Source organism: Amycolatopsis sp. SB7-3, assembly GCF_041021335.1.
In the GTDB taxonomy this organism is placed as follows: domain Bacteria; phylum Actinomycetota; class Actinomycetes; order Mycobacteriales; family Pseudonocardiaceae; genus Amycolatopsis; species Amycolatopsis japonica.
Genome location: NZ_JBFPJQ010000003.1, coordinates 624,081 through 681,368, shown reverse-complemented (window position 1 = coordinate 681,368; position 57,288 = coordinate 624,081). Strand labels below are relative to the sequence as shown.

Annotated in this window: 43 protein-coding genes and 1 tRNA gene (1 of these 44 cut by a window edge); 23 read left to right on the top strand and 21 right to left on the bottom strand. The window is 69.2% G+C overall.

The annotated features are described in order from the left end of the window. The coding region (locus tag AB8M46_RS27625; protein ID WP_394362142.1) for an amino acid adenylation domain-containing protein at window positions 1-13,119 on the bottom strand (13,119 nt) is incomplete at its 3' end. 44 nt (window positions 13,120-13,163) lie between these two features. Continuing rightward, window positions 13,164-14,507, bottom strand: coding sequence for a lysine N(6)-hydroxylase/L-ornithine N(5)-oxygenase family protein (locus AB8M46_RS27620; RefSeq protein WP_394362141.1), 1,344 nt, complete (start codon window positions 14,505-14,507; stop codon window positions 13,164-13,166). 137 nt (window positions 14,508-14,644) lie between these two features. On the opposite strand from AB8M46_RS27620, the gene AB8M46_RS27615 reads away from it, so the two are divergent. From AB8M46_RS27615 to AB8M46_RS27585, 7 genes are all read left to right on the top strand, one after another. After that, on the top strand, window positions 14,645-15,592 hold the full coding sequence (locus AB8M46_RS27615) for a methionyl-tRNA formyltransferase (RefSeq protein WP_037337188.1): 948 nt from the start codon (window positions 14,645-14,647) through the stop codon (window positions 15,590-15,592). 100 nt (window positions 15,593-15,692) lie between these two features. Continuing rightward, on the top strand, window positions 15,693-16,658 hold the full coding sequence (locus AB8M46_RS27610; protein ID WP_394362140.1) for an RNA polymerase subunit sigma-70: 966 nt from the start codon (window positions 15,693-15,695) through the stop codon (window positions 16,656-16,658). Continuing rightward, a complete protein-coding gene (locus tag AB8M46_RS27605; RefSeq protein ID WP_037337183.1) occupies window positions 16,658-17,095 on the top strand; it encodes a PPOX class F420-dependent oxidoreductase in 438 nt (145 codons plus the stop codon). Before AB8M46_RS27610 ends, AB8M46_RS27605 begins: the two co-directional genes overlap by 1 nt. 119 nt (window positions 17,096-17,214) lie before the next feature. After that, window positions 17,215-19,320 carry an alpha-galactosidase gene (locus AB8M46_RS27600; protein WP_394362139.1) on the top strand — a complete coding sequence of 702 codons (2,106 nt, stop codon included), beginning with the start codon at window positions 17,215-17,217 and terminating at the stop codon, window positions 19,318-19,320. 138 nt (window positions 19,321-19,458) lie between these two features. Further along, window positions 19,459-20,730, top strand: a complete 1,272-nt coding sequence (locus tag AB8M46_RS27595; protein ID WP_394362138.1) for an extracellular solute-binding protein — start codon at window positions 19,459-19,461, stop codon at window positions 20,728-20,730. A 7-nt stretch (window positions 20,731-20,737) separates the two neighbouring features. After that, window positions 20,738-21,625 (top strand): carbohydrate ABC transporter permease, encoded by an 888-nt coding sequence (locus AB8M46_RS27590; RefSeq protein ID WP_228694990.1) that lies wholly within the window; start codon window positions 20,738-20,740, stop codon window positions 21,623-21,625. Beyond that, the gene (locus tag AB8M46_RS27585; protein WP_378427752.1) at window positions 21,622-22,440 is read left to right on the top strand and encodes a carbohydrate ABC transporter permease; all 819 of its coding nucleotides are present in this window, start codon (window positions 21,622-21,624) and stop codon (window positions 22,438-22,440) included. Before AB8M46_RS27590 ends, AB8M46_RS27585 begins: the two co-directional genes overlap by 4 nt. Window positions 22,441-22,488: 48 nt before the next feature. Here AB8M46_RS27585 and AB8M46_RS27580 read toward each other — a convergent pair whose 3' ends face one another. Further along, complete coding sequence (locus tag AB8M46_RS27580) at window positions 22,489-24,126, bottom strand: ABC-F family ATP-binding cassette domain-containing protein (RefSeq protein WP_394362137.1); 1,638 nt, start codon at window positions 24,124-24,126, stop codon at window positions 22,489-22,491. Window positions 24,127-24,273: 147 nt separating this feature from the next. Here AB8M46_RS27580 and AB8M46_RS27575 point away from each other — a divergent pair, with 147 nt between their 5' ends. Continuing rightward, window positions 24,274-25,164, top strand: coding sequence for a PaaX family transcriptional regulator C-terminal domain-containing protein (locus tag AB8M46_RS27575; RefSeq protein ID WP_081975776.1), 891 nt, complete (start codon window positions 24,274-24,276; stop codon window positions 25,162-25,164). Window positions 25,165-25,200: 36 nt separating this feature from the next. Continuing rightward, window positions 25,201-25,980, top strand: a complete 780-nt coding sequence (locus AB8M46_RS27570) for an enoyl-CoA hydratase/isomerase family protein (protein WP_394362136.1) — start codon at window positions 25,201-25,203, stop codon at window positions 25,978-25,980. A 5-nt stretch (window positions 25,981-25,985) separates the two neighbouring features. On the opposite strand, the gene AB8M46_RS27565 is transcribed toward AB8M46_RS27570, so the two are convergent. Both AB8M46_RS27565 and AB8M46_RS27560 read right to left on the bottom strand, forming a co-directional pair. Beyond that, entirely contained in the window at window positions 25,986-26,894 is a 909-nt protein-coding gene (locus AB8M46_RS27565) for a CU044_5270 family protein (protein ID WP_394362135.1), read from the bottom strand. After that, a complete protein-coding gene (locus AB8M46_RS27560) occupies window positions 26,887-27,489 on the bottom strand; it encodes an RNA polymerase sigma factor (RefSeq protein ID WP_394362134.1) in 603 nt (200 codons plus the stop codon). The genes AB8M46_RS27565 and AB8M46_RS27560 overlap by 8 nt, the downstream gene beginning before the upstream one ends. A 219-nt stretch (window positions 27,490-27,708) precedes the next feature. Between AB8M46_RS27560 and AB8M46_RS27555 the strand changes: the two genes are divergently transcribed. The 4 genes from AB8M46_RS27555 (at window position 27,709) to AB8M46_RS27540 (ending at window position 32,932) form a co-directional block, all read left to right on the top strand. Then, the gene (locus tag AB8M46_RS27555) at window positions 27,709-29,925 is read left to right on the top strand and encodes a glycosyl hydrolase family 18 protein (RefSeq protein ID WP_125734297.1); all 2,217 of its coding nucleotides are present in this window, start codon (window positions 27,709-27,711) and stop codon (window positions 29,923-29,925) included. 475 nt (window positions 29,926-30,400) lie between these two features. Further along, window positions 30,401-31,417, top strand: coding sequence for a lactonase family protein (locus AB8M46_RS27550; RefSeq protein ID WP_394362133.1), 1,017 nt, complete (start codon window positions 30,401-30,403; stop codon window positions 31,415-31,417). Between the two features lie 132 nt (window positions 31,418-31,549). Further along, the gene (locus tag AB8M46_RS27545) at window positions 31,550-32,719 is read left to right on the top strand and encodes an alginate lyase family protein (RefSeq protein WP_394362132.1); all 1,170 of its coding nucleotides are present in this window, start codon (window positions 31,550-31,552) and stop codon (window positions 32,717-32,719) included. Window positions 32,720-32,858: 139 nt separating this feature from the next. Continuing rightward, a tRNA-Pro gene (locus AB8M46_RS27540) sits at window positions 32,859-32,932 on the top strand. A gap of 137 nt (window positions 32,933-33,069) precedes the next feature. Here the strand turns inward: AB8M46_RS27540 and AB8M46_RS27535 are convergent. Further along, a complete protein-coding gene (locus AB8M46_RS27535) occupies window positions 33,070-34,101 on the bottom strand; it encodes a tyrosine-type recombinase/integrase (protein WP_394362131.1) in 1,032 nt (343 codons plus the stop codon). A 405-nt stretch (window positions 34,102-34,506) separates the two neighbouring features. On the opposite strand from AB8M46_RS27535, the gene AB8M46_RS27530 reads away from it, so the two are divergent. Together AB8M46_RS27530 and tcmP are read left to right on the top strand one after the other, a co-directional pair. Then, complete coding sequence (locus AB8M46_RS27530; RefSeq protein WP_394362155.1) at window positions 34,507-34,854, top strand: TetR family transcriptional regulator; 348 nt, start codon at window positions 34,507-34,509, stop codon at window positions 34,852-34,854. A 100-nt stretch (window positions 34,855-34,954) separates the two neighbouring features. Next, window positions 34,955-36,289, top strand: coding sequence for a three-Cys-motif partner protein TcmP (gene tcmP, locus AB8M46_RS27525; RefSeq protein WP_394362130.1), 1,335 nt, complete (start codon window positions 34,955-34,957; stop codon window positions 36,287-36,289). On the opposite strand, the gene AB8M46_RS27520 is transcribed toward tcmP, so the two are convergent. From AB8M46_RS27520 to AB8M46_RS27510, 3 genes are all read right to left on the bottom strand, one after another. After that, a complete protein-coding gene (locus AB8M46_RS27520) occupies window positions 36,255-37,025 on the bottom strand; it encodes a DUF5131 family protein (protein WP_394362129.1) in 771 nt (256 codons plus the stop codon). The genes tcmP and AB8M46_RS27520 overlap by 35 nt on opposite strands. Before the next feature lie 221 nt (window positions 37,026-37,246). Next, window positions 37,247-38,089, bottom strand: a complete 843-nt coding sequence (locus tag AB8M46_RS27515) for a hypothetical protein (protein WP_394362128.1) — start codon at window positions 38,087-38,089, stop codon at window positions 37,247-37,249. Window positions 38,090-38,113: 24 nt separating this feature from the next. Further along, window positions 38,114-38,419: a hypothetical protein gene (locus tag AB8M46_RS27510; RefSeq protein ID WP_394362127.1), complete on the bottom strand. Its 306-nt coding sequence runs from the start codon at window positions 38,417-38,419 to the stop codon at window positions 38,114-38,116. 85 nt (window positions 38,420-38,504) lie between these two features. Between AB8M46_RS27510 and AB8M46_RS27505 the strand changes: the two genes are divergently transcribed. Together AB8M46_RS27505 and AB8M46_RS27500 are read left to right on the top strand one after the other, a co-directional pair. Then, window positions 38,505-38,723: a hypothetical protein gene (locus AB8M46_RS27505; protein ID WP_394362126.1), complete on the top strand. Its 219-nt coding sequence runs from the start codon at window positions 38,505-38,507 to the stop codon at window positions 38,721-38,723. Beyond that, the gene (locus AB8M46_RS27500; RefSeq protein WP_394362125.1) at window positions 38,720-39,034 is read left to right on the top strand and encodes a sensor histidine kinase; all 315 of its coding nucleotides are present in this window, start codon (window positions 38,720-38,722) and stop codon (window positions 39,032-39,034) included. The genes AB8M46_RS27505 and AB8M46_RS27500 overlap by 4 nt, the downstream gene beginning before the upstream one ends. Before the next feature lie 21 nt (window positions 39,035-39,055). Here AB8M46_RS27500 and AB8M46_RS27495 read toward each other — a convergent pair whose 3' ends face one another. The 8 genes from AB8M46_RS27495 to AB8M46_RS27460 form a co-directional block, all read right to left on the bottom strand. After that, the gene (locus AB8M46_RS27495; RefSeq protein WP_052120510.1) at window positions 39,056-39,523 is read right to left on the bottom strand and encodes a hypothetical protein; all 468 of its coding nucleotides are present in this window, start codon (window positions 39,521-39,523) and stop codon (window positions 39,056-39,058) included. Window positions 39,524-39,710: 187 nt separating this feature from the next. Further along, on the bottom strand, window positions 39,711-40,550 hold the full coding sequence (locus AB8M46_RS27490) for a helix-turn-helix domain-containing protein (protein ID WP_394362124.1): 840 nt from the start codon (window positions 40,548-40,550) through the stop codon (window positions 39,711-39,713). Between the two features lie 23 nt (window positions 40,551-40,573). Then, entirely contained in the window at window positions 40,574-41,392 is an 819-nt protein-coding gene (locus AB8M46_RS27485) for an alpha/beta fold hydrolase (protein ID WP_394362123.1), read from the bottom strand. Between the two features lie 75 nt (window positions 41,393-41,467). Beyond that, window positions 41,468-42,019 (bottom strand): hypothetical protein, encoded by a 552-nt coding sequence (locus AB8M46_RS27480; protein WP_378425821.1) that lies wholly within the window; start codon window positions 42,017-42,019, stop codon window positions 41,468-41,470. Between the two features lie 159 nt (window positions 42,020-42,178). Then, a complete protein-coding gene (locus tag AB8M46_RS27475; RefSeq protein ID WP_037337150.1) occupies window positions 42,179-42,586 on the bottom strand; it encodes a DUF3224 domain-containing protein in 408 nt (135 codons plus the stop codon). After that, window positions 42,583-43,473 (bottom strand): virginiamycin B lyase, encoded by an 891-nt coding sequence (locus tag AB8M46_RS27470; protein WP_394362122.1) that lies wholly within the window; start codon window positions 43,471-43,473, stop codon window positions 42,583-42,585. The genes AB8M46_RS27475 and AB8M46_RS27470 overlap by 4 nt, the downstream gene beginning before the upstream one ends. Next, entirely contained in the window at window positions 43,470-44,126 is a 657-nt protein-coding gene (locus AB8M46_RS27465; RefSeq protein ID WP_394362121.1) for a CatB-related O-acetyltransferase, read from the bottom strand. Before AB8M46_RS27465 ends, AB8M46_RS27470 begins: the two co-directional genes overlap by 4 nt. Beyond that, on the bottom strand, window positions 44,123-44,497 hold the full coding sequence (locus AB8M46_RS27460) for a nuclear transport factor 2 family protein (protein ID WP_394362120.1): 375 nt from the start codon (window positions 44,495-44,497) through the stop codon (window positions 44,123-44,125). The genes AB8M46_RS27465 and AB8M46_RS27460 overlap by 4 nt, the downstream gene beginning before the upstream one ends. A gap of 107 nt (window positions 44,498-44,604) precedes the next feature. Between AB8M46_RS27460 and AB8M46_RS27455 the strand changes: the two genes are divergently transcribed. After that, window positions 44,605-47,286 carry an ATP-binding protein gene (locus AB8M46_RS27455; protein WP_394362119.1) on the top strand — a complete coding sequence of 894 codons (2,682 nt, stop codon included), beginning with the start codon at window positions 44,605-44,607 and terminating at the stop codon, window positions 47,284-47,286. A gap of 1 nt (window position 47,287) precedes the next feature. On the opposite strand, the gene AB8M46_RS27450 is transcribed toward AB8M46_RS27455, so the two are convergent. Further along, complete coding sequence (locus AB8M46_RS27450; protein ID WP_394362118.1) at window positions 47,288-48,241, bottom strand: Dyp-type peroxidase; 954 nt, start codon at window positions 48,239-48,241, stop codon at window positions 47,288-47,290. A 77-nt stretch (window positions 48,242-48,318) separates the two neighbouring features. Further along, window positions 48,319-49,548: a PucR family transcriptional regulator gene (locus AB8M46_RS27445; protein ID WP_394362117.1), complete on the bottom strand. Its 1,230-nt coding sequence runs from the start codon at window positions 49,546-49,548 to the stop codon at window positions 48,319-48,321. Window positions 49,549-49,933: 385 nt separating this feature from the next. Between AB8M46_RS27445 and AB8M46_RS27440 the strand changes: the two genes are divergently transcribed. Next, window positions 49,934-52,201 carry an FdhF/YdeP family oxidoreductase gene (locus AB8M46_RS27440; protein WP_394362116.1) on the top strand — a complete coding sequence of 756 codons (2,268 nt, stop codon included), beginning with the start codon at window positions 49,934-49,936 and terminating at the stop codon, window positions 52,199-52,201. Here the strand turns inward: AB8M46_RS27440 and AB8M46_RS27435 are convergent. Beyond that, a complete protein-coding gene (locus AB8M46_RS27435; protein WP_394362115.1) occupies window positions 52,179-53,243 on the bottom strand; it encodes an FUSC family protein in 1,065 nt (354 codons plus the stop codon). The two genes, AB8M46_RS27440 and AB8M46_RS27435, sit on opposite strands and share 23 nt — an antisense overlap. 43 nt (window positions 53,244-53,286) lie before the next feature. Beyond that, on the bottom strand, window positions 53,287-53,997 hold the full coding sequence (locus AB8M46_RS27430) for an RNA polymerase sigma factor (RefSeq protein WP_394362114.1): 711 nt from the start codon (window positions 53,995-53,997) through the stop codon (window positions 53,287-53,289). 161 nt (window positions 53,998-54,158) lie between these two features. Between AB8M46_RS27430 and AB8M46_RS27425 the strand changes: the two genes are divergently transcribed. The 4 genes from AB8M46_RS27425 to AB8M46_RS27410 all read left to right on the top strand — a co-directional run. Next, entirely contained in the window at window positions 54,159-54,839 is a 681-nt protein-coding gene (locus AB8M46_RS27425; RefSeq protein ID WP_394362113.1) for a TetR/AcrR family transcriptional regulator, read from the top strand. Between the two features lie 71 nt (window positions 54,840-54,910). After that, on the top strand, window positions 54,911-56,302 hold the full coding sequence (locus tag AB8M46_RS27420; RefSeq protein WP_394362112.1) for an NAD(P)/FAD-dependent oxidoreductase: 1,392 nt from the start codon (window positions 54,911-54,913) through the stop codon (window positions 56,300-56,302). A 24-nt stretch (window positions 56,303-56,326) separates the two neighbouring features. Continuing rightward, window positions 56,327-57,193: an alpha/beta fold hydrolase gene (locus AB8M46_RS27415; RefSeq protein WP_394362111.1), complete on the top strand. Its 867-nt coding sequence runs from the start codon at window positions 56,327-56,329 to the stop codon at window positions 57,191-57,193. A gap of 40 nt (window positions 57,194-57,233) precedes the next feature. After that, on the top strand, window positions 57,234-57,288 hold the beginning of the coding sequence (locus AB8M46_RS27410; RefSeq protein ID WP_394362110.1) for a PadR family transcriptional regulator. 503 nt of this gene lie beyond the right edge of the window; only the first 55 of its 558 coding nucleotides appear in the window; it begins with the start codon at window positions 57,234-57,236; its stop codon lies off the right edge, out of view.

Below are 57,288 nucleotides of genomic sequence, written 5' to 3'. Positions count from 1 at the left end.
CGGCAACGTGCCCGCCGGGACGTCGTGCGAAGTGCGGTTCCAGCCGCTGAGCTGCGCGGATTCGTCACCGACGAGGATGTCGAGCGCGGCGACCGGCCGCTCGGGCTCGGCGGTGACCTGCTCCAGCACGGACGTGAGCCGGTCCAGCAGGCGCACGGCCGTCGTCTCGCCGGCGAGGTCTTCGGCGTACTCCAGTATCAACGTCGCGGTCGTGCCGTCGTCGACCATCGTGAAGTGCAGGTCGAACTTCGCCATCCCGGTGTCCATCTCGAACCACTCGGCCGGCAGCCCGAGCACGTCGTGCGCGTCGCTCTGCCGGTGGTAGCCCACCATCACCTGGAACAGCGGATTGCGCCCCGGAACGCGGGGCGGGTTCAGCCGTTCGACGACGCTTTCGAACGGCAGGTCGCCGTGCGAGAACGCCGCGAGGTCGGCGTCGCGCACCCGGTCGAGCAGGGCGGCGAACGTCGGATCGCCGGAGAGATCGGTCCGCAGCACCAACGTGTTCACGAAGAACCCGACGAGATCGTCGAGCGCCGCGTCGGTCCGTCCGGCGATCGGGGCGCCCAGCGGGATGTCGTCCCCGGCGCCGGTCCGGTGCAGCAGTGCGGCCACCGCAGCCTGGAGCACCATGAACGGGCTCGCTCCCGCCTTCGCCGCCAGGTCGCGCACCGCGGCCGACAGTTCCTCGGACAGCGCGGATTTCACCTTGCCGCCCTTGCCTGTCGGCTGGAGCGGACGGGGACGATCCAGTGGCAGGGCCAGCTCGTCCGGAGCCCCACGCAGCGACTCGGCCCAGTAGGCGACCTGGGCGGCACCGTGCTGGTCGAGGAAGTCCTTCTGCCACAGAGCGAAGTCGGCGTACTGCACGGGGAGATCCGTCCACACGGGACTGTCACCAGCGAGCCGCGCCCGATAGGCCGAGGTGAGGTCGCCCAGGAACGGCCGGTCGGACCATTCGTCGGTCGCGCTGTGGTGCAGGACCAGCGAGATCACGTGGTCGCCTTCACCGAGCCGCAGCACCCGCAGCCGGACCGGGATCTCCCGCGCCAGCGCGAACGGCGTCCGCGAGAGCTGGGCGATCCGGGCATCCAGCCCGGCCTCGTCGCAGTCCTCGACGGCGAACGGGATCTCCGGCGCGTCGAGAACACGCTGGTAGGGCTCGCCGTCGTGCTCCTCGAAGACAGAGCGCAGGACTTCGTGCCTGCCGAGCACGTCGCCGAGCGCGGCCCGCAGCGCGTCGGGATCCAGGGCTCCGCGCAGACGGAAGGTCAGCGGGAAGTTGTAGGCGACCGCGTTCGCCTCCATCCGGTCCACGAGCCAAAGGCTGCGCTGGGCGGCGGAAAGCGGGATCCGATCGGGGCGCTCGGCGCGGACCACGGCGGGCCGCGCCGGTTCGCCGCCACCCGCGCGAGCGGCCAGCTCCGCGACCGTCGGTGCCTCGAACAGGTCACGGATGGCCAGTTCGGCGCCGAGTTCGGTGCGGGCCCGGCTGATGAGCCGGGTGGCGAGCAGGGAATGGCCGCCGAGGTCGAAGAAGTTGTCCTCGACGCCGACCCCCTCCACGCCGAGGACCTCGCCGAAGAGCGCGCACAGCGTCTCTTCCTCGGCGGTCTCGGCCGGACGGCTTTCGGCGAGCCGCACCGTCTGCTCGGCGTCCGGGAGCGCGCGGGTGTTGAGCTTGCCGTTGTCGGTCAGCGGCAAGGCGCCCAGCGTGACGAACGCGGCCGGGACCATGTAGTCCGGCAACTCCGTCTTGAGCCGGTCCCGCAGGCGTTGCACGAGTTCGCCGCCACCACGCGCCGCCGTCGGGCTCGTCGCGTACTTGGCCAGGCTAGTGCCCACCGAAACCGGCTGATGCACCCCGGTGACCAGCGCGTCCGTTTGTCCCTTGTGGACGAACACGGCTTCGAAAGCGCCGTCGGCCGACCAGGTGCAGTACACCCGGAACCCGAGGCGGTCGCCGAGTTCGTGCACGTCCTCCGGCTCGACCCCGGCCGGGGCACGGAAGAGGTCCAGGACGTCGATGAGCGGCGCGCCGGCGTCCAGCGCACGCGTCGCCTCGACCTCGGGAGTCTGGCGGGCGTCCGGGATCCGGCTCACCCGCAGCGTTTCCACGCCGGCGAGGCGGTCCTCCAACGCGGCGAGCGAGCCCACCTCGTCCCAGGACGACCGCGGTGCTTGCGCGACCGAGAAGGTCTCAGCGGGCTCTTTCACCAGGACCGCGTCGTACCGGTACCGGCTCAGCTCGTTGTGCAACCGGGCCCGTTTGATCCGGACCTGCGCGGCGACGTCCGGGAGCCGCCGCGCGAGCGCGGTGAAGTAGTCCGGGTCGATCAGCAGTTCCTTCTCCAGCGCGGCCCCGCGTTCGATCGCGCGGCGCACCTGGGCGACGTCGGAGGTGGCGTCGGCGCGGGTGAGCTGGATCGCGGTGTGGAAGGCGCGGGCGAGCCGCAGGTTCCGGACGTCGCCGACGAACAGCGCGCCGCCGGGGGCGAGCAGGCCGATCGCCTGGGTGATGACGTCGGTCAGGTAGTCGACGCTCGGGAAGTACTGGATGACGGAGTTGATCACGATCGTGTCGAACCGGCCGGCGGGCAGGCCGTCGAACACGTGCGCCGGCTGGGCGCGCAGGTTCACCTTGGCCGCCAGTTCCGGATCCTGTTCCAGCTCGCGGTTCAGCTTCGCGATCACGGGCGCGGCGAGGTCGGTACCCCAGTACTCCTGGACCAGCGGCGCGATCTGCCCCATCAGCAGACCGGTGCCGACGCCGATCTCCAGCACCCGTTCCGGCTTCAGTTCGGCGATCCGGTCGACGGTCGCGCGCCGCCATTCCCGCATGTGCTCCAGCGGGATCGGATCGCCGTCGTAGCTGGAATCCCAGCCCGCGAAGTCCTCGGTGAACAACGCCGTCGGGATCTCGGTGTACTCGTCCGAGTAGATCTGCCGCCATTCGCCGACCTGGTCGGCTTCCGCCTCGGCGCGCGCGTCCCCGCTCAGTTCGGCCGGGACGACGTAACCGATGAGCCGCTGCAGACCGGGCGCTGACGGATCCGGCCGCGCGATGACGGCGGCCTGTGCGACCTCCGGGTAGCGGCTGAGCGCGGTCTCGATCTCGCCGAGTTCCACGCGGTAGCCGCGGATCTTCACCTGGTCGTCGGTGCGGCCGAGGAAGTCGAGGTTCCCGTCGGGACGGCGGCGCACCAGGTCACCGGTGCGGTACATGCGCCCGCCCCCGGGCACGAAGGGATCGGCGACGAACCGTTCGGCCGTCAGGCCTGGACGGCCGAGGTAGCCACGGGCCAGGCCCTCGCCCGCGATGTAGAGCTCACCCGCGACACCGTCGCGGACCGGCCGGAGCCAGGCGTCGACGATGTACGCGCGGGTGTTCCAGATCGGCTTGCCGACGGTCGGGGTGTCGCTGTCGGTCGTGCCGCCGCCGAGCGTGTTGATCGTGTACTCGGTGGGGCCGTACAGGTTGTAGCCGTAGGTCCCCTCGGTGTCGCGCAGCCGGTTCCACACCGACTCCGACACCGCTTCGCCGCCGAGCAGGACCAGCGCGGGCCGGTGCCCGTCCAGCAGTCCTTCCTCGATCAGCAGGTGGGCGTACGTCGGCGTCACGTTGACGACGTCGACCTCGTGCTCGTCGCAATACGCCACGAGCGCCCGCGCGTCCCGGCGCAGTTCCTCGTCGCAGACGTGGACCTCGTGCCCCTCCACGAGCCACAGCAGTTCTTCCCAGGACATGTCGAAGGCGAACGACACGGTGTGCGCGATCCGCAGCCGCCGTCCGCCCGCCGATGCGATGGCCGGGGCGAAGATCGCGCCTTGGTGGTTGAGCTGCATGTTCGTCAGGCCGCGATACGGCGTGACGACGCCCTTGGGTTTGCCGGTCGAGCCCGAGGTGTAGATGACGTACGCCGGGTGTTCCATGCGGTCCGCGCGGCTCCGCGCGAACAGCGGGCGTTCGGCGTCGGAGATCGGGCCGTCGCCGAACGCCCTGTCTTCGTGGTCGTCGACGAGCACCCGGGGCGTGGCACCGGGCAGCGTCGCCGAAACGTCCTTTGTGGACACCAGGCAGAGCGGCCCGGCGTCTTCCAGCATCATCGCGAGCCGCTCGACCGGGTAGTCGAGTTCCAGCGGAAGGTACGCCGCACCCGTCCGCAGCACGGCGAACAGCGCGACGACCATGTCGATCGAACGCGGCAGGCCGAGCGCGATCACCCGTTCCGGCGCGGCGCCCTTGGCCAGCAGCAGCCGGGCCATCCGGTTGATGCGCGCGTCGAGTTCGGCGTAGGTCAGCTGTTCTTCGCCGAACACCAGGGCCGTCTCGCCGGGGGTGCGCTCCGCCTGGACGGCGAGCAGATCCGCGATCGTGTCCTCGATGACGGGATGTTCGGCCTCGGCCCAGCCCGCTTCCAGCGCGGCACGGTCCTCAGTGGACACCGTGGCCAGCGCGGCGACCGGTTTCGCCGGGTCGTCGACGATCTGTGCGACCAGTGACGTGAACCGGTCGAGCACCGACGAGGCCTCGGCGGCGTCGATGACGTCGTCCCGGTAGGACAGCGTGACCCACGTTTCCTCTCCCGGGGTGACCACCAGCGTCAGTGGGTAATGCGTGGCATCGATGTTCAGCAGGTCGATGATGCCGTGGCGGTGACGGAGGCCGTCGCGCCGTTCGTCGCCATCGGCGTTGCGCAGCACGAACAGCGTGTCGAAGAGGACACGGTGCCCGGCCTCGCGTTGCAGGACCCCGAGGCTCATGAACTCGTACGGGGTCAGGTCCATCCGCTCGGACTGCAGGCGCCGCACCAGGTCCAGCACGGATTCGGCCGCGTCGAGCCGCACCCGGGTGGGCACGGTGTTGAGGAACAGGCCGATGGTGTTCTCGATCTCGGGCACGGCGGCGGGCCTGCCCGCGACCGCGGCGCCGAACACGACATCGTGGCGTCCGGTCATGGTCGACAGGACCAGGCCCCAGGCGGCGTTGAGCACGGAGTTCACCGTGAGACCGTGCCTGCGGGCCTGCTCGCGCAAGGCCCGGCTGAGCCCGGACGGCAGCAAGGTGTCTAGGTTGACCGGGGTCGCCGGGGCCAGGTCACGGCCCTCGGGTCCGACGACGGTCGGCTCCGCGAGGCCGGACAGCGCCTCGCGCCACGCGTTCGTGGCGGCCTCGATGTCCTGCCGGTCCAGCCAGCGCAGGAAGTCCACATAGGACCCGGCCGCGGGTAGCGTCCGGTCGTCGCCGCCGAGGTCGTACAGCGTGAACAGCTGCTCGATGAACAGCCAGGCCGACCAGCCGTCCCAGAGCAGCAGATGCCGGTTCAGCACCACCCGGTCGCGGCCGTCGCCGAGCCGCACCAGTTTCAGCCGGAACAGCGGCGGGGCGCCGAGGTCGAACCGCGTCGCGCGGTCCTCGGCCATCAGTGCTTCGAGCCGTTCAGACCGTTCGTCTTCAGGCAGTGCCGAAAGGTCCACTTCGGACACGGGCGGCTCGACTTCGGCCGCCACGAACTGGACCGGGCCGCGCAGCCCCTCGCTGGTGAAACCGGCGCCGAGACTCGGGATCCGCCGCAGCAGCGCGGACACCGCCGCCCGGAGCCTGCCGGCGTCCAGGCGGTGATCGAAGTCGATCGCCTCCTGGATCGTGTAGATGTCGACCCGGCCGGAGTTGTAGCTGGAGTGGAAGAACAGGCCTTCCTGCAGCGGCGACAACGGCCACACGTCGGCGACCGGCACCGGGCTGGACCGCTCGACGCGGTCGATCTCCTCCTGCGTCAGCGACACCAGTTCGAGATCGGACGGCGTGAGTCCCACCGGTGCCGTCGTGTCCACGGCCGCGAGGTCGACCAGGGCGGCGGCCCAGCGTTCGGCCAGGTCACCGCCCGCGAACGTCGCCGTCAGCCTCGGGCCTTCCTCGGTCTCTTCGCAGGCGACCCCGATCCGCACCGCGTGGTCGCCGGACGGCGGCGTGGCCCCGTACCCGGCGACCTGCCAGTCCCCCGCCCCGGCCGGGACGCGGCCGTCGTACCGCAGGACGATTTGCGGCTTCGCGAGTCCGGCGAGCAGCGGGCCGGTCTGGGCGTTGAGGTAGCGCAGCGGGCCGTAGCCCTCGGGCGTCTTCCGGACGGTTTCCTTGACGGCCTTCAGCATCGCGAGCGGTTCGCCGGACGCGGTGATCCGCACCGGGCGCACCGAGGTCAGCGCGCCGATCGTGGCCGACCGGTCGATCCGGCCGTACAGATCGACGAGCAGGTCACCGTCGACGGCGATCTTCAGCGCGGTCAGGAGGACGTCGGTCACGTCGCCGTGCACCGCGGACGGCAGCGCGCCGACAAGCGTCCGGGTCTCCTCGACGGACAGTGTGATCCGGCGTTCGGTGACATCGCCGTCGACCTCGAACGAGGCCGGCGCAAGCGTCTCGGTCCAGTGCTCGATCTCGCCGAGCAGCGCGGGATCCTGCGCCGCGTCGGTGATCCGGCGGGCGATGGTCCGCAACGACGTCCCCGCCGGGGTGAAGACAGGCGGGTGCCCCTCGGTCACGGCCTGCCAGGCGATCGCGAGATCGGCGGACAGCGTCGTCAGGCTCCGCGCGTCCAGCAGGACCGGATGCGCGAGCAGGAGCAGCCTGCCCGGCTCGTCGAACCAGACGGCCTGCAACAGATTGTCGGTCAGCCTGTCCGCAGCGGCCCGGAACTCGTCTTCGAGGGAACCGGATCCGTGACGGAGCAGGTCCGCGGCCTGGACAGTCCCTTGTGGACGGACTTCGAGCGACCACAGTACCGAGGCGACCCGCGACAGCGTGAGCCGTAGGCCATCGTGGTGGTCGAGCACGAGCTGCAGGGCCGCGGCGAGCGTCTCGAGGTCGGCTCCGGAGGGCGCGGTCAGCAGTACGGACTCCGGCTGGACCGCGCCGCCCAGCTCACGCAGCCGGAGCATTTCCGGCAGCAGAGGGACGGCTCCGATGCCGTCAGCGTCGGCCATCGGCTCCGCCGGCGCGGCGGACGCGGCGAGCGCCGCCGGGGTCCGGAGTTCGAACACGTCCTTGGGGCTCAGCTCGAATCCGGCCCGCCGGGCACGGCTCGACACGGCGATCGACGAGATGCTGTCGCCGCCCAGCAGGAAGAAGTCTCCGTCGGCGCCGACGGTCTCCAGGCCGAGGACGTCGGCGAAGATCCGCGCGAGCGCGCGCTCCTGATCGTTTCCAGGCGCGGCTTCGGTCCGGCCGGTCCCGGGTGCGGGCAGGGCCCGGACGTCGAGCTTCCCGCTGGGGGTCAGGGGGAATTCGTCGAGGACGACGAACGCCTGCGGGACCATCGGGGCGGGCAGTGCCTCACTGAGCGCGGTCCGCAGGCTCTCCGGATCCGCGTTCCCGGCGACGTAGCCGACGAGCGCGCCATCCTTGGCTACGACGGTCGCGGCCGTGACCTCCGGCCGCGCGACGAGAACGGCTTCGATCTCGCCGAGCTCGATCCGGTTGCCGCGGATCTTCACCTGCCGGTCGGTGCGGCCGAGGTACTCGATCTCGCCGTCGGCGCGGCGGCGCACCAGGTCGCCGGTCCGGTACAACCGCTGCCCCGGCTCGCCGAACGGGTCGGCGACGAAGCGTTCGGCGGTCAGCCCCGGCCGTCCGTGATAGCCGCGGGCCAGCTGGACACCGGCGAGGTACAGCTCACCCGCCACGCCGTCGGGCACCGGGCGAAGGCAGCCGTCGAGGACGTGCAGCCGCGTGTTCCACACCGGACGTCCGATGGGGACGGTGGCGCCGTCGGCTCCGGTGCAGGCGAAGAAGGTCACGTCCACGGCGGCCTCAGTGGGGCCGTAGAGGTTGTGCAGCGGGACGCCGGTGAGCGAGCGCCAGCGTGCGGCGGTCTCGCCGGGCAGCGCCTCGCCGCTGGAGAACACATGACGCAGCGATCCGAGATCGCCGGTGGCCTCGCCGCTGCCGAGGAAGGCAGCGAGCATCGACGGGACGAAGTGCAGGGTGGTGATCCGCCGGTCCCGGATCACTCGCGCGAGATAGGCGGGATCGCGGTGGCCGTCCGGTTCGGCCAGCACCACCGTGGCGCCTTCGCACAGCGCCCAGAAGAACTCCCACACTGACACGTCGAAACTCGACGGCGTCTTCTGCAGCACGCGGTCCGAGGGCGTCAGCCGGTACTCGTGCTGCATCCACGCGAGCCGGTTGACGATCGCGCGATGCGTGATGGCCACGCCCTTCGGCCGCCCGGTCGAACCCGACGTGTAGATGAGGTACGCGGTGTTGTCCGGTCCCGCGGGCGCACCCTCGACGTCGTCCACGGGCTCGCCGGTCACGGGGACCCGCGTCAGCCCGGCGACGTCCGGGATCCTCGCGGCCGTCCCGGGTTCGGAGAGCACGAGACGCGCCCCGGAATCGGCCAGCATGTATTCGAGCCGGTCGGCCGGATAATCGAGGTCGATGGGCAGGTAGGCGGCCCCGGCCTTGAGGACACCCAGCAACGCGACCATCAGTTCGGCCGACCGCGGCACGGCGACGGCCACGACCTCTTCGGGACCGGCTCCCAGGGAACGCAGCCTTCGCGCCACGTTCTCCGCGCGGGCGTCGAGGTCCGCATAGGACAGTTCGATGTCTTTGAACATCACCGCCGTCGCGGAAGGCGTCTTGGCGACCTGCGCGGCGAAGACCTCGACCAGTGTGCGCTCCGGTACGGGGTGCGCGGTCGCGTTGAGTTCGGCCAGGCGGCCGCGTTCGGCGGGCGACAGCAGGTCGAGCGCGGCGACCGGGAGACCGGGGTTCGCGGTCAGCGTCTCCAGCAGCCGCGCGAACCGCTCCGCGAGCTGTCCGGCCGCGACCGCGTCGATCCGGGCGGCGTCGAATTTGAGGCTGAACGCCAGGTCTTCGCCCGGTGTCGCGATCACCGCGACCGGGAAGTGCACCGCGTCGGTGACTTCGACGCCCATGAGGCGGAGGGTTCCGGAGGCGTGCTCGTCGTCGCGCGGGAAGTTCTCGACGACGACCAGGGTGTCGAACAGTTCTTCCTGCCCCGCGCCCGCGAGGCGCTGCAGTTCGCCGAGGCCGAGATGCTGGTGGTCCAGCAGGGCCGCTTGCTCGTCCTGCAGTCGCCGCAGCACGGCGGCGACGGTCTCGGCGCCCGACCAGCGCAGCCGCACCGGCACCGTGTTGATGTAGAGGCCGACCGCCGATTCGAGGCCGGCGGCGCCGGTGTCGCGGCCGGAGACCGTGCTCCCGAACAGCACGTCGTCCCGGCCGGTGAGCCCGCCGAGCAGCAGCCCCCAGGCGCCGTGCAGGACGGTGCCGAGGGTGAGCCCGTGCTCGCGGGCCATCGCGGACAACGCCGTCGTCGCCTGCTCGCCGAGGTTCAGGTGCAGCCGCGACGGCCGTCTCGCCACCCCGGCTCGTTCGTCGATCAGCCGGGTGGGTTCGTCCACTTCGGACAGTGCTGTCCGCCAGGCTTCGCGCGAAACCTCGCGATCACGTGACGCGAGCCGCCGCAGGTGGTCGGCGCGGGTGCCCGCTTCCGGCGGTACGGGCGCTCCCCCGTACGCCGCGAGCAGTTCGCGCAGCAGCACCACGACCGACCAGCCGTCGGCGATGATGTGGTGGAACGTGAGCGCCAGTTTGGCGCGATCCTCGCCGATCCGGGTGAAGGTCGCCCGCAGCAGCGGCGGCCGGGCGAAGTCGAACCGGCGCGCACGATCGGCCTCGAAGGCCGCCTCGGCGTCTTCGGCGGTCACCTCGCGCCAAGGCAGTTCGGCGTGCCGTGCCACCGTCTGGACGACCCGGCCGCCGTCGAGCTGCCGGAAGCCGGACCGCAGCGACGAATACCGGTCCAGCAGCGTCTGCACCGACCGGCGCAACGCGTCGGCGTCGACGTCGCCTTCGAGGTCCAGCACCTCCTGGACCGTGTAGATGTCGGCGGCCGAACCGCCTTCGAACTCCGCGTGGAAGAAGAAGCCTTCCTGCAACGGCGTCACGGGCAGGACTTCGGCGTATTCGGCGAACGACGCACGTTCGGCGTCGGTCAGCTCCAGCAACGGCCTGTCGTCCACAGTGGACTCGGCGCTCACTGTTTCCGCACAGACGGCCAGCGCTTCGGGAGTCCGGTGCTGGAAGACCTGGCGCGGGGTGATGGCGAGGCCGTGTTCCGCCGCGCCCAGCACCAGCCGGATGGACAGGATGCTGTCGCCGCCGAGGGAGAAGAAGTCGTCGTCCGCGCCGATCGTGGCCAGGCCGAGGACACGTGCGGCGACGTCGCAGAGGATCCGTTCCCGCTCGGTGGCCGGTGCGCGGCCGGTCGCGGCGGCACCGAAGTCCGGCAACGGCAACGCGGTCCGGTCGAGTTTGCCGTTGGGCATGATCGGCAGCCGGTCGAGTTCCACGAAGGCCGACGGCACCATGTAGTGCGGCAACGCCGATTCCGCGTGGGCACGGAGGTCCTTCAGCAACGAGGGCGAGCCGTCGGTCTGCGGCACGACGTACGCCACCAGGCGCCGGTCCCCCGGCCTGACCTCGCGCGGCACGACGGCGATCCGCTCGACCCCGGGGTACGCGGCGAGCGCGGATTCGACCTCCCCGGGTTCGATCCGGAAGCCGCGGATCTTGACCTGGTGATCGGTACGGCCGAGGAAGTCGAGGTTCCCGTCCGCGCGCCAGCGGACGCGGTCGCCAGTTCGATACATCCGCTCGCCGCCACCGGTGAACGGATCGGCGACGAAGCGTTCCGCCGACAGCCCCGGACGCCCCGCGTACCCCCGGGCGAGACCGCGTCCGCCGACGTACAACTCCCCTTCGACGCCGACCGGGACCGGCCGCAGCGCGGTGTCGAGGACGTAGCAGCGGGTGTTCGGATCCGGGACGCCGATCGGGATCGGCCCGTTCCAGCCGGGCTCGGCCGCCCACAACGTCGAGTTCACCGTCGCCTCGGTCAGCCCGTACGCGGCGACGACGTTCAGGTCTTCGGCCCAGCGCGCGATCAGTTCCGGCGGGACGGTCTCGGTGCCGACGATCAGTACCGCACCCTTGGGTAGCTCGCAGTCCGCCGGGAGGGCGGCGACCAGCGACGGCGGCAGGATCATATGCGTCGCCGCGTTGGCGGCGATGTAGCCGGTCAGCTCGACGCCCGCCACACGACGGTGCGACGGCACGACGATCAGCGTCCCGCCGACGCACAGCGACATGACCAGATCCCAGACCGTCACGTCGAACCCGGTGGAGGCGAACTGCACCACCCGGCTGTCCTCGCCGATGCCGATCCGCTCGGTCGCCGTGCTGATCAGGCTGCCGATCCCGTCGTGGGACAGGACCACGCCTTTCGGCTTCCCGGTGGAGCCCGAGGTGTAGATGACGTACGCGGCCTGGCTCAGCGCGATCCCGCTCACGTCCACAGTGGACGCATCGACCTCCGCGAGCTCGGCGATGATCTCCGGATCGTCGAGCAGGATCCGCTCGAAGTCCACACCGGACGGGAGCTGGGCGGATTCCTCCACAGTGGACACCACGATCCCGGCGCCCGCGTGCGCGAGCATGTACGCGAGGCGGTCCTCGGGGTGGTCCAGGTCGAGCGGGAGATACGCGGCGCCGGCCTTCATGACACCGAGTAGGGCGACCACGAGATCGGCCGAACGCGGCATGGCCACGCCGACGACGTCCTCGTCACCGACCCCGCGCCGGCGCAGCAGCCGCGCGAGCTGGTTGGCGGCGGCGTCGACCTCGGCGTAGGTCATCCGGACGTCCTCGCAGACGACGGCCTCGACGTCCGGTTTCCGCGCCACGACCCGCGCGAACGCCTCGGGCCAGGACACCTCGGGCGAATCCGCGACCGCGGTCCCGAGCTCCAAGATCCGGGCCCGCTCCTCCGCCGAGAGCAGGTCGATGGCGGCCAGCGGAAGATCCGGGCCTGCCAGCAGGGCGTCCAGTACGGCGGCGAACCGACGGCGATGGTCGGCCAGTTCGTCGTCGGACGACACGGCCGCATCGGCGTCGAAGTCGAAGCGGAGGCCCCGGCCCTCGCCCGCGTCGTACACGGCGATGGCGACGTCGCTGATCGGCCCGAGTTCGAGGTTGTGCGTCGTCGCGCTCGCATCGCCGAACGCGAGTTCGCCGTCCACGGCCATGTAGTTCACGCTCAGCCCGACGAGTTCGTGCACCCCGCCGCTCGCGCCGAGTTCACGGGCCAGGTCCTCCCCGCGGTACCGGCTGTGATCCAGCAGCGCGGAGACCTTCTCCGCGACCTGGGCGACGAGTCGCGACGGCGTCGTCTCCGGCCGCACGGTCAGCCGTAGCGGCAGGACGTTGGAGACCATGCCCGGCTGCTCACGCAGGGCGCGGGTGGTGCGCGCGGTGACCGGGAGGCCGAGGACGAGGTCTTCGGCGCCGGTCACACGGTGGGCGTACGCCGCGACGGCGGCGATGGCGACCCGGGACAGCCGCGTCCCCGCGTCCAGGGCGAACTTCCGCAGGCGGCCCGCCTCGGCCGCGGGCAGTTCCCATGAATGCCGCCGGAGCCGGACCCGGCCCGCCGACGCGCGGCCGAGCAGCCGCACCGGGTTCGGCCTGCCCGCGAGTTCGCCGAGCCAGTAGCCGCGGTCGGCTGTCCCGTCGTAGCCGGACTCGGCCAAGCCCGACAGCGGCCAAGAGATCTCCTCGGCGGTGCCCGAATAGAGGGCCGCCGCGCGGCGGGTCAGGACGGCTTGCCCGTGCGCGTCCATCACCAGATGGTGGTAGCGCTGGAACCAGCGGACCCGGTCCCCGGCCAGGATCAGCAGCGTATGCGCGGTGAGCGGCCCCCGTTCGAGGTCGGCCGCCACGGTGAGTTCACCCCGTGCCCATTCGTCGGCCGCCCGCTCCGGATCCGGCTCACCGCTGAAGTCGAGAACGGCGATCTCGCCGGGAGCGACCGGACGCTGGACCGGCGTGTCGCCGTCCAGCCCGACCGTCACGTGCAGGCACTCGGCCTCCGCGACCGCCCGCCGAACGGCGTCGCCCAGCCGGGTGAGGTCGATGGCGCCGCGAAGCTCCACGACCCAGCCGATCGTGTAGACCGGATCGGCCGGGTCGAGCTGCTGGGCGAGCCAGATCCCCTGCTGTGCCGGGGTCAGGGGAAAGCCGCGGTTCATCGGGTTTGCCTCCACCGTTCGGAAACGCTCGGGATCGTCCGGCCTCAGGCGGGCCTGGACCCGCTCACCGCGTACTCGGGCCGGGACGCGTCGGCGGCGCGCCGGTCCACGATGGACTGGAGGATCTCGCCGACCCGGACGGCGGTGTTGGACAGCAGCGAAGACGTGATGCCGTGCGTGTGCTCGGTGCCGCCCTGCAGGTAGATCCCGCCGTCGAGCGGCGGTTCGGTGACGATCCGGTAGTCGCGTTCGACGCGGAGCCTTCCCTCGTCGTCGCGCGCGCAGGTGGAGGCGAGCTCGCCGAGCAACGGGGTCGGGTCCGCCGGGCTGTACCCGGTGGCGTACACGACGAAGTCGGCGTCGAGCCTGGTCCGCGCCCCGGTTTCCAGCGCCTCGACGGTGACCCGCACTTCGGAGCCGGTGTCGGTGACCTCGGTGGGCCGGGAGACGTTGATCAGCTTCAGCCGCTCGATCCCCTGCACCTTCTCGCGGTAGACGCGGCGATACAGCTCGTCGATGAGTTCGATGTCCACGGCCGAGTAGTTGGTCGCGCCGTGGTAGCGCATCAGGCGGTCCTTGACCGCTTCCGGCGCCTCGTAGAACCGGCCGACCGCCTCGGGGTCGAAGATCCGGTTGGCGAACGCGCTGTCGTCGGCCGGGCTGTAGCCGTAGCGCGCGAACACCGCGCACACCTCCGCGCGGGGGAAGCGATCGTGCAGCAGCGCGCTGACCTCCGCCGCGCTCTGGCCGGCGCCGACGACGACGAACCGGCGCGGCTCCTCGGCGGCCAGGCCTTCGAGCCGGTGCAGGAGTTCGCTGTTGTGCCAGATCCGTGTGCCCGGCGTCACACCTTCAGGGAGATTCGGCCGCAGCCCGGTGCCCATCACCAGGTTGCGGGCGCGCAGATTCACCAGTTCGCCGTCAGTACGGGCGTGCACGTCGAAGAACACGATCTCGTCGCCGTCGAACACCGGCGTGACGGAAAGGACCTCCGTGCCGTAGGAAACCAGGTCGTCGACCTTCTCCGCCGCCCATTCGAAGTAGTCGTGGAACTCGATCCGCAACGGGAACAGGTTCTTGTGGTTGATGAAATCGACCAACCGGTCCTTGCTGTGCAGATACGACAGGAAGCTGAACGAGCTGGTCGGGTTCCGCATAGTCGCGAGGTCCTTGAGGAAGGACACCTGCATGGTCGCGTTGTCGATCAGCATCCCGCGGTGCCAGCCGAAACGGGCCTGGCGCTCGAGGAAGTGGGCCGTGACGGTCTCGGCCCCTGGCGCGGCGTTGTGCTCGGTGACGGCGATGGCGAGCGCGAGGTTCGAGGGACCGAACCCGACCCCGACCACGTCGTAGACCGGAACCCGTTCACCGACCACTGCTCGTGCCATCTTGAACCCCTTGCGCGGCTCAGCCGCATCTCGGTACTTCGCAACAAAGACCAGGGAACCCTAACCTAAGTTAGGTGAGGCTCAACTAGTACTTTCAGTGGTGATGTTCATCCCTCGACCAGGAGGAGGCCGGTCCCATGCGGGTCGCCATGTTCGGATACCAGACCTGGGGACACCGCACCCTGCGGGCCTTGATCGACGCGGGCCACGAGGTCGCCCTCGTCGTCACCCACCCGAAGAGTGACCACGCCTACGAGAAGATCTGGTCCGACTCCGTCGCGGACCTCGCCGAGGAGAACGGGATCCGCGCGCTGCTGCGGCAGCGTCCCGACGACGCGGAACTGCTGGCGGAACTGAAGGAAGCCGATCTCGACCTGATCGTCGCCAACAACTGGCGCACCTGGCTGCCGCCGGAGATCTTCGAGATGCCGCGGTACGGGACGCTGAACGTCCACGACTCGCTGCTGCCCGCCTACGCCGGCTTCTCGCCGCTGATCTGGGCGCTCATCAACGGCGAGAAGGAGGTCGGCCTCACCGCCCACATGATGGACGCCGACCTCGACGCGGGCGACATCGTGCTGCAGCGCTCCGTCCCGGTCGGACCGAAGGACACGACGACCGATCTGTTCCACCGGACGGTCGACCTCATCGCGCCGATCACCACCGAAGCCATCGAGCTGATCGCGAAAGGGGACTTCACCCCGGTCAAACAGGACAGGTCGAAGGCCAGCTTCTTCCACAAGCGCGCCCTCGAAGACAGCCTCATCGACTGGTCGTGGCCCGCGGACGAGATCGAGCGGCTGGTGCGCGCCCAGTCCGACCCGTACCCCAACGCCTTCACCTACCACCGCGGCAAGCAGCTGCGCGTGATCCGCTCCTCGGTGTCGGTGGGCCAGTACGGCGGCACCCCCGGCCGGATCTTCATCCGAGAGGGTGACGGCGTCGTGATCGTCGCCGGGCCCGAGTCGCGCCGCGGCCGGTCGCACGGGCTCGTCATCGAGCGGGTGCGGACCGAGGACGGCACCGAACTGGCCGCGACCGAGTACTTCCGCACGATGGGCGGATACCTCACCGCTCGTCCCTGACCTGCGGTTTCCGCGGTCCGGCGAAAAAGTCATCGCGGGACCGATGAGTTCCGGCGAAGGGCGCCGTTACATCGGGTAAGAACACTCGATGGGAGGCGCCATGACCGACACGATCGCCGCGGCGAAGGCGGGAGACGAAACCGCCTTCGCCGCGCTCACCGGACGACACCGCCGGGAACTGCACGTCCACTGCTACCGGATGCTCGGCTCGTTCGACGAGGCGGAAGACGCCGTCCAAGAGGCGCTGCTCAACGCGTGGCGCGGGCTGGACACCTTCGACGGTGGCAACTTCCGCGCGTGGCTGTACCGGATCGCCACCAACGCCTGCCTCGACGCGCTCCGCAAGAAGGACCGCCGGGTGCCATCGGTCCGCTCGTTCGCCGAAGTCCCTTGGATCCAGCCGTATCCGGACCGCCTGCTGGACGAGATCGCGCCCTCGGAAGCCGAACCGCACGCGCTCGCCATCGCCAGGGAGACCATCGAACTCGCCTTCCTCGCGGTCCTGCAGATGCTGCCGCCTCGGCAACGCGCGGTGCTGATCCTGCGCGACGTGCTCGGCTGGCAGGCCGCCGAAACCGCCGAACTGCTCGATCTCACGGTCCCCGCCGCGAACAGCGCCCTGCAACGGGGTCGCGCGACCCTGCGTGAACGCCTCCCGCAGCAGCGTGGCGAATGGTCGGTCTCGGCTCCCTCCGAAGAGGAACGGGCGCTGGTCCGGCGGCTCGTCGAAGCCCACGACAGCGGCGATTTCAGCACTTTGAGCAGTCTGGTCCGCGACGACGTCCGCGTGACCATGCCGCCGGAGCCCCACTGCTACATCGGCCTCGAACACCTCGCCCGGCACGGCAGGATCGCCGAGGAGATGGGCGAATGGCGCGCCGTCCCCGTCGACGCGAACCGGATGCCCGCGTTCGCCTCGTACCTGCGGCGTCCCGGCGACACCGTCTTCCGTGCCTTCAAGCTCGACCTCGTCCGCGTCGTCGACGGCAAGGCCGCGGAGTTCACCACGTTCGACAGTCACCTGTTCCCGGCCTTCGGCCTGGACGCCATCCTGGAGGGAAAGTAATGCCGGAGAAGATGACCGACGACCAGCGCCGCGCCTTCCTCGCCGAAGGTACCCGCACCGCCGTCTTCGCGACGGTCCGCCCCGACGGCAGGCCGCACGCGGTACCGGTCTGGTTCGCCCTCGACGGGGACGACATCCTGGTCAACCTGGGTGCGGACACGGTCAAAGGCAAGGCGCTTAAGGAGAATCCGCGAGTTTCGGTGGTCGCCGACGACCCGACCCCGCCGTACTCGTTCGTGAGCGTCGAGGGTGTCGCGGAGATCGTTTCGGATCCGGACGGCGTCCGTCTCGGCTCGGAACTGATCGCCCGGCGATACCTCGGCGAAGCGGGACAGGAGGTCATCGACGGCTGGCTGGCGTACGCGACGTCGCCGGGGAAGGTGATCGTGCGGGTGCGGCCGGAGCACTTCGTGGCCATCGCGAAGGTCGGCGGCTGACCGCTTCCCAAGTACATGAAGGCCCCCTTCCTTGCGCCTAAGTACAGGAAGGGGGCCTTCATGTACCGCCGAGCGGGAGCCACTTGGCCCCTGCGGGCGCCGGGCGTCAGGATGGGCCCGTGGCCGAGATCGTTTTCGACGACAGCATCCGTTCCTGGCTCATCCGCACGGCAGCCACGAGCTACGCGCTCCGGCTGAGCGACGACGACGCGCCCTCCCACGTCTACTGGGGTCCGGCGCTCACCGCCGATCAGCTCGCCGACGTCCTCAGCCGGACCGAAGAACGCTGGGATGCCTTCAACGATCCCGCCGAGGGACTGGATGAACTGGCCGCCGACGGCGGCACCCGCTACTGGACCCCCGCCCTCCAGGTCCGGTTCGCCGACGGGACCCGCGCCCTCGAATGGCGCTACCTCGGCCACGACATCGACGGCATGAGCCTGCGCGTCCACTTCCGCGATCGCCACTACCCGCTGCGGATCACGCTCGGCTACCGCGTCCCGGCGGGCACGGACGTCATCGAACGCTGGACCGAACTCGCCCACGACGGTACCGACGGCCCGATCGAGATCATCCGCGCCGACTCGGCGACCTGGGTCGCGCCGATCCGGCCGGACTACCGGATCAGCCACGTCACCGGCCGCTGGGCCGCCGAGAGCCAGCTGCTCCGCGAGCCCGTCCCCCACGGCGAGACCACGTTCGGCAGCAGGCGCGGCATCACCAGCCATCACGCCAATCCGTGGGTGATGCTCGACGACGGCGAAGCCACCGAGCGGCACGGCGAGGTCTACAGCGCCGCGCTCGCGTGGAGCGGTTCGTGGCGGATCACCACCACGCGCTCCTCCACCGGCCGGCTGACCGTGACCGGCGGCTTCGGCCAGGACGGCGTCGTCCCCCGGCTCGCACCCGGCGACACGCTCACCACCCCGGTCTTCGCCGGGCTCTACACCGACGGCGGATTCGGCGCCGCGAGCCGCGCCTGGCACGCGTACGCGCTCGACCACGTCCTCCCGCATCCCGGCGAACTCCGGCCGGTGCTCTACAACTCTTGGGAGGCAACGGGTTTCGACGTCACCGAAGCCGGGCAACGCGCGCTCGCGGAGAAGGCCGCGGCGCTCGGCGTGGAACTGTTCGTGATGGACGACGGCTGGTTCGGCGCCCGCAGCGGTGATCACGCGGGCCTCGGTGACTGGCAGGTCAACCGCGACAAGTTCCCCGACGGTCTCGAACCGCTCGTCCGCGAGGTGCACCGCCTCGGCATGAAGTTCGGGCTCTGGGTCGAACCCGAAATGGTCAACCCGGACAGCGATCTGTACCGCGCCCACCCGGACTGGGTCCTGCACCATCCACATCGGACCCGATCGGAGCTGCGACGGCAGCTGGTGCTCAACTTCGCCCGGCCGGACGTCGCCGAGTGGGCGTTCGGCACGCTCGACTCCCTCGTCGGCGAGCACGGCATCGACTTCCTGAAATGGGACATGAACCGCCCCTTCAGCGAGGCGGGCTGGCCCGGGGCCGTCGATCCGGACACGCTGTGGGTGGAGCACACCCGCTCGGTCTACGCGCTCATGGACCGCCTCCGCACCCGCCATCCCGGGCTGCGGATCGAGGCGTGCAGCGGCGGTGGCGGGCGAATCGACCTCGGGGTGCTGGCCAGGACCGATCAGGTCTGGACGTCCGACAACACCGACGCGCTCGACCGGCTCGTCATCCAGCACGGCTACGGTCAGGTGTACCCGGCCCGCGCGATGTCGGCATGGGTGACCGACGACCCCAACTTCGTCACCCGGCGGTCCACTCCCCTGCGTTTCCGGTTCCACGTCGCGATGGCCGGCGTGCTCGGCATCGGCGGCGACATCCTGAAATGGCCCGAGGAGGATCTGCTCTACGCGCGCGAACAGATCGCGCTGTACAAGGACATCCGGCCGATCGTCCAGCACGGCAGGCTCCACCGGCTCGTGCCGCCTGCCACCGACGGTGTCTCCGCGCTGCAGTACGTGGCGGCCGACGGCGGAAGCGCGGTGGTGTTCGTGTTCCGGCAAGCGGCACATTTCCACACTCACGAACGACCGCTCCGGCTCGACGGTCTCGACCCCGCCGCCCGCTACCGCGACGAGGACACCGGAAAGGTGTGGCACGGCGCCTCGCTCCTGGCACACGGCCTGTTCCCCGGCCTTCCGGACGGCGATTTCGCCAGTGCGGTGATCCGGTTGACGAAGGTTTGAGCCAGCCGATAGATCAGATGTATCCTCACTTTTCACTCGCCGATGCCCGCCGGAGCTGCTTGACATCGCCCTAGACATCCGATCGAATGCCGTCGTATATGAGACGTCGTGCATCGCCGCGAGAAGGGTGACCGGGGCATGAGAAAGTCCTTCGCGTTGGGAGCCGCACTACTCCTCGCCGCGAGCCTCACCGGCTGCACCGTCGGCGGCGGGACGGACGCCTCCGGCGGCGAGATCACCTTCCTGACGTTCGAGACGCCGAACCTCCCACCGTCCTATTGGGACTCCGCCATCAAACGCGTCACGGACCGGAACCCCGGACTGAGCGTGAAGAAACTGGTCGCGCCGTCGACCGACCGCACCGGCTACGCCAAACAACTCCTGCAGTCCGGCCAGTTCCCCGACGTCGCGATCGCCGTCGATTCGGCCGGGTTCGCCGAATCGGGCAATCTCTACGCGTGGACACCCGAGGAACTCAAGGACTTCCAGTTCCCCGGCGCCAACCCGATCAAGGGCGGGCACCACCAGCTGCCCGCCAACACCCAGACCATCCCGCCGATCTACTACAACAAGAAGCTCTTCGCCGACGCCGGGATCACCTCGGTGCCGTCGACCTGGAGCGAGCTCCTCGCGGCGTCGGAGAAACTGAAGGCCAAGGGCATCACGCCGTTCACCATCGGCGGCGGCAAGGAAGGGTTCCCGTCCGCGATGCTGCTGGACGGCCTGGTCAGCGTCGAGGTCTACGGCAAGACGCCGGACTGGCTTTCCCAGCGGCGGGCCGACAAGGTCAAGTTCACCGACCCGGCCTTCCAGCAGGCGTTCGGCAAATTCGCCGATCTGGTGGCCAAGGGCTACCTCGACAAGACGCAGGTGTCGCGCGACTACTCCGCGACCGAGGCGGCCTTCCTCAACGGCGAGGGTGCGATGTACCCGATGGGCAACTGGTTCGCCGCGAGCGCCGACGCCAAGAAGCCGCCGTTCGAGATCGGCGTCTTCAACTTTCCTTCCGAGGACGGAAAACTCGTCGTGCCCGCGTACACCGGTGGAGGCATCGTCGTCAACGCGAAGTCGCGGAACCTCGACGCGGCGAGGAAGTTCGCGCTCGCGTTCCAGCTGGACAAGGAGCAGATCGACGCCTCGGTCAAGGCCGACGGCCTGTTCCCCGCGATCAAGGGCTACACGCCGCCCGCCGACGTCGGGCCGGTCTTCAAGGCGGGATACGAGCTGTACAAGGAAGCCGTCGCGAAGAACGCCGTCGTGAACGCCTTCAGCTGGGAGACCGCGGACGACGGGCTCCTGCCGGGGATGAAGGACAAGGTGTACCAGGCCGCGCAGGACGTCATCACCGGCCGCAGAACGGTGGCCGACGCGTGCGCGTTCCTGGACACCGAGTGGGCGAAGGCGCGCTGACACCACGATGGGGAGAAAACCGATCCTGCCGCGCGTGTGGCATTTCGCCTCGTTCGGCGCGCCCGGCGTCGTCATCTACCTGTGCTTCGTCATGGCGCCGATCCTCATCAGCTTCGGCTACAGCCTGACGAACCACAACCCGTTCAGCCCGCCCGCGGAATTCGTGGGTCTCGAGAACTACCGGCTGCTGTTCCAGGACGAACAGTTCCTGACCGCGCTCCGGGTCACCACGATCCTGACCGTGATCGTCGTGGTCGTGCCGAACGTGCTCGGTCTCGGTGTCGCGGTGCTGCTCGACCGGAAAGGCTGGCTGTACAACGCTTTGCGGAGCGTGTTCTTCACGCCCGTGATCCTCAGCTCGGTCGTGGTCAGCATCATCTGGACGAAACTCCTCGACGACCGGGGCCCGGTCAACGACGCGCTCCGCGCCCTCGGGGTCGAGCATCCACCGGGCTGGCTCTCCGACCCGGATCTGGCGCTGTACTCGGTCGCGTCGATCGTGTGCTGGCAGATGCTGGGGTTCTGTGTGGTCGTGTACCTCGCGGGCCTGCAGGGCGTCCCGGCCGAACTGCTGGAGGCCGCGGAGATCGACGGTGCCGGGCCGGTGCGCCGGTTCCGCGCGGTGACCTGGCCGCTGCTCGCGCCGTCGCTGACGATCAACACCGTCGTGCTGCTGATCTCGGCGTTCAAGACCTACGACTACGTCAAGGTCGTCACCAACGGCGGGCCGGGTTCGGGGACCACGGCGACCATCGCGTTCGACGTCCTCGCCACCGGCCTCGACGCGAACCACGTCGGCTACGCGTCCGCGATGGCCATGGTGATGCTGGTGATCGTCGCGACCTTGACCACGATCGTGCTGCGTTTCCTGCGGCGGCGGGAGGTCGACCTGTGACCGCGAAACTCCGGCCCGTCGCCGCGATCCTGGTGAGCGCGCTGTTCGCCGTGCCGCTGTACTACGTGCTCGTCAACGTCTTCAAACCCGGTGATCAGATCGCCCGGACGCCGGCGTCGGTCCCGCTGCCACCGACGCCGGCCAACATCCACGCCGTGCTCACCCGGCCCGACGGCCTGTTCTGGGTGAGCCTGGCGAACAGCCTGCTCGTCACCCTGCTGTCGATCCTCGTGCTGACCGTGCTTTCGGCCATGCTCGGGCACTACCTGGCGCGGTCGGCCAAGCGGTGGACCAGGGTGCTCGCGCTGATCCTGTTGGCGGGCTTGATGATCCCGCCGCAGGTGATCCTCATCCCGGTCACCGAGGTGCTGCGGCTGACCGGGCTGATGGCGACGATCCAGGGTCTGGTGCTGTTCAACGTCGGCTACTACGTGCCGTTCGGGGTCTTCGTGTTCACCGGGTTCATCCGCGGGGTGCCGGTGGAACTCGAGGAGGCCGCCCGGCTCGACGGCGCGAGCCGGGCACAGGTGTTCTGGCGGATCGTGTTCCCGTTGCTGCGCCCGGCCACGGCGAGTGTGCTCATCTTCCTCGGCGTGTGGATCTGGAACGACTTCATCGATCCGCTGATCATCCTCGGCCCCAGCCAGGGGACCACGGTCACCACCGGGATCTACCGCTCGATCGGTCAGTACCAGGCGGATCTCGGCAGCGTCTTCGCGCTCATGTTCCTGGCGACGCTGCCGGTGCTCATCTTCTATCTGGCACTGCAGAAGCAGTTCGTGAAGGGACTCACCGGGGGCGCGACCAAGGGCTGACCCCGCGTTTAGTCCTCTGAATGCGCACGCATTCAGAGGACTAAACGCTCAGAGTTCGGTGACCTTCCCGTCGGCCACTTCCAGCCGCCGGGTCGTCGCCACCGCGTCGAGCATCCGCCGGTCGTGCGTCACCAGCAGCAGCGTCCCCGGGTAGTCCGCGAGCGCCGACTCCAGCTGTTCGATCGCCGGCAGGTCGAGATGGTTCGTCGGCTCGTCGAGCACCAGCAGGTTCACCCCGCGCGCCTGCAGCAACGCCAGCGCCGACCGCGTCCGCTCCCCCGGCGACAACGTGGCCGCCGACCGCAGGACGTGCGCGGCCTTGAGCCCGTACTTCGCCAGCAGCGTCCGCACGTCGGCGTCGGCGAGTTCCGGCACCTCCCGGGAGAACGCTTCGACGAGCGGAAGGTCGCCGAGGAACAACTTCCGCGCCTGATCGACTTCCCCGACCACGACACCGGAACCGAGCGAGGCGGCGCCCTCGTCGACCGGGACCCGCCCGAGCAACGCCGCGAGCAGCGTCGACTTCCCTGCGCCGTTGGCCCCGGTGATCGCGACCTTGTCCGCCCAGTCGATCTGCAGGTCGACCGGGCCGAGGGTGAACCCGCCCCGCCGCACCACGGCGCCGCGCAGGGTCGCCACGACCGCGCCCGCCCGAGGCGCCGCGGCGATCTCCATCCGCAGTTCCCATTCCTTGCGCGGTTCTTCGACGACGTCGAGTCGCTCGATCATGCGGTCGGTCTGACGTGCCTTCGACGCCTGCTTCTCGGTCGCCTCGCTCCGGAACTTGCGGCCCACCTTGTCGTTGTCGGTGGCCTTGCGCCGGGCGTTCTTGACGCCCTTCTCCATCCACGAACGCTGCATCGCACCACGGGCTTCGAGCGACGCCTTGGTGTTCGCGTACTCCTCGTACTCTTCCCGGGCGTGCCGTCGCGCGACGGCACGCTCCTCCAGATACGACTCGTAGCCGCCGCCGTAGGTCCGCACCTGCTGCTGCGCGTAGTCGAGCTCGACGACGCGATCGACGGTGCGGGCGAGGAATTCCCGGTCGTGGCTCACCAGGACGGTCCCCGCGCGCAGCCCGGTCACGAACCGCTCGAGGCGTTCCAGGCCGTCGAGATCGAGGTCGTTGGTCGGCTCGTCGAGCAGGAAGATGTCGTACCGGCTCAGCAGCAGCGACGCCATCCCAGCGCGCGCCGCCTGCCCACCCGAGAGCGACAGCATCGGCTGGTCGAGGTTGACGGTGAGGCCGAGATCCGCGACGACCTCCCCAGCCCGGTCGTCCAGATCGGCACCGCCGAGCGCGAGCCAGCGGTCGAGGGCCAACCCGTAGGCGTCGTCCGCGCCGGGTTCGCCCGCGGTGAGCGCCTCGGTCGCGGCGTCGAGCGCGGCCTGGGCGGCGGTGACGCCGGTACGCCGGGAGAGGAACGCGCGGACGGACTCACCCTCGCGGCGTTCCGGTTCCTGCGGGAGGTGACCGACGGTGGCCGTCGGCGGGTTCAGCCGGACACTGCCCTCTTCCGGCGGCACGAGGCCGCCGAGGGTCTTCAGCAGGGTCGACTTGCCCGCGCCGTTCACCCCGACGAGACCGATCACTTCGCCCGGCGCGACGACCAGGTCGAGACCGGAGAACAGAACACGGTCGCCGTGGCCGGCGGCGAGATCCTTGGCAACGAGTGTGGCGCTCATGAGATCGGTAAGTCTACGGGGACCGATTGAACAGCTCGTGGTCCCTCGGAAGAGTGGCAAGTATCCAAGCGATCACGGAACGTGGGTAACCTGGTTGTTCTTCTGGACCCGAACGAATCCCCCGAGCATTGAGGTCGGTGACAGCAAATGGCGGACTCCGCCACCCCGGTCCCCGTCGTCCACCAGCAGAAAGGCGGTACCCGCAGGCCGACATTGAGCAGGCGGCGGGAAGTCGGTCATGCCAGCGCGCGGTCGCTGCTGATGACGATCCTCGGCGAGTACGTCCTGCCCCGCGACCAGGCGATCTGGACGTCCACGCTGGTCGAGGCACTGCGGGTGCTGGACATCGAGGAGAAGTCCGCCCGGCAGGCGCTCGCCCGTTCCTCCGCCGAAGGCTGGGTGGTCTCCGAACGCGTCGGACGAAGAGTGCGCTGGTCGCTCACCCCGCCAGGCAGACGCCTGCTGACCGAAGGCGCGGAACGGATCTACGCCTTCGGCAACGAGGAAAAGGCCTGGGACGGACGCTGGCTGATGCTGATCGTCTCGGTCCCCGAAGCGAAACGAGATCTCCGGCACCGGCTCCGCACCCGCCTGACGTGGGCCGGGTTCGGTTCCCCGGTGGCGGGGGTCTGGGTCAGCCCGGATCTCAGCCGCCAGCGGGAAGCCCAGCAGATCGTGCAGGACCTCGGTCTCGACGCCCAGGCGATGTCGTTCACCGCCGCCTACGGCGACGTCGGCGACCAGGAGACGATGGTCGCGCGGTCCTGGGATCTGAGCGAACTCAAAGACCGCTACGAGGACTTCATCGACCGCTTCACCGGTCTGCGTCCCTCCGGCGAAAACGGCGTCCTGCGCGCGCAGACCGAACTCGTACACGAATGGCGCAGCTTCCCGTTCCTCGATCCCCGGCTTCCGCTAAAACTCCTCCCCGACGGTTGGAGCGGCGTGCGCGCGGCGGACCTCTTCCACCGCAAGCACGTCGAATGGCGACCGGAAGCACAGGCGCAATGGGACGAACTCGCGGCGACCTCGGGCTAGGGTCACGGGAAACCGACCCACCGGAGGGAATCCGCCTTGGCCACCTCGATCCGCCTCGACCGTGAAGACGACCTCGCCGTCCTGACCATCGCTTCGCCGCCGTTGAACCTCTACACGGCGGACCTGCAGCGCGAACTGGGCGAGGCGATCGGCGAACTGGAGGCCACTCCGCCGCGCGCGGCGCTGATCCGCGCCGAGGGCAAGATCGTCAGCGGCGGGGTGGACGTCTCCCTGTTCGACGCCCAGTCGAGCGCCGCCGAGGCGAAGGTGCTCTTCGACGAGATGCTGGCGATCCCCGACCGGATCGCCGCACTCCCGTTCCCCACCGTGTTCGCCGCCCACGGTCTGTGCCTGACCTGGGCGTTCGAGGTCGCGGTCGCCTGCGACATCATCCTGGCGAGCGAGAAGGCCAAATTCGGCCTGGTCGAGCGGGTCGTCGGCCTGACCCCGACCATGGGCGGCACGCAACGGCTCGCCGCCCGCGCCGGGGTCGGCCGCGCCAAGGAGTTCGTGATGACCGGCGCGACCTACGACGCCGCGACACTCGAACGCTGGAACGTGGTGAACCGGGTGTTCCCGGCGGACGGCTTCGACGAGGCCGTCCGCGCGTTCACGATCGATCTCGCGCAGGGCCCGACGCGGGCGCACGCCGCCACCAAGAAGGTGCTCGAGCACTACGAGCACGGCGGCGTCGCCGAGGCGAACGAGCACATCACGACGATCGCCGCCGGGCTCTTCGAGACCGAAGATCTGCGCGGCGCGGTGAAGTCGTTCCTCGCCGACGGTCCCGGCAAGGCGACCTTCACCGGCCGCTGATCGCCCTAGGGGCGTTGTCCGGCCTCGTCCACCACGCCGGACGCGGTCACCGCGGTCGAATTCGTGCCCAGATACAGGAAGGTGTCGGCGGCGAAGACGATCACCACCGGTTTCGCCACCTTCGGGTCGTCGTGCGGTCCGAGCGGCCACGTGATGCCGACACCGGGCCTGCCCGCCGCGTCCTCGGTGTGGTCGACGGCGCGCAGCCCGGGCACCTTGGCGGCCGCGCCGAACAGGGCGGCCCGGACGGCGGGCGGGAGGAGGTTCTCGTTCGCCAGCGCGAGGATGTCCTTGCCCATCGCGTTGTAGTCACCCGTCTCACCGCTGTGACGGGCGTTGAGGTAGGCGAACATCGCCTCGGCGTCGGCGGGGAGGTCCGTCCGGTAGGCGGGTGACGGCGCGCAGGGCTCCGTGACGCCCTTGAGCGGCTGGTCGCCCTTGTAGACCTGCGCCCGCCCGCCCCGGCAGCCCGGGAGCGGGAAGAGCGAGCCGTCGGCCATCTTGATCCGCCCGTCGCGGGTGCCGTCGGCCGACAGCCACGCCTCCCGCTCGCCGTCGGGCTGCTTCGTCTTCGTGTAGACGAACTGGTCCGGTTTCGGCGGTGCACCCGGCGCCTTCAACGCGGCCGCGGCGGCGTTGCGGAGGACGACGACGGGGTCCGCGACGGCCGCGGTCGGCTCCAGGCCGACCTTCTCGACCGGCGCCAGCGCGACGACGGCGGTGATCGCCGCGGCGAGCCCGGCCGCGCCGGCGCCGGTCCAGACCCAGCGCCGCCGCTTCTTCAGCGGCACCACGTTTTCCGTTCCGGTGCGGGCGATTTCGGCCATCAATCGCTCGCGTGCCGAGCCGAGGGCGCCGGATTCCGCGAGGGGCACCGATCCGGTCCGCTCGGCGATCAGCTTCAGCTCATCCATGGGTGGAGATCTCCTTCGAAATTGTGGTGTCCGGGCGCCCGAGCGCCTCGCGGACCTTCCGGCGGGCACGGTTGAGCCGCGAGCGGACGGTGCCGAGCGGGATGTCGAGCGCCGCGGCGATCTCCTCGTAGCTCAGGCCTTCCCCGGCGAACAACGTGAGCGTGTCGCGGTCGCCGTCGGCCAGTTCCGCGAGCGCGGAGTCCAGCAGTTTTCCCATCGCCTGGGCGGTCACCTGATCGGCGACGCGTTCGGCATGCCCCTCTTCGTCGGGCGGCGGGCCGAGCGCTTCCCGCAGTTTCAGCTCCCTGACCTCGTCACGGCGCCGCTGCGCGACCAAGTTGGTCGCGATGCCGTAGAGCCACGGCCGGGCGTCGCGGCGCTCGGTGTCATATCCCGCGCGTTTGCGGAAGGCGATCAGGAACGTCTCCCCCAGCGCGTCTTCCGCGGCCGTGGGCCCGATCCGTCTGACCAGGTAGCGGTGGATGTGCGCGGCATGCCGGTCGAAGATCGCGGAGAACCGGTCCGCGCTGGTCACCGACCTCGCGATCACTTCCGCGTCCTCCGGATCGCCCGGAGCCGCCTCGGATGAGCTCATGGACCGCCTTTCGCCGTTCGTCGATGTCACTTGTTGTCCGCATCCGGCGCCGAACGGGTTCACGACCGACGAATCGGTCTAGACCTTTTATGCGTGCCGCGCTACATTCATCTGTGGTCTAGACCACACGCGCCATTTTCCGAGCAGGTCAGTCTCGCCGCCTCTTTGGAGAGAACCGCCATGAGACGCACCAGAAGAAGACTACTCAGCGCACTCACCGTGACACTCCTCGCCGCCGGGCTCCTCGTGGCCGCAGGTAATCCGGCGTTGGCGGCGGGCCGCCTCCGCGCCGCCTTCACCTTGGCCGGAACCACCGGTGAGTACACCGTCACCAACCCCAGCAGCGAAACCGTCGCCGACTGGTCCATCACCTTCACCGTGCCCGCCGGCGTGACCGCCACGAGCGGCTCCCACGCCACGGTTTCCCAGTCGGGCAACCAGGTCACCCTCACCCCGGCGTTCTACATCAAATCGCTCGCGCCGGGCCGTTCGACCTACCCCTACAGCCCGTCGTTCCAGCTCAGTTCCGCGGTCAACCCGACCACGTGCCGGATCGACGACGCCAACTGCGACGGCTCGGGCGACGCGCCGCCGTCGACCCCGGCCAACCTGCGTCTCGTGGCGAAGACGACCACGACCGCCGCGCTGGCGTGGAACGCCGCGGCCCCCGGCTCGCTGCCCGTCGTCGGCTACGACGTCTACCAGGGCACCACGCTCGCGGCCTCGGTCACCGGCACCGAAGCGAGGATCACCGGGCTGACGCCGAACACGGCCTACAGCTTCACCGTCGTCGCCAAAGACCGCAAGGACGCGAAATCCCCGCCCACCCCGGCGCTGGCGGTGACCACCAACAACCCGAGCGACGACACCCAGGCGCCGACGGTGCCGTCGAACCTCCGCTCGACCGCGGTCACCTCGGGCTCCATCTCGTTGGCGTGGAACGCGTCCACGGACAACACCGGTGTCGTCTCCTACGACGTCTACCGCGGCACGACCCTCGCCACCACCGTCACCGGGACGACCGCGACGGTGACCGGGCTTTCACCGTCCACTTCGTACTCTTTCACGGTCAAAGCCCGTGACGGGTACGACAACGTCTCCGCGGCGAGCGCGGCCGTCAGCGCTCGCACCGGCGACATCGTGAACGGGTACGCCCGGGTCGGGTACTTCGTCCAGTGGGGCATCTACGGCCGCCAGTTCTTCGTCAAGAACCTGGTGACCAACGGCTCCGCCGCCAAGCTGACCCATCTGCTGTACGCCTTCGGGAACATCGACCCCGTCAACCACACCTGCCTTTCGGGCGTCACCAAGGGAACGACGTCCAATCCGCAGGACCCGAACCAGGGCGACGGCGCGGGCGACGCGGAAGCCGACTACTCGCGGCCGATGTCCGCGTCCCAGTCCGTCGACGGGGTCGGCGACACCGGCTGGGAGACGCTGCGCGGCAACTTCAACCAGCTGAAGAAGCTCAAGGCCAAGTACCCCAACCTGAAGGTGCTCATCTCCTTGGGCGGCTGGACCTACTCGAAGTACTTCTCCGACGTCGCGGCCACGCCCGCTTCGCGGCAGAAGTTCGTCGCGTCGTGCATCGACACGTACCTGAAGGGGAACGTGAAGGCGTACGGCGGCGCCGGCGGGCCGGGCACGGCCGCGGGCATCTTCGACGGCATCGACATCGACTGGGAGTGGCCCGGCAGCCCCGACGGGCACCCCGGGAACCACTGGAGTGCCAACGACAAGACGAACCTGACCGCGCTGCTGGCCGAGTTCCGCACGCAGATGGACGCCTACGGCGCGACCACCGGCAAGCGGTACGAACTGCAGGCGTTCACCCCCGCCGACCCGGCGAAGGTGAAGGGCGGCTGGGAGATCCCGAAGATCTTCGACTACCTCGACGTCGCGAACGTGCAGGGCTACGACTTCCACGGCTCGGGCAGCGACAACTCGTGGGAGCCGAACCGCACCGGCCATCAGGGGAACCTCTACGCCGACGCGGACGATCCGTACAACTTCAAGTTCAGTGTGGAATCGGCGATCAACGCCTACACCGAAGCCGGTGCCAATCCACGGAAACTGACCCTCGGGCTCGCCTTCTACGGAAGAGGCTGGCAAGGGGTCGCGGAAGGCGGGAAGAAGGGCGAATGGCAGAGCGCGACCGGAGCCGCGCCCGGCCAGTTCGCCGAGGAAGCAGGTACTCGTGGCTACGCGAATCTCTTGGCCAGCGTCCCCAACTGCGCCGTCCAGCACGACACCGCGGCCGTGGCCACGTCGTGCTACACGGGCAACGGCGGGCAATGGTGGACCTTCGACGACGCCTGGTCCATCCAGCAGAAGGTCGCCTGGCTCAAGACGCGAGGACTGCTCGGGGTCATGGCCTGGGAGATGTCCGGTGACACCGGAACCCTCATGACCACAGTGGACAACTCGCTGAAGTGACGCCTCGTGAGTGGTAAGGACGGTTAGAACCAAGGCTGCCTTGGGCGCCTACTGAATGTAGGTGGCCGTTGGCCGCAGGTCCGTGAAGGCCTCCTTCCCTACCCTGAAGGTAGGCAAGGGGGCCTTCACGTGCCTTAGGTGCCTACGGTCGAGCGGTTTCGCGTGACCGGTGGGACGCCATTCGTGTCTGGACGGACGACACGCGGTAGGACTCGGCCGTCGCCGCGGGGGTTGCGAAAGTGGCTTTCGCAACACCTCCAGCACGCCACTGGGTAGCCAAGACACCCTTGGCTAGAACGACCAAAACCACTCACGAGCGTCAGCCGGATCGACGTCCAGCCGACGGTCCCAGTCCCGGCTGTCGAGTGCATGCAGCGGCGCCATCACCGCGGTGAACGCGCCGCCGACCAAGTCGGGCGACGGATGTGGTCAAAAGGGGTTCACCTCCACGTCGGCTTGCTGCACAGTGTGCGTCGTGACTTCTGCGAACGATGACCGGACTCTGCTCATCGTCGGCTCCTACACCGCCGCGAGCGACGGCCGCGGCGAAGGCATCGGCACGTTCCGGCGCGACGCACGGACCGGGGAGCTCACCCCGGTGGGCTCGCTCGCCCTGGATTCGCCGAGCTGGCTGACCCCGCATCCCACATTTCCGGTGCTCTACGCGGTGAACGAGACGGCCGAGGGTGCGATCACCGCCGTGGCGGTCGCCGAAGACGGGACCCTGTCGGCCTTGAACTCGCTGCCGACCGGCGGGGCGGATCCGTGCCATCTGTCGGTCACTCCGGACGGCCGGTTTCTGCTGTGCGCCAACTACAGCGGTGGCAGCCTGGCGGCGTTCGCGCTGGGCCCGGACGGGGTGCCGACCGTGCGGACGGCGCTGGTCCAGCACGAAGGCAACGGTCCGAACGCCGGACGGCAGGAAGCCGCGCACGTCCACATGGCCGTCCTCGACGAGACGGGCACGCTGGTCAGCGCGGTCGACCTGGGCACCGACGAGATCCGCAGCTATCGTCTCGGCGAGGAAGGCGAGCTGATCCGCGTGTCGGTGTCGACCCTGCCCGCCGGAACCGGACCGCGGCAACTGGTCCGGCGCCCCGGCACGAGCCACGCGTACGTCGTGGGCGAGCTGACCGCGTCGCTCGTGACGGTGCGCGAAGAGCCGCCGGGTACGTTCGCCGTCGAGAACTCCGTTCCGGCGACGCTCGAGCCGGGCGGCGAAAACCTCCCGGCGCAGCTCGTCCCGCACGGCGACCGGCTGTTCCTGTCGAACCGGGGGCCCGAGAAGATCACGGAATTCACTTTCGACGGCGTGGCTGTGGCCGACCACGGCACCGGCGAATGGCCGCGGCACTTCTCCATCGTCGGCGAGCACGTTTATGTCGCCGTGCAGAGCAGTGACGCGATCCAGGCCTATGAACGCGAGACCTGGCGTCTGATCGGCACTTATCCGGTCGGGAGCCCGGCCTTCGTCGGCCTTTGGCCGCATTGATTCGTTCAGCCCGCTGAACAAGCGGGTCTTCTTTCTTTTCGAGGCGAATAAAGGTCTTGACGCAACTGGTTCAGACCATGACACTGAACGCACGCCGCCGGTGACCTGGCTCACACCCGCCCGAGGAGAACCATGTCCCTACCGAGGAAACTGCTCGCCCTGGCCACGCTCGTCCCGTTGGCACTAGGCCTTTTCAGCGCTCCCGCCCAGGCCGCGCCCACCACCTTCACCCATCCCGGCGTGCTGGTCAGCCGCCCGCAACTGGACTTCGTCCGCGCCAAGGTCCAAGCCGGCGCGCAACCGTGGAAACAGGCTTACGACGCGATGATGTCGAGTTCGTACGCCTCGTTGTCCCGGTCACCGAAACCACGGGCCATCGTCGAATGCGGTTCCTATTCGAATCCGAACATCGGGTGTACCAATGAACGGCAAGACGCGATCGCCGCGTATTCCCTTTCGCTGGCGTGGTACATCACGCGTGACGCGAAATACGCGACCAAGGCGATCGAGATCATGGACGCGTGGTCCGCGGTACTGAAGGATCACACGAACAGCAACGCTCCCCTGCAGTCGGCCTGGTCGGCCTCCTCCTGGCCGCGCGCCGCGGAGATCATCAAGCACACCTACACGAGCTGGCCGAACTCCGGCCGCTTCGGCACCATGCTCCGGAACGTGTACCTGCCCGAGGTGATCAACGGCAGTCACAGCAACGGGAACTGGGAACTCAGCATGACCGAGGCCGCGATCGGCATCGCCGTGTTCCTCGACGACAAGACGGCCTACGACAAGGCCGTCGCGAAGTTCCGCACCCGCGTCCCCGCCTACCTCTACCTGACCAGCGACGGCGCGCTCCCGAAGACCGCGCCCGGCAGCGGGCTGGACACGCGCGACAAGATCGTGAAGTACTGGCAAGGCCAGACGACGTTCGTCAACGGCCTCTCCCAGGAGACCTGCCGGGACTTCACGCACACCGGCTACGGCCTCGCCGCCATCGCGGACTTCGCCGAGACCACCCGCATCCAGGGCCAGGACCTCTACCCGGAGATCGCCGACCGCCTCCGCGAAGGGCTCGGCTTCCATGCGAAGTACCAGATGGGCGCGGCCGTCCCGTCGTGGCTGTGCGGCGGCAGCCTGAAGCTCGGCCTCGGCCCGATCACCGAGGTCGGGTACAACCACCTCCACACCCGCCTCGGGTACACCATGAGCAACACGGAGGCCCTCACCCTGCGCCAACGCCCGGCGGGCACCAACAACCTGTTCGTCGCCTGGCAGACCCTCACCCACGCCGGCAACCCTCAGTGACCCCGTGGGGGCCGCCCGAATGCGGCAGGGCGGCCCTCACGGACCGTTTTCCCAGCTCAGACACACAGTGACCCCTGGTTGCAAGCCCCGGTTCGGGACCCGCTAAAGTACTCACATCGCACTCCACGGAGCGCGGGTCCGGGCTGTGGCGCAGTTTGGTAGCGCACTTGACTGGGGGTCAAGGGGTCGCAGGTTCGAATCCTGTCAGCCCGACGGACAGACGAAAGGCCCGTGAGCAGCATCACTGCTGCTCACGGGCCTTCTTCGTGATCAAGGCCGATCATGGCGGTGATCTACGTCTTGGCTCGCCGGGGACAGATTGGGGACAGATTCCCTTCAAGCACCCGAAATCAGACGGCCCGCAACCTCGGCCGCCTGGGCACTGACAGGTGCTTGATCAGGAGATCGCCCGCGTCCGTGATGGATTGCCGGTCGGGGTGCAGGTACCGCTGAGTTGTCGTCAGCGAGCCGTGGCCCGCGATCTTGCGCAACACATGGACAGGCACGCCGGCGTCCGCCATCCACGTCAGCCCCGTGTGCCGGAGGTCGTGGCGGCGGAGGTGCTCGAAGCCCAAGGCGCCGACCACCTGATCCCAGTGAGTCGCGTCGCGCAGAATCGCCGTCGTCACCCGGCCGCCTCGTGGGCCTGTGAAGAGGCGCGCCATCGGATCCGAGCCCACCACGTCGAGCCGTTCAGCCACCAGTGGCCGAATCTCTTCGATCAGCGGAACCGTTCGGGCGCGCCGACCTTTGGTGGCCTCGTCCACCAGGCCTCCAGGCGCCGTCGTCGTTTGTCGCCGAACCGTCCACAGCCACTGCTCGCGGTCGATGTCGCAGGCTCGGACACCGGAAACCTCGCCGATTCGCGCAGCCGTGGACGCCATGAACGTCACGATCTTTCCCCATCCCGGATAGCCGGGCGTGAATTTGCCCGCCGATCGCTGCACCAGAGCGTCGGCGAGAGCGGTGAGGCTGTCCCAGTCGGGCAAGGCCAGGGATCGCGGGTCGTCCAGCTCGTCCTCCGCGAGCTGGAATTCCCGCTGCCATCCGGTGATCCGCGCCGGATTGCGGTCGACCAATTCGTCGCGGTATGCCTGTTCCATTACCCGGACAAGCATCGCTAGACTGTTCTTGATCGTCGACTTACTACAGCCGTCGGCTATCCAGCCCATTGCGGCGCGGTCGACGACGCCGTACGTGATGCTGTTGACGGGCAGGTGCCCGATCGTCGGCTTCACGCGTTTTCGCCAACCGGCGAGGTACGAATCGGTCGTCTTCGCCGCCAGGCCTCGAATGGCGATGGACAGGTTGAGATCGCCGTACTCTCCGAGCGGCATCTCAGCAGCCGTCGGATCGATACCACTGGCGGTCGCCCGCTCCATGTCCTTGATCCACGTCTCGGCGTCGTCAGCCGTGGAGAACGAACGGGAGATAGACGGTAGGCGTTCGAGTTCGGATCGCTCCAGCGAACGCGGGCCCTATACGGTTTGGAAGCCCCACGCGGTGTTCGATGTCCGTTGCAAGCGACACGCCCATCGGCGGGGTCCGATATTTGGCGTCAGACCGAGTCATGTTCCATTCCTGTTCCCAAATCGACAAAGGGTCACACGTCAAGCCCGGGCAGCATTCAACGCCAACCGAAGCAACTGACGAGCATTAATGAGAAATTGAGGTTTTCGGCTGCGCCGCGACGCGAACGTCGCCGTCGCTAACCCACCTTGACCACTAAAGTCGAACCTAACCCGGAATCTGCACTTTGAAAAGATGATCCTGCAAATGCGCAGCAAATTCGCGTCGCTAGTGTTGCACGCTTCTTTTTAGTCGCAGCGTTTGCTGAACTTGCCGTATCTGACGGGCGACACGCCTGCGACTTCACGATCACTAAAGTTCTTTGTTTCTCGAGTTCTCAAGCGGGTGTCGCCATTGGAAGCATTTACCAGCATTTCCCGGGCAAGGCTGAGCTGTTCCGCAGCGAGGCCGAGCGTTGCCAACAGCTCCTCGCCGGTACCCGACCGAGATCCGACGCGGCTGTACGACCCGCAGCGGACGTTGCGCAGTCGCCCGCAGCGGCAGCGCCGACCTTGCCGCGTCGCCAAATCGTCGTCTTGCCTGGCGGAACGCGTGTTCGACGTTAGCCCGTGAGAGTTAGCGCAGGCACGGAGGTGAGCGGCCAACCCGAGTTTTGGTGACGTTGTGCAGCCTGTGACCTCCACTTTCAGTAACAGGTCCACTCCGGTGGACGACTTACTGATGCTGGGTCGTCTGCCAGGCTCGTACGAGGGCCCGTGGTCTGGCGAGCAGAAACACGGAACGGACGTCGCGAAGTTCGGAGGCGAGCCGATGAGCGGGAGTCAGGACTTCTTCCGGACACGCCAGCCACAGGCGGTCTTCAAGCATGGGATTCTCTCGCGGTACCCCGTGGTGTTCGCTTCCAAGACCGGCCAGTCGCGAAAGGTTGTGTTCCTCGACGGGTACGCCGGCCGCGGTGAGTACAAAGACGGCTCGCCTGGTTCCCCGCTCCTGCTGTCGCGCACGGCCAAGCGGGTTGGCGACTTCCGATACGTCACCGGCATCTACGTCGAGCGGAACAAGGCCGATTTCCAGAACCTCCAGCAGGTCATGGCGGAGCATGGTCGCCCCGAGGACGTCGTGCTCGGCGGAAACCTCCACGAGCTACTTCCGCGGGTCCTGCAGACTGCGCAGGCCACAGCCTTATTCGCGTTCCTGGATCCGTTCGGCACCGCTCTGGACCGGGAGCAGCTGGTCGACCATCTGCTGAACAGGCAGAGCGGGAGGGCCCCGACCGAAGTGCTGTTGCACATCAGCATCAGCACGGTGGCGCGCATCGGCGGGCTGCTGCGGCGGCGTCGCGAGGCCGGCGCGCTCAGTCCGGCAGACCGGAAGACCATCGCGCATGCGGACCGTTTCCTCGGGGGTACGTGGTGGCAGCAGCACTTCGAGCCGGTGAAAGATCAGAAGGACGAACGCGGCGCGACGGCCGCAGCGTTGGAGGTCGCGGCCAAATATCAGAAGCGCGTCGAGGCTGGCGCCCACTGCATGTCGCTGAGCATGCCGATCCGGCATAAGCCTGGTCAGCTGCCGAAGTACCTGCTGGTCTTGTTCACCCGGCACGTGGACGGCCTGTGGAACTTCGCCGACGCTGTCGGCAAGGCCGGCCGGGAGTGGGAAGGAGCCTGGCGTTCAGCCGAGATGGCTAAGGCCAGAACCAAGGCGGCAGGGGTCAATGAGTACGCGCTCTTCGGCGTCGACACGTTACTGCCACCTGCCGAAGAGCCGTTCGACATCAAGGAGTACGAGAAAGCGCATCACGCGGAATGGGTACGGATCATCGAGCAGAACATCGTGCGCTTGCTTGAGCGCCACAACGGGTTTGTGCCGGTACGTCGGCTCGCCGAGGTCTACGACGGCGTATTCGGCGCGGCGGCGATCCCCCAGGTTCGCGCGGCCATGAAGTCGCTGTACCAGCAGGGCGTGATCACCAACAACGGCATCGGCGACTTCCAGAACCACTGGGTCACGCTGACGGGGCCGACATCTCGATCCGCATAGGCGTCACCGGATACTCGTCCCAGGTCCGGCCATCCAGCTCACGGCCGCCGGCCTTCGGGGTGCGGCCACCCCACTGCTTGAAGAAGAAGGGCACGTTCTCGCGTTGGCAGAGGTCGCGCACCTCCCGTGCCCATGCGGCGTTCATGGGGCGGAAGCCGGGGCCGGATTCGCCGCCGACAATGACCCAGTCCATCCCGTCGAGGTCCAGTCCGTGCAGCGGGCCGAGCAGCGGCTCGCAGGACAGGAACCGCACGGCGGCCGGGACCGCGCGCAGATCGTCGACCCGATAGACAGCCTGCTTGTCTTCGACCGAGACCCCCAGCCACAGGTTGCGCGGCCACTTCAGCGAGTCAGCGAGACGCTTGATACGCCGGGATCGTTTGGTCAACACCTGATAGGTGTGCTGCGGAGTGGCCTCCATGACGGCGAAGACACGCCGAATGAACTCAATGGGGATTTTGGCGTGGAACAGGTCACTCATCGAGTTGACGAACACGACACGAGGCTGCCGCCACCGGAAGGGCTCCCCGAGAGCCGCGGCATGTGTTGCGATACCAAAACCCGGCCCGCTCGTCCGGGGATCCCCGTCAGCCTGGTACTTGGTTGATCCCATCGCCTTGAGCCGCTTCGCCAGTGTCAACGCATAGCAGTGATCACACCCCGCCGAGATGCGATCACACCCGGTCGTCGGATTCCAGGTGGCCTCTGTCCATTCAATGGACGATCCATCACTCATGGCGTGCCCTCCTCCAAGTCGGTCGCGGGCGTTTCCGCGTCCAGGTGGTGGGACTGCTGCGCGGACGGCTACATTCTCCGCACCTTACCCCTGTCGTCGAACACCCGACCGGTTGGCGTACCGTCCGTCCGCCGAAGCCCCCCTGTTACGTGTGGTGTCGAACATTGCGACGAAACGGGATTCCAGATGGGTCTCTGCCCGCCCGATGTTTGTGCAGTTGATCAGGAGATTGCTTCCGGGGTGTCGAGGACGGCGCGAAGGCGGGTGCCGATCCAGGCTCGGACGGCCGGGGAGACCGCGTTGCCGAAGCCGTCGGTCTGGGCGCGGGCGGTGCCCCACACGATGAACGTCCCCTCGTGGCCGGGAAAGTCGACGTCGAAGCCGCAGCCGCGGCCGATCTCGTGTTTGCCGAGCATCCGGAAGTAGCAGTCGTCGAGCGTGAGCTCGGCGAGTCTGGCGCGCCATTCGGCGGCCAGTTGCGTGGCTCCTGCGGCGGTGAGCAGGCCGGGGACCTGGTCGGAGGTGACGGTGGGCATGGACTCGGCGTGCGTGGTCGGGATCGTGTTCTGCCGGAACGGCACGATCCCGGCAGACACCATGCCGAGCGTTTCCGAACCCGCTTGCGTCGGCAACGGCTCGCCCGCGCTACGCGGTGCGCCCTGGTAGTTCGCGACCGCGAGCAGCATCGCCTTCTCGTGGGTCGAGGTCATGGTGTCCATCGGCCGGGTGATGTGCTGGCCGTCGCCGTTGTGGCGGTGCACGGCGATCACCGACCCGGTCGCGACCGCGACCGGCGGTGAGAGGACGCCCGTTCCGTTGGTCGCGGTCTGCGCCCACAGCGGCTGCCCCAAGTTCCGCGAGCGGCAGTCGGAACCCGGCCGCTCGAAGGTGTTGCCCGCGGCGACCAGGAGCGCGCCCGTGGACAGGATCGCGGTTTCCTGCTGGCTGGTATGGGTCGCCATCGGCTGCCACGGGTGTTTCTCTGTGCCGTGGACGGCTTTCGCGGGCATCAGGACGGCGGGGAAGTCGGCGAAGCGCTGGCGGCAGCGTTCCGCGCGGGCCATCGTCGCCGCGGCGAGCGGCCCGACCTAGCCGTCTCGCTGCTTCTTGTGCGGCTTGTCCCCGATACGGGTCCCGAGGTTGGTCAGGTCGAGCGCCTCGATCGACGGCGTCATCGGCGGGAACACCTCGATCCGGCAGCGCGGGCAGCGGTAGTTGTACTGCTTGCCGTAGCGCACGGACCCGGTGGGCGGGACCCCGGTTTTCCAGGACCACACCGCCTCGACGGTCGTGTCGCAAAGTGCGCACCACGACTCGGGACGGTGCTCGAGGTCCGGCGCGGGCAGGGTCTTGTCCCAGAACGCGGCGTAGTAGCGGTCCCGGGACTGCGGCACCCCGAAGAACATGCTGAGCGCGCGCCGTCGTGCGGCGGCAGCCGTATCTTCGGGTGGAGAACCCTCTCCACCCTCAGGAGCTCCGATGACCGGAAACGCGACGGTGCTCCGCCTCGAATGGGTCGCCGACAGGCTGGTCCGGCCCGCCCTGATCACGGCGGCGATCGTCGTGACCGGGGTCGGGATCTTCACCCAGCAGGTGCACGTCCGGCCCCTGACCACCGTGCTCTTCGTCCTCGTCACGCTCTTCGCCCTGGCGTCGTTCCTGCCGTGGGACCGGATCCCGCAGCGTCCTTCGAGGTGACAGGCACCGCGGGCCCGCTCGGCGGCGGTGTCGCGCACACCCTCGTCCGCGCCGCGCAGGAGGCGCTGACGAACGCGGCCAAATACGCCCCTGGTGCCGCACGCGCGGTACGACTCGGGTTCTCACCGGAAACGGTCACGCTCGTCGTCGCGAACGGTCCCGCCGGGGAGCGGACGAAAACGGACAGTGGCGGCGGGATGGGGCTGGTCGGGATGCGGGAGCGGGCCACCGCGCTGGGTGGGTCGGCGCAGGCGGGCCCCGCCGCGGAGGGCGGCTGGACGGTCGAGGTCCGGCTGCCCCGCGCGGAGTGAGACCGCGGCCGCGGTGAACTCTCACCACCAAGGTTCGGTGCACTTGGTGGTCCGCGGCTGGTCACGCAACATGCCACAGGCCCGGAACTGCCAGGTCGGCGAAGGGTTCGTCCGCTGCGCCGCGCTGGTCTTGGTGGCCTGCGAATGCGGGATCACGAACGGCCCGCACTGGATCCAGCTATGGCCGCCGTCCCGCGTCCAGTCCATCCAGACCAGGTCGCCCGCCTGTGTGGCGCCACGCGCGTGCGCCCACCCGCGCAGCCCTTGGACATAGCCCTTGTACAGGGTCACGGTCATGAAGCCGCCCACCACCATGACGCGGACCGGTTCACCGGTGAGACCGTCGGGTATGTCCACGAAACCATTCGCCCCGCGCTCGCAGTCCGCCGCGGATTCCGCGGTGATCGGATCCGCCGAAGCCGGTGCCGCGGCGGCGAACGAGGCCGTGAGGACCATGACGAAAATGATCAGCGACGTCTTCCATCGCATGATTTCCCTCCCCAGATTTGTTTCGCCAGAACGCCATTCACCCACTCCGAGGGCGGACTTCGTCAGCGGCAAGGGGAAACGATCACCCGAAGAGCGGAAGATCGTTCTCACGGCGTGCTAGCAGCGTGGCGGACCCTGCCCGACAACAAGCCAAGCGGCAGTCGTCGAACATGTCCGGATTCGCACCTCACGAAGCAGCCGGCCACGCGATGTCGTCGATCGCCAGCCACGGTGCGGCGGCCACGGCGGCGGGCGGGCCTCCGGTGATCGCCTTGACCTCGCGGTGGAGGTGGGACTGGTCGACGTAGCCGCTGTCGGCGGCAACGCCGGCGGGCGCGTGACCGGCCGCGAGCAGATGGGCGGCGTGGTCGAAGCGCACCAGCCGGGCGGCGCGTTTGGGTGTGGTGCCGAGCTGGGAACCAAAGCGGGACCACAGGCGCTTGCGGCTCCAGCCGACCTCGTAGGCCAGGCCGTCGACCCGTATCCGCCCTCGGCTGGTGTGCATCCGCCGCCAGGTGTAGGCGACCTCCGGATCGACCGTCCGGTGGGAGTCCAGCCGCCGGCCGAGGATTCTCGACGCGATCGTGAACCGCTCGTCCCACGTCGCGGCGGCGCGCAACCTGTCCTCGACGCGCTCGGCGTCGCGGCCCCAGACATCCTCCAGCGATACCACCGTTCCGCTGAACTCGGCCGACGCGCCGAGCACCTTGGCCGCCACCGGCGGCGACAGCCGGATCTGGAGACACTCGATCGCCGGACCCGAGCCACCGACCCGAAGCTCGCCGGGGAGGAGCCCGATCACGACGGTGCCGCGCTCGCGGCGGCCATGGGTGTCGTAGACGAGACCCGCTCCGCCTGTCAGGTCGACGAGCAGGCTGACGGAGGGGTGCGCGACCATGGCGATGTCGGTGGCGCCGGGGACGCGTTGCCGGAATCCGGCCATGCTGATCCCCGGCAGCCGAGCCGACCGGCGTGGAACGGCGACGTCCACCTCCGACCAGTCGAGTGGTGGCCCGCTTGACGGCATGCGACCAGATTAGGCTTCGGAGATCACGAGTGACGGCGGACCTCGGCCGTGAAGTCCAGCAGCAGCCTGCTGGTCTCCTCCGGTGCTTCGAGCACAGGCAGGTGCCCGACGCCGGGCAGCAGCTCGACCCGCGCGGTCGGCACCGCGTCGTACTGGTGCGCCGACGACGGATCCCAGCGGGGATCGGCGGTGCCGAAGATCGCCAGCACCGGGGTGTCGAGGGCGGTAAGGCGCTCAGGCATGCTGCGTTCGGCGAGGTACGCGCTGTTCCGGCTGAGCACAGCCCTCATCGTGCGGTACTTGATGCCCTGGAGGTCGGCGATCAGATCGTCCGGGACGTCCACCGGGCGAGCGGCCGTCGCCCTGATCCCGCTGCGGATCATCGTGTTCGAACGCCTCGCCCAGAGCAGCCCGCCGAGCGGCGGGGCCAGCAGGGCCCTGAGGATGACCGGCTGCGGAAGCAGCGCGCCGGGACTCGGGCCGGTGCTGATCAGCGCGAGCGAACCCACCAGGTCGGGGCGCTGTTCGGCGAGCGCCGTGGCGACGTAGCCGCCGCTGGAATGCCCGACCGCAGCGATCTGACCGAGGCCGAGGTCATCGAGTACCGCCGCCACACGACCCGCCTGCGCGGGCACGTCATACGACGGCGCGGGCGGAGACTGGCCGCAACCCGGAAGGTCGACTCGAATGACGTGATGGTGCCTGGCGAGCATCGGGATCATCGGGCCCCAGCAGGCGCCCGAAGCTCCCGAGCCGTGGACGAGCAACAGGGGTGGCGCCTGCCGCGACCCCTCATGGACCACGTGCATCCCGTGCGACTGCTTGACGTCGTACTCACTCATGCTCGGGACGATGCCCGGGCCGCCGGCCTTCGGTCTTGGACAAATGTTCCCCTCGCCCGAAAACGCGGGCGGGCGCTACTTGTACAAGGTCTGGACGTTCGTGAAGGTGATGTCGTTCGTCGTGGTGTTGTCAGGGTTGAACCGGAAGACGATGTTGTCCGCTCCCCCGGAGCGCATCGTGAAGGTCGACGTCACCGTCGCCGATCCGCCCGCGACGAGCTGCTCCGGCAGGTCGGTGGGGCTGCCCTTTCGAGTGGCCGAGTTCGTCGCCTTGGCGTGGTTGCTGCCGTAGAGCAACTCCGCACGGACAGTGCCCTTCGTTGTCGGGAAGACGAACGTCGCGTTGCCGGTATTCGTGATCTCGGTGGCTATCGTCACCAGGACCTGTTCGGTTGGGCCGGAGTTGTACGCGTCCGAATCCGTGGTCTCGGACTTCGCGGAGATGATCCTGACCTTCAAGCCGTTGGGCAAAGTGGCGGCTTCGGCTGCCGGAGTCTCCGACTCGGAGGCGTTGTCGAGGCCGACAGCGTCCTGTCGAGTATCCGGCGCGGCAGAGCCGTCGCACGCGGCCAGTACGAGGGCACCGGCCACTATGAAGAGGCCGGCCAAGCGTCTTTTGCTGAGCACAGTGCCCCAGTTTACGTCACCTGGGACGCCTCGAGATCGTGCCCGATCCGGGAGGAATGCAAGGAATGGCGCCAAGGTGGGCGCCGTCGCCTCCGCTGTCGACGACGGCCGGCTCCTCCTCCACCGCAGCGGCCCGCCCAAGACGGCGTCGCAGTGCCGTCAGCCGTCCTCCGCCCGGACCTCGGCACCGAACGAGAACTCCAGCGTCAGCACCCCGTGCCGCGCCTCAACCGCCCGCCCGGACAACCCGGCCAGCTCCCCCGTGCCGGATTTCGGGACCACCGCGCCGAAAGTGCTCTGTTCGTCCCCGTCCGCCAGTCCGCCGTGCTGGATCACGAACGACCCCGGCCTGCCGTCGAGAGTTCCCTCGATGCGTTCGGACGCGACGTATCCGGCGCCGCCCTCCCCCTGGGCGGTGAGCACCTCGGCGACCCCGGTTCCGGCCAGTGCTCCGCGATAGGTCTTGCGGATCACGATCCGGGTCAGCTTCGGGCCCTCCGGCGGCTCGGCGTAGGGCTTCTCGTCCCAGCCGTCGATCTCGAACTCCGCGTCGATCGTGGTGCTCATCGAACCTCTCCTTCGTTGTCGATTCGGGCAAGTGCCCCCAGTTCCAGCGCCGTCCACAGTGCTCGGTCCGGGCCGAACGCGAGGCCGTGTGGTTCGGAACCCCGCGTGGGCAGGTCGTGTGTCTCGATGACACCGTCCGAGGTGATCGAGCCGACCCGGTTGCCGCCCCATTCGGTGAACCACAACGCGTTGTCGCCGCAGGCGATGGCGTGCGGCCGCGCGGAACGGTCGGGCAGCGGGAATTCGGTCACCTCCCCGTGGACGGTGATCCGGCCGATCTGCCCCGCGGTGATCTCGGTGAACCACAGGGCCCCGTCGGGACCGGCGGCGATTCCGACGGGTCCGGCGGCCTGGGTCGGCAGCCGGTGCACGGTGATCTCTCCGCCGGTGGTGATCCGGCCGATGGCGTCGGCCTGGTTCATCGTGAACCACAGCGCGCCGTCCGGTCCCGCGACGATCGCCGACGGGAACGTCCCGGTGCCCGGCAGCGCGAACTCCGTCACCTCGCCGGACACCGTGATCCGGCCGATCCGGTCGGCGGCGATCTCGGTGAACCACAGCGCCCCGTCGGGGCCGGCGGCGAGGCCGTAGGGCCCGCATTCCGGCGTGGGCAAGGGAAACTCGCTGATCACACCGGCCGTGGTGATACGCCCGATTCGGTGCGCCTGGTACTCGGTGAACCACAACGCGCCGTCCGGGCCCACCGCGATCACGGTCGGACCGCTGTCCGGCGCGAGCGGCCAGTTCTCCGGCAATCCTCCCGGAACCAGCCGCCCGATGTGTCCACTTCGGACCAAGGTGTACCAAAGGGCGTCGTCCGGTCCGTGGGCGATCGCATACGGACCTTCGCCGGGGACGGGGAATTCTTCGATGCCGATGCGGCTCATTCGGCAGCCGCCAACCCGTGCTCGGCGGCGATACGGAGAACCTCGGCCGGGTCGCCGGCCATGATCGTCCGGACGTGCTCGGTGACCAGGTCCACCGGCCAGTCCCACCAGGCCGCGCGGCGCAGCGCGGAAATCCCGGCGTCGCCGAACCGCTGCCGGATCGGCCGGGCCGGATTGCCGCCGACGATCGTGTACGGCGGCACGTCCGCGGTCACCACCGCGCCCGCCGCAACGATCGCCCCGTCGCCGATGGTCACCCCCGGCATGACGGTGGCCTGGTGGCCGATCCAGACATCGTTGCCGACCACCGTGTCGCCCCGGCTCGGCATGCCGGTGACGAGGTCGAGCGTCTTCTCCGTCCAGTCGCCGCCGAACATGGTGAACGGGAAGGTGGACGGCCCCAGCGTCGGGTGGTCGGCACCGGCCATCAGGAACCGGGTGCCGCTGGCGAGCGCGCAGTACTTGCCGATGACCAGCCGTTCCGGCCCGTAGCCGTAGAGGACGTTGCGCCGCTCGAACTCCGTCGCGCCGTCCGGATCGTCGAAATAGGTGTAGTCGCCGACCACGATCTTCGGCGAGCGGATCAGCGGTTTCAGGAAGATCACCCGCTCGTGCGCGGGCAGCGGGTGAAGCGTCGTCGGATCAGGGTTCACTTGTCGGCTCCAGATATGGGGACAGGGTCGAGGAAGCCGTAGCCGCGGCTCAGCCGGGACCGCCCGGCGACCAGCACAGTGCTGCCGATGATCACGGCCGGACCACCGGCCGGACCGAGCTCCCAGGTCAGCCGCGCCACGTCGTGGTGGGCGTCGACGGGGCCCGCCGCCCGGTAACGCAGGCCGGGGAACCGTCGTTGCGCGGTCGCCATCGCCTCGTCGACGCCCATGTGGCCTTCCGCGACCACGATCGGGTCGACGTAGCGGGCGTCGGGCGTCCACAGTTCGGCGACGAGCGCGCGCCGCCGGACCGGTTCGGTTTCGTTCCAGCTCGCCAGATATCGCCGGGCCAGCTCATCCATGCCGGACATGGCCACCTCCTTCACCGAGGACGCTATGGCTTCGCCGGGCCTGCGGAATCTGTCACAACCCGGCAGTCTCGCGGCGGTTTCCCTCGCGCATTAAGTACTGTCGCGACGTGTTGCGCGGACGGGAGGACGAGACATCGGTCGTCGACCGGCTGGTGGCGGACTGCCGGGCTGGGCGCAGCGGCAGCCTGCTCCTCACCGGCGAACCCGGGATCGGCAAGACCGCGCTGCTGGAGTACGCCGCCGCGCAAGCCGGAGACCTGCGGATTCTCCGTGGAACCGGGATCGAGTCCGAAGCCCATCTCCCGTTCGCCGGCCTGCATCTCGTACTGCGCGCCGCGCTCGACCGGGCCGACGTGCTCCCGGCGCCGCAGGCACGGGCCCTGCGCGGGGCGTTCGGTCTCGCGGCGGCCGAACCGGGCGACCGGATGCTCGTCGGGCTCGCCGTGCTCTCGCTCCTCGCCGAGTTCGCCGAGGGCGGATCGGTGCTGTGCCTGGTCGACGACGCGCAGTGGCTGGACCGCGCCTCGGCCGAAGCGCTGTTGTTCGTCGCCCGGCGGCTGGACGCCGAAGGCATCGCGCTGCTCATCGCCGCCCGTGACGGCTTTCTCGCGCCCGGTCTGGCCACGTTGCCGCTGGCCGGGCTCACCGCGCCCGCCGCCGCCGAGCTGCTGGCCGATCACGCCACGCCGCTGTCCCCCGCCGACCGGTATCGGGTCCTGGCCGAAGCACGAGGCAATCCGCTCGCCCTCCTCGAACTCCCCGCCGCCTTCGCCGCCGGCCGTCCCGCCGCCGGGGAAGCCCTGCCGCTCCCGGACACCGTCCAAGCGGCGTTCCTCGACCAGGTCCGGCTGCTGCCGGAACCGACCCGGCGGCTGCTGCTCGTCGCCGCCGCCGAGGACACCGGCGATCGCGGCGTCGTACTGCGCGCCGCGACCGCTCTCGGCTGCGGGCCCGCGGACCTCGTGCCCGCCGAAACCGCGGGACTGCTCCAGGTCGACAACCGCGGTGTCCGCTTCCGTCATCCGCTCGTCCGGTCCGCGGTCTACCAAGCGGCACCGGTCAGCCTGCGTTTCGTCGTGCACACGGCGCTCGCGGAAGCGCTCGACCAGCCCGCCGACGCCGACCGTCGCGCCTGGCACCACGCGGTCGTCGCCGACGGCCCCGACGAGCAGGTGGCCGGGGAACTGGAGAGCACCGCCCTGCGTGCCGCCGCCCGCAGCGGTTACGCGGCCGCTTCCGCGGCGTACCAACGCGCCGCGGAACTGACGGGGCCCGGACCGGACTCCGCGCGACGGCTGGTCCTCGCCGCCGAAGCCGCGGCCGAAGAAGGCGATCTCGAACGCATGGAGAGCCTCGCCGGTGCGCTGGTCTCCGCCGATCCCGCCTTGACCGTCCGCGCCGACCGGGTCCGCGCGACCGCGGCGTTCCATCGCGGCGCCCTCACCACCGCGCGGCGCCTGCTCACCGAAGCCGCCCCGTCCGCCGAACCGGAAACCGCCGTCCATCTGCTGCTCGACGCGGTACACGCGGCCTGGTACCTCGGCGAACGCGAGATCGCGGACACCGTCGAACTGCTGGACGCGGCGGCGCCCGCGGCCCCCGAACCGATCGCCCACGTCGCCGGGCTGCTGTCCGAAGTCGCCCGCGCCGCGATCGGCCTCCCGGTACGGCGTCCGCTCGCCGAGCGGATCGCCGACGCGCGCCGCACCGGCTTCGGCGGCCCGCACGACACGATCCTGGTCGGTGCCACCAGCCTGCAATCGGCGGGCCACGACGCCGAAGCGCATCAGGTCGCCGACGAACTGCTCGCCCAGTGCCGGAAGAACGGACAGCTCGGACGCACCCCGCCGGTGCTGCTGTGCGCGGCGCGCGCGTCGGTCTTCTTCGGCCGTCATGCCGAGGCAGGCGACCAGGCGGCCGAAGCGCTGCAGCTGGCGCGGGAACTCGGCCATCGGCAATGGATCGCCGAGGCCAACGGTGTGCTGGCCTACCTGGCCGCGGCGGCCGGCGACGAGGACCGCTGCCACGCCTACGCCGACGAAGCCCTCGCCGTGCCGGAGCCCGGGACGCCGGCGCCGGGCCTGTCGTGGGCGCACTGGGCGTTGGCGCTGCTCGATCTCGGGCTCGCCCGCTGGGAATCCGCGCTCACCCGGCTCACCGCCCTGCGCACCGGCCCGATGCGCCACCAGCTGCCCGGTCTGCGCGGTGTCCCGGACCTGGTCGAGGCCGCGGCCCGCCTCGGCAAACCGGATCTGGCCGCCGAACCAGTCGAGCGGCTCGTGGACTGGGCGGCGCGCGCGGACCAGCCGTGGATCTCCGCCCACGTGCTCCGGTGCCGTGCCCTGCTCGCGCCCGATTCCACCGCGGCGGAACTGTACGAGGAGGCCTTGCGCGGCCATCCCGGCGACCGGCCGTTCGAACGCGCGCGAACCGCGCTGCTGTACGGGGAATGGCTTCGCCGCATGCGTCGCAAGTCCGCCGCGCGGGCTCACCTGCGTGAGGCGTTCGAGACCTTCCGGCGGCTCGACGCCGTCCCTTGGGCCGAACGAGCCCGCGCCGAACTCGACGCCACCGGTGAAGTCGTGGCGGAACCCGCGGCGGGCGTACTCGCGGCACTCACCCCGCAGGAACGGAAGATCGTCCGGCTCGCGGCGCGCGGACTGTCCAATCGCGACATCGCGGCGCACCTGTTCCTCAGCGCCCGGACGGTGGGATACCACTTGTACAAGGCGTTTCCCAAGCTCGGCATCACCGCGCGCACCGAGCTACCGGCGCTGGAACTCGACTGAGTCAGCCAGGGCTCGTGCCACCGTCGTTCGCTGGGCAAGGCGGCGGATCCGCCAGGAAATCGAGGGTGGGGACGAAGAAGAGTCCACCGGTCTTCGCGGTCGACACCTCGAGGATGCGATCCGGACGACCCGGCGGGTCGCCGAGGATCATGCGGCTCAGCATCTCTTCGATCACGCCGGGATCGGCGGTGTAGCCGGCGAAGTACGTGCCGTACTCGCCGTGGGCGATCGATCCGAACGGCATGTTGTCGCGGAGGATCTTCCGTTCCGTGCCGTCGCCGTCTTCGATCGTGGTCAGTGCGACGTGCGAGTCGGCCGGTTTCACCGCGTCGGGCAGCTCGATGTCGTCGAGCATCCGGCGGCCGACGGCCAGTTCCCGTTCCTCGACCGGCATCGCGCTCCACCGCTCCAGGTCGTGCACGTACTTCTGCGCCACCAGGTACGAGCCGCCCTCGAACCCGGGATCGTCGCGGACGAGGACCGCGGCGTCCGCGATGTCACCGGTGGGGTTCTCCGTACCGTCGACGAACCCGAGCAGGTCCCGCCGGTCGAAGTAGCGGAATCCCGCCACCTCGTCGGCCACCGAGACGGCGTCGCCGAGACCGCCGACCACGCGGCGCGCGAGTTCGAAACAGGGATAGAGGCGTTTCGCGCGCAAATGCAGGAACAAATCGCCCGGGGTGGCCGGTGCGCGGTGCCGCGGGCCTGTCACTTCTCGGAACGGGTGCAGCCGCTCCGGCCGCGGACCGGTGAACAGCCGGTCCCACGCTTCCGAACCGATTCCCACGACGCACGTCAGCACCTCGCCAGGCAGCGGAAAACCGACCGACCGGATCATTCCGGCGAGCTCCGGCAACAGCTCACGAGTGGCCGCCTCCCCTCCCGGACGGATGGTGAGGGTGAGGAACAAGGCGCTTTCGGTCAACGGGGCGAGCACGTTCTGCGGCTCCGGCACCGATTCCTCCGATCTTCGTCCCCTGATTTCGGCCGTGCTCGACCACGGTTCGTTCGTCGTTCGATGTCCGAAGTGTCTTATTCGCTACCGGACCGCTCGGGCGCCGGCGACGCCCCACGAGTCCGTCGCGCGGGATTGAGGCTCAAGGCCTGTGCCGCGGTCACCAATTCGGCGATCGCACGCGGATCGGTCATCGACCGGCCCGTGAGTTCGCGGATCCGGCGCAGCCGGTACCGGACGGTGTTGGCGTGGCAATGCAGGCTCTGCGCGGCACGTTCGGTGGATCCGCCGTGGGACAGATAAGCGTGCAGGGTTTCCAGGAGGAGGTCTCGTTCCTCGGCGGGCTGGTCGAGGATCGCGCCGAGGACCTCCTCCGCCAGCCGCCCGCCCTCGTCCGGGTCGTAGGCGAGGAACGCGGCCAGCGGGCTGGGGTTGAACGCGCGGACGTCCGGTTTGCCCGGCGGGATCCCGGCGAGCGCGGTCCGCGCCAGGTGGAGGGCACGCGGGGTGTCGACGAGCGACCGGTAGAGCGGGCTCACCCCCGCCCTGGTCACCGTCACTTCCCGCAGGGCGGCCAGCATGGGTTCGCGCTGTTCGTCGCGCAGGGACACCACCCCGGCCTGCAAGGTGGGGGTGAGCTGCCAGGCCGAGACGATCCCGAGGCGGCTCAGACGCTTTTCGATCCCGACCAGGCTTTCCTCGGCCAGACCGCGGGTCTCGGCCGCCACCACCGCCAGCTTCCCGTCGAGGGATAGGCCGAGCAGTTTCCCCGCCTCCCACGGCCCGGCGTCGAAAACGCGCTGACCGGTGAACAATGCCTCGGCCAGTGCGGAGCGCCGCCGCTGCTGGGCGACCAGCAGTTCCGCGCTCGCCGCCCGGTACGCCTCGGTGAGGAGCATCGCGTGTTCGTCGGTGACCTGCCAGAGCAGGCTCGCGACGTCGACGAGCGCGTCCATCGCACCCGGCTTGGCGTGGAGCCGGGCGTGGTTCACCAGGAGGTCCCAGAGCATCGAGCAGCCGATCCGGTAGACCTGCAGCACCTCCGGCAGCGGAGCGCCCTGGTGCGCGCGCCGGCTGCCCGTCTCGTGGGGGGCGGCCAGATCATCGTGGGTCTCGGTTCCGGCGAGCGCGTTCACCATGAAGCGCATGTTGACCGCGATGGAGCGATGCAGGTCTTCGCGCGGCACCATCTTCTCGTCCCGGTACAGCGCGATGCGATCGCAGGTGGCGGCGTACACGTCGTCGATCAGGCGGGGCAGCCTGGGCTCGACCCAGGCCACGAGCTCGGCGAGGGCGGCGTCCTGCATTTCAAGGATGCTACGTGGCGCCCCGTCCACGGCGCACCCTCCCGGGCCGCGATCACGAATTGGTCGTACCGGGATCACGGCCTACCGCTTTCGCCATAACGCACTCCCCTGAATCGACGATTCGCCGATCGGTCTACGGAAGGGACGTGCCCCGCGTCAAGGCGAACGGCTCGTGTCCCGATTCTTTCCTGGGCATATGTGGCGTCCCACAAAGAACTTTGTCGCGGGCCACACCGCACGGTCCCGAACCCTGTCACTTCCGCCGCCGATGAGGAAAACCCACACGATTGTGTGTTTTCATCGACACCGGAGACCCTGCCCTTCCGCCGGGGCGCGGTCCATGGTCGGATGATCCGGAAAACGGTGCGGAACAGGAGTGTGGACGATGAGCGATCAGGAACAGCCGCCGGAGTTCAAGCCCTACCACCATCCGGCCGCCGGGTGGGGAGCGGCGAAGAGTGTCACCGGGTTCCTGATCCGCGAAGGCGAGCTCATGGCGGGCCCGCGCGCGATCCTGAAGATGAATCACGAGAACGGCGGTTTCGACTGCCCCGGCTGTGCGTGGCCCGACGACACCAAGGGCCTGCATCTGGACATCTGCGAAAACGGAATCAAACACGTCACCTGGGAAATGACCAGGAAAAGGGTCGGCCGGGAATTCTTCGCCGCCCATACGGTGAGCGAATTGTCGGGATGGAGCGATACCGAACTGGAGAGCGAGGGTCGGCTGACCGAGCCGATGCGGTACGACGCGGCCACCGACCGATACGTCCCGATTTCCTGGCCCGAGGCCTTCGCTCTCGTGGGCGATACGCTGCGCGGCCTCGACAGTCCCGATCAGGCGGCGTATTACACCTCGGGAAGGCTCGGGAACGAAGCGACCTTCTTGTACCAGCTCATGGCCCGCGAACTGGGGACGAACAACCTCCCGGACTGCTCCAACATGTGCCACGAGGCGAGCGGCCGCGCCCTCCAGGCCGCGTTGGGCACCGGCAAGGGCACCGTCGACCTCAAGGACTGGGAACACGCCGACGCCCTGTTCATCCTCGGCGTCAACGCCGCCTCCAACGCGCCCAGGATGCTCACCGCACTCGCGGAGGCCTACCGCCGGGGCGCACGAATCGTGCACGTCAACCCGCTGATCGAGGCCGCCGCGACGCGGACCATCATCCCCCACGATTTCGCCAGGATGGCGACGTTCCGTGCCACGCGCACGGGAACGCTGAACCTGCAACCGCGTAGCGGCGGCGACATGGCGCTGATCCGCGGGATGGCGAAGGCCACGATGGAGCAGGCCACCACGGATCCGGGCGCCCTCGACCTGACCTTCATCGAACGCCACACCACCGGTTTCGAGGAGTACCGCGCCCTCTGCGAGGCGACCTCGTGGGAGGAAATCGAGCACCAGTCGGGCGTCTCCGTCGCCGACATCCGCGCCGCGGCCCGGATCTACCGCGAGGCCGACCGCAGCATCGCCAGCTGGTGCCTGGGCGTCACCCAGCACGAGCACGGCGTCGACACCGTCCGCGAGATCGTCAACCTGTTGCTGCTGCGGGGAAACCTGGGCCGCGAGGGTGCGGGGCCGTCACCGGTCCGAGGGCACAGCAACGTCCAGGGGAACCGCACCTGCGGTATCGATCACCGCCCGGACGCCGCCTTCCTCGACCGGCTCGGCGAGGTCTGCGGTATCACCCCGCCCCGGCACCACGGTCTCGACACGGTCGGCACCATCGAAGCGATGCACCGCGGCGACGTGACCGTTTTCGTCGGTATGGGCGGCAATTTCGTCCTGGCCGCGCCGGACACTCCCTACACGTCGGCCGCGCTGCGCAAATGCGCGCTGACGGTGCAGGTCAGCACGAAACTCAACCGGAGCCATCTGGTCCACGGCGAGCAGGCGCTGATCCTGCCGTGTCTGGGCCGCACCGAAAAGGACGAACAGCGCGCCGGCGTGCAGGCCACCTCGGTCGAGGACGCGATGAGCATGGTCCACCTGTCCACCGGTATGAAGCGACCCGCTTCCGCACACCTGCTCTCGGAACCGGCCATCATCGCCGGGATGGCCCGCGCGGCACTGCCGGACAGCGCGACGCCGTGGGAAGCCTACGTCGAAGACTACGACCGGATCCGCGACACGATGTCGCAGGTCCTCGACGGCTTCGAGGACTTCAACCGGCGGGTCCGGCAGCCACTGGGGTTCCGCATCCGCCAGCCCGCCAGGGAACTGGTGTTCCACACCGCTTCCGGACGCGCGGAGTTCTCCACCGCCGCGCTGCCGGACGTCATCCCGGCACCCGGCACGCTCGCGCTGGGCACCATGCGCTCCCACGACCAGTGGAACACCACGATCTACTCGGACAACGACCGCTATCGCGGGGTCAAGAACCTGCGCACGCTCATCTTCATGAACGCCGAGGACATGCGCGAGCGCGGGCTCGCGGAGTTCGACGAGGCCGACATCACCAGCATCGCCAAGGACGGCACCACACGGAGTCTCCAGCGCTACAAGGTGATCCCGTACGACATCCCCCGCGGCTGCGCGGCGGGCTACATGCCGGAAATGAACGTCCTGTGCGCCATCGGCGACTACAGCACCCAGAGCGATCAGCCGATCATGAAGCATCTCAAGGTCACGGTCGAACGGTCGGCCTAGCGCACGGGCCGCGGACGAAGACCGCCGCCGCGATTCCGGCGACGACCCCGATCAGGGTGTCGAGCACCCGGTCGGTGAGGAGCGTCAGCGGTTCGGCCGGAGCGGCCAGTTCCGTCATCACCATGATCAGCGGCGTGAAGAAGCCGAGCGCCAGTCCGTAATGGCGGGACATGAACAGTTCGGTCGGGAACAGGAGCACGATCACCGACAAGGCCAGCGACGTCCCGCCGAGATCGGGAAGGAGCAGCAGCGCGGTGACGCCGAGTCCGGCGAACGTGCCCAGGACCCGGTGGACGCTGCGGTGGACGACACTGCGTACTCCGGGATGGAGCCGGTTGCGCACATCGACGGCGGCCAGCGGCACCGCCGCCGAGGCCATCGCCCAGTTCGCGTGCTCGACGCCCAGCAGCAGGCCGCAGAAGCCCGCCACCGAGATCGCCAGCACGTAGCGGGCGGCGTGGACCAGAGCACACGACCTTCGGCGCCCTCGTGCGCAGTCCTCCGGACCACACATCACTCCCGGCGGCGGAACCGCCTGCCTGCCAACAGGTCCCTTCGGGCCGGTCAGTCCGATGAGGACACAGGACACAGCGGTCCCGGCACAGATCGCCAACCCCGCCGGGTCGGCGGGAACGAGGGCGATGGCACCCAGGGCGAAGATCCCGAAGAACGGCCCCCGGGGGACGAGGTCGAGCCGGTTCGCCACCAGCGCACCCGCGAACGCGAAAGCCGACTCGGTGACCACCAGGACCCACGGCCGGGCGTGGCAGGCGGAGAGGAGTGTCCCGAACGCGACGCCGGTCAGCAGGATCGCTCCCCCTTGCGCCTGATGACGAAGGCGCGGTCCCCGGCATTCGGCACGCCCGTACATCCCGGTGAACGAACCGAAGGCGGCGAAGATGATCAGCTCCGGCCGCCCGGCGAAGAGCAGTGCCAATCCCGGGACGAGCAGGCCCGCCGCCACCCGGCAGGCGTGAAGCCAGTCGCCCTCGGCGAAACCGAGCCCGGACGGCAGACGTGCCGATGGCCGGGCAGTGCGCAAGGACGAGCTCCTTTCGGATCCGAAATCCAGTCTGCCGGAAGACCTATCCGGAAGTCTCGCCGGAATGCTGTGGAGTGCCACGACATTCTTTGTCACTGTCCACTGTGGTGTACCGCGCTCGTTCGTCGTCCGCCCGGGCCGCGGCGATCGGGCGACGGACGCCCGGGCCGGAGCACCTTCCGATCACCTCGCGCACCATCGGCACCTTGGGCGTCTGCGCCTGGAGATATGCCTCTCGCAGACCTACGCGGGCGCGGTGGGCCAGCGCGGCGACGCCGTTCGGCGACACGCCCAGGATCGGCGCCAGCTCGGCCGGAGTGTGTCCTTCGGCGACGGTGCTCCACAGCACGGCGCGCCACCGCACGGGCAACGTGCGAAAAGCCGACCGGAGCAGCTGATCGGTCGACGCTCGCAGGGCCGGCCCGTCGGCTCCTTCGGCCGCTTCCGTCGCCGGGACCACCGCGTGGGGCTGGACCCGCAGGCGGTGACGGTTCCACCGGGCGGCGAGGTTGCGCATCGTGACGACCAGATACGGCCGCAACTCGTCGCGCGGTCCGCCGCCGTCGCGAACCGCGGCCAGCACACGCGCGAACGCTTCGGCCACGAGATCGTCCTGTTCGGCGGGCTGGCGGACCCAGCACGCGGCGATCCGCCGCAGCGGGCCGGAATGCCGCCGGAACAGCAGGTCGCCCGCGCCGAGATCGCCGTCGCGGAGCCTGCCGAGCAGCAGCGCGTCCGGCGGAGAGTCGTCCACGGCATCCCACCTCGCATTCTCCAGATTCCGGTTGGCCGGCAAGGGATTTGCCGCACACACTGCCCACGGCGCGAGTTCGCGTGCACCCTTCGCCACGGAGTGGCACACAAAGTAACAGATACAACGACGTAACCCTTACCCGTGACGGTATGCTTCACGGGATGTCCTCCTCCTCAGCGACCACACGCCCCGGCGATGGCCGCGCGACCCGCTGGGCAGGACAACGCGAGCGGCGCCGTCGCGAGTTCGTCGAGGCGGCCCTTCGCGCGATCGCCGAGCACGGACCTCAAGCCTCGACCGCGCACATCGCCGTCGAAGCCGGTATCGCCCGGCCACTGTTGTACAAGCATTTCGACGGCGCGACGGACCTGCAGCGGGCCATCGCGGACGAAGCCGCGCGACGGCTCACCACCGCGCTGCGACCGCTGTGGGAACAACGGGGAAGCGCGATGCGGATGATCACGCTGGCAGTCGACGCGCATACCGGCTGGCTCGCCGAGAACGGCAATCTCTACCGCTACCTGAACTCGCGGTCCCACGGCGGACGGGACACGGTCGCCGACGTCAGGACCGTCCTCGCGCGACAGCTGACCCACTTGTTCGAGCACTACCTGAAGACGTTCGAAATGGACCCGCGGATCGCCGAAACCGTCGCGTTCGGCGTGGTCGGCCTCGTCGACTCCTGCGCCGCGCAATGGCTCGAAAACCCCCACGGCGTAACGAGAGCCGAGCTGGCCGCTCAGCTCACCCGCTGGATATGGCGCCTGCTCGACGACACGCTCCGAATGGGCGGTGTCGAACTCGATCCCCACGTGACGCTACCGCCGCCTCCCGCACTCTGATCGCCGCCTTCACCGCCGGCCCGGCGTGGTCGGCCATTGACCTCTGCTATTCCACAAGTTATATATGACTCATGTCATATCTTCGGCGGGACCGTGCGCTCGTGCTCGGGGCGGGGGTCGCCGGTCTCGTGGCCGCACGGGTCCTGTCCGAGCACTACGCCGAGGTGGTCGTGGTCGAGCGTGACGAACTCCCGGACCGGCCGGAGCATCGGCGCTTCGTCCCGCAGTCGCATCACGCGCACGGCCTGCTGGGCTCCGGCCGCCGGGTACTGGTGGGACTGTTCCCCGGTCTGTCCGCGGAGCTGGCCGCCCGTGGCGCGCTCACTCCGGGGTCCGGCGACCCCGCGATGGGTGATCGTTCGCTCTTCCTCGTCCGCGGCGGGACGACCATCCGGATACCGGCGTGGTGGAGCGGAGGCTTCGGCGCGAGCCGGATCCTGATCGAGCACGCGATCCGCGACCACGTCCGGGCGTTGGCGAACGTGACGATCCTGGACCGGACACCCGCCATCGGACTGACGGCCGACCGGATCCGTCGGCGGGTCACCGGCATCCGGACGCCCGACGAGGAACTCGGCGCCGACCTGGTCGTGGACGCCTCGGGCCGCGGCTCACCGCTGCCGGAGTGGCTCGAACGGATCGGGTACCGGCCAGCACCGGAATCGATCGTCCACTCCGACGTCCGCTACGTCAGCGTCGTCACCGAACCCGATCCGTCCTTCGATCCCGAATGGCTGGCCATCCTGGGCGGCCAGGCCGAATCCGGCTCCTCAGTCGGCGGTGTGGTCCTGCGTATCGAGCACGGCCTGCTGCACATCTCGTTCGGCTCGGTCGCCCGCGACGAACCCGTACCGTCGGATCTCGCCGGGTTGCGGGACTTCGCCGATCGCTTCACCGCGCCCGTGGTGGCCGAGGCACTTCGCCGGTCGGCACCGGCAGGACCGATCCGGGCCTTCCGCGTGCGCAGCAACACCCGGCGCCACTACGACCGGGCTCGCGAACTGCCCGGTGGCGTCATCGCGCTCGGCGACGCCGCCAGCGCGGCCAATCCCATCTACGGCCAGGGAATGAGCGTGGCGGCGCTGTCCGCGGCCGCGCTCGGCCGGGCGCTCGCCGCCGGGGACGACGCGGGGCTGGAAAGGCGGGCGGCACGGGCCATCGCCGCCACCTCCGCCGAAGCCTGGCGCCTCGCGCTCGGAGAGGACATCCGCTACGGATGCCGCACCGAAGGAGTCCGGTCACCCTGGACGGCCAGGTTCGGCGAGGGCTATCGCAACCGCCTGGAACGAGCGGCGGCACTGGATCCCGAAGTGGCGGCGGCCTTCAACGACGTGCTCAATCTCCACCGGCCGTTGTCGTCACTCGGCTCCCCGCGCATCGTCCGGCGGGTGCTGAGGCCGTTGCGCGACCGCGATCCCGGTCCCCTGTCCGCCACCGTCGCCGCCGTCCTCGGCGCCGGTTGAACCCGTCCGACGAGGAGCCCGCCCATGTTCCGGCCACAGTTCGTCGACGTCGACGACGTCCTGCTCCACGTCGAGACCGACGGCCCCGAAGACGGCCCTGCCGCGCTGTTCCTCCACGGCTGGCCCGATCTGTGGTTCACCTTCGAGCCGCAGATGACCGCGCTCGCCGAGCAGGGGTACCGGGTACTCGCGCCGGATCAGCGCGGCTACGGCCTGTCGTCCAAGCCCGCGACCGTCGCCGACTACGCGATGCCCAAGCTGGCCGAGGACATCGTCCTGCTCATCGAGCGGCAAGACGCGGCACCGGTGCATCTGGTCGGGCACGACTGGGGCGGGGCCGTCGCCTGGGCGGTGGCGAGCGAACGACCGGAGCTGGTCCGATCGCTGACCATCGTCAACTGCCCGCACCCGCAGGTGTTCGCCGATTCGTTGCGACGCAAACCTTCCCAGCTGCTGCGGAGCTGGTACATGGTGGCGTTCCAAATCCCCGGACTCGCCGAGGCGATCCTCGGCGCCCGCGACGGCGCGATGCTGGCGGCGATGCTCGAACACGGCGCCCACCTCGACGACGCCGACCTCGACCGGCACCGCGCCGTCTGGCGCCATCCCGGCACGATCCAACGCCCGCTCTTCTGGTACCGCGCGATGTTCCGGTCGATACTGACGTCGCTTCGCACCGCGGATCCCATGACGGTGCGCGTGCCGACGCAGATCATCTGGGGCCGCCGTGACGGCGCGCTCGGCAAGCACCTCGCCGAACCCAGTGCGGCGCGGTGCGAGCAAGCCGAGCTGCACTGGCTCGACACCAGGCATTGGCCGCATCGCGAACAGCCCCGGCGCGTCACCGAACTCCTCTCCGCCTGGTTCGCACGGCACGCCGAGCGGGTCTGACCGATTGCTATCCTCCGGGTTTCCCGCCGAGAGGAGCCCGATGCTCAGATTCGCCCTGCTGGGCTTCCTGCTCCGGCAACCGATGACCGGTTACG

Bases quoted from the DNA above. Each gene is read 5' to 3' on its own strand.
- AB8M46_RS27620 (WP_394362141.1), bottom strand. From the start codon at position 14,507: ATGGCACGAGCAGTGGTCGGTGAACGGGTTCCGGTCTACGACGTGGTC.
- AB8M46_RS27615 (WP_037337188.1), top strand. From the start codon at position 14,645: ATGCGGGTCGCCATGTTCGGATACCAGACCTGGGGACACCGCACCCTG.
- AB8M46_RS27610 (WP_394362140.1), top strand. From the start codon at position 15,693: ATGACCGACACGATCGCCGCGGCGAAGGCGGGAGACGAAACCGCCTTC.
- AB8M46_RS27605 (WP_037337183.1), top strand. From the start codon at position 16,658: ATGCCGGAGAAGATGACCGACGACCAGCGCCGCGCCTTCCTCGCCGAA.
- AB8M46_RS27595 (WP_394362138.1), top strand. From the start codon at position 19,459: ATGAGAAAGTCCTTCGCGTTGGGAGCCGCACTACTCCTCGCCGCGAGC.
- AB8M46_RS27590 (WP_228694990.1), top strand. From the start codon at position 20,738: ATGGGGAGAAAACCGATCCTGCCGCGCGTGTGGCATTTCGCCTCGTTC.
- AB8M46_RS27580 (WP_394362137.1), bottom strand. From the start codon at position 24,126: ATGAGCGCCACACTCGTTGCCAAGGATCTCGCCGCCGGCCACGGCGAC.
- AB8M46_RS27575 (WP_081975776.1), top strand. From the start codon at position 24,274: ATGGCGGACTCCGCCACCCCGGTCCCCGTCGTCCACCAGCAGAAAGGC.
- AB8M46_RS27565 (WP_394362135.1), bottom strand. From the start codon at position 26,894: ATGGATGAGCTGAAGCTGATCGCCGAGCGGACCGGATCGGTGCCCCTC.
- AB8M46_RS27560 (WP_394362134.1), bottom strand. From the start codon at position 27,489: ATGAGCTCATCCGAGGCGGCTCCGGGCGATCCGGAGGACGCGGAAGTG.
- AB8M46_RS27545 (WP_394362132.1), top strand. From the start codon at position 31,550: ATGTCCCTACCGAGGAAACTGCTCGCCCTGGCCACGCTCGTCCCGTTG.
- AB8M46_RS27535 (WP_394362131.1), bottom strand. From the start codon at position 34,101: ATGGAGCGGGCGACCGCCAGTGGTATCGATCCGACGGCTGCTGAGATG.
- AB8M46_RS27520 (WP_394362129.1), bottom strand. From the start codon at position 37,025: ATGAGTGATGGATCGTCCATTGAATGGACAGAGGCCACCTGGAATCCG.
- AB8M46_RS27515 (WP_394362128.1), bottom strand. From the start codon at position 38,089: ATGGCCCGCGCGGAACGCTGCCGCCAGCGCTTCGCCGACTTCCCCGCC.
- AB8M46_RS27505 (WP_394362126.1), top strand. From the start codon at position 38,505: ATGACCGGAAACGCGACGGTGCTCCGCCTCGAATGGGTCGCCGACAGG.
- AB8M46_RS27495 (WP_052120510.1), bottom strand. From the start codon at position 39,523: ATGCGATGGAAGACGTCGCTGATCATTTTCGTCATGGTCCTCACGGCC.
- AB8M46_RS27490 (WP_394362124.1), bottom strand. From the start codon at position 40,550: ATGCCGTCAAGCGGGCCACCACTCGACTGGTCGGAGGTGGACGTCGCC.
- AB8M46_RS27485 (WP_394362123.1), bottom strand. From the start codon at position 41,392: ATGAGTGAGTACGACGTCAAGCAGTCGCACGGGATGCACGTGGTCCAT.
- AB8M46_RS27475 (WP_037337150.1), bottom strand. From the start codon at position 42,586: ATGAGCACCACGATCGACGCGGAGTTCGAGATCGACGGCTGGGACGAG.
- AB8M46_RS27470 (WP_394362122.1), bottom strand. From the start codon at position 43,473: ATGAGCCGCATCGGCATCGAAGAATTCCCCGTCCCCGGCGAAGGTCCG.
- AB8M46_RS27460 (WP_394362120.1), bottom strand. From the start codon at position 44,497: ATGTCCGGCATGGATGAGCTGGCCCGGCGATATCTGGCGAGCTGGAAC.
- AB8M46_RS27445 (WP_394362117.1), bottom strand. From the start codon at position 49,548: ATGCAGGACGCCGCCCTCGCCGAGCTCGTGGCCTGGGTCGAGCCCAGG.
- AB8M46_RS27440 (WP_394362116.1), top strand. From the start codon at position 49,934: ATGAGCGATCAGGAACAGCCGCCGGAGTTCAAGCCCTACCACCATCCG.
- AB8M46_RS27425 (WP_394362113.1), top strand. From the start codon at position 54,159: ATGTCCTCCTCCTCAGCGACCACACGCCCCGGCGATGGCCGCGCGACC.
- AB8M46_RS27420 (WP_394362112.1), top strand. From the start codon at position 54,911: ATGTCATATCTTCGGCGGGACCGTGCGCTCGTGCTCGGGGCGGGGGTC.
- AB8M46_RS27415 (WP_394362111.1), top strand. From the start codon at position 56,327: ATGTTCCGGCCACAGTTCGTCGACGTCGACGACGTCCTGCTCCACGTC.